The following is a 52,617-nucleotide window of genomic DNA, read 5'->3' on the forward strand; positions in this document are numbered from 1 at the left end:
TCCGTTATCAACCCAGGAACAGGATGATCAGCAGTGCAACGACGAAGCCGAAAATTGCAGTACCTTCTGCCAGAGCAGCGCCCAGCAGCAGGTTGGTCTGGATCTTGCCGGATGCTTCGGGCTGGCGGCTGATGGCCTCCGTTGCCTTACCGGTCGCAATGCCGATGCCGATGCCGCCGCCAATACCAGTCAGCGCTGCGATGCCAGCGCCCAGAGCTACGAGTCCGTTCATAATAAAATCTCCTATCTTTTATCGTTTTTCTTTTGTACGCCTTCTCCGTCCCTGCTCCGCAATGCCAGGGGAGCTGTCTGCGCAGCAGACTGAGAGGTTACTCTTCGTCTCCCAGGCTCTCCTTCATAAAGAGGGAGGTCAGGAACACAAACACATACGTCTGGATCAGACCATCGAACAGGTCAAAATACAGGCTGAACACTGCGGGGACGAACACCGGCACCACGAGCTTGATCAGCTCCATGATGACGAACGCGCCCAGCACATTGCCGAACAGTCGCATACACAGGCTGGTGGGCCGGATGGCGATCTCCAGGATATTCATGGGAGTCATGATCGGCGTAGGAGCCGCCAGACTCTTGAGGAAGCCTTTCCCGCCGCGCGCGTGGATGCCGGAGTATTCGATGAGCACGATGCTCATCAGGGCCAGAGCTGCGGTGACGTTCAGATCCTTCGTGGGAGGCTTGATGCCGAACACACCAATGAGGTTGGAGCACGCGATATACAGCGCCACGCTCATCAGATACGGCACATACCGTTTGCCGTTCTCGCCCAGCAGCCCGACGAAGAAATCGTTGATAAGAGTCACGACCGTTTCCAGCATGGCCTGGCGCCTGGTGATGTGATCGACCCGCAGATTCCGCGTCAGCAGGATCGAACCGAGCACCAGAAACACCATGATGCCCCAGCTGACGACCACGGATTCCGGGATCTGCAGCCCGAACACCGAGACCATCTCCACGTTCAGCTCTTCTTTCAAAGCAGCAGTCAACGCATTCATTCTTTTGCTCTATCTCCTTTCCTTGTTATCGTTTTTCCGAAAAAGTGCTGCAATGCGCGAAAAAAAGCAGGAGGCCGAGACGTTCTCGTCCCACATCCTCCTTCGCTCACGCCTTGCCCGGCGCTTTTTACGTGACGTATCATAGCACGATTGTGCCGAATTTTGTAGCCCCCGGCCCAACATTCTACGTTTTGTTATATTCCATTTCACAACAGCCGAAGAAGTGTTGTGTATTTTGTGCAAATTTTCAATCTTGTCTTATGCCAATTGCACAATTTCCAAGTGGATTCTCTTCCTTTCGCTTCGTTTTCCGAGTCAAAAACGGGGCAAAATCGGCACATTATTCACCATTTGTATATCCGGTATATCAAATTTATATAGGCGGACCGGCTGCGATGCAGCCCCCAAACGCGGCTGTGATACTGCCCTTATATAATTGTAATACAGATTTAATATGGCCGTTCACTGCTTTTCGCCCCGGCGGAACAGCAGGCGGAAGATGGCACGGCTCAGCGGGCCGCAGTAGAACATCTGCCAGCACAGCGCCATGGGGAAGTTGCAGCCAAAGGTGTGCACCCAGGTGCCAAAGCTGGGGTCCTTGAACAGCACGGTCGCGATCAGGCTCATGACGGGGCACATGACGCAGACGATCATCAGCGAGATGGCGTAGGTGATGAACTGGGGCCGGTCGGTGGGCCGCATAAAGCGGAAGGCCAGCCGGGTGGCCAGCTTCTCGACCACAAAGAACTCCAGGATAAAGGCAGCAGGCACCATGATGGGCATTTCATGCAGCGCCATGGCAAAGGTGGCGTTGGTCACGCCGCCCGTGTTCAGCGCCACATTGTAAACGATCATGCCATAGACCATGATGGCGGCCATGATAATGGTGAAGACGATCTTTTCAAGCAGAGTTTTCGGCATTGTTATAAGCTCCTTTTTATCGGTTGTGGAAAACGTTCATCGCACCAAAACAAAAAAAAGAAGCCGGACGAGGGAACCTTCGTCTGACTTCTTTGCGCGACTACCATTCATTGTCTGCTATGATAGCACAAATTTTCGCTTCACATAAGAGTCCGCCGTCGGTTTCTCGCTTTTTTCCACAAATCATCCACAAACGGCCCGAACATTTTGGTGCAGTTGATGTATCCCAGTTTTTTGGATTTTTGGTGCAAAAGTACGCCTCATTTGTTGTACACTCTGCGAATAGACAACTCCGCCTTTGTCGTGTATAATAAAGCCAGAAACCAGAGAAGTACAGCAGAAGCTCAAACGAGAGCTAACCCCGCTGACTTGAAGCAGAAAGGAGCGAGACCGATGGTCGATATGGAACCCGCACAGTTCGGACAGACTGTCGGGATTCGCTGAGAGGCAAAACAGAGGCTCACCACAAACGGGATGTTTCCCCCGTATAAAAACACAACAACGAGCCGGTCTTGAGCATCAATCACGCGAAAACAGAACAGTCTGTCGAGTATAAATCCCCTGGCGATTCAAATAGATCCGCATGAGGTGATTCCCATGATGAAAGCTTTTGCGCGGACGAGAATATTTGAATGACCAAAAAGGAGCAACTCCAATGTACTAAGCAATGGAATCCCCGGCAAATCTAACTCGAAAGAATGTGGTAATATGAAATTCATCTTCATGATCTCACTACCGCAATCCAACAGTTAAGAGAAGGGTCAATCCAATGTACACGAGTAACGAGTAGTTCCCCTTGAACCAGATTCCCAGTTTCTGATCGTTTCTAAGGAGAGTCACCCTATGAAGCGTTTACTCCGAAAATGAGGAAATCCAAGGAGAAGAGGCTTATGACTCCGAAGAAGTAAGTATCCAGCCGGACGAGGGCTTGCAACCGCCTCGTCCGGCTGGTTTTTTGTTTGTTCCTTCGCACATTTTCCGGGCAGAATGTTCCGTTCCGGGTTGAATCCCGTCCTTGCTTTTTCACCCCCCCTATGTTATACTTGTGAAAAAAGATGGAGGTGTATCGTATGGATTCGTTCTTCTCGTCTTCCACCCTGTTCAACATTGTGCTGGCCGTGATCTGGTTCATCTCCGGCATCCGGGATTTTCAGGGCAAGGACCCGCTCATCAAACTCCCCTTCAACCAGTACGTCCGCGACCCTGAGTACCGCGCGTTCTGGCAGAAAAAGAACGGCGTATTCTACATGCTCAATGCTCTCGCCTTTCTGATCCTGGCCTTCACACCTGTCACATCGCTGGTCTACCGCATCCTCTTCGGTGTTGCCATCGGGGGCGATCTTCTTTATCTCGTTGCCTATGAGAGCTGGAACCATAGCGCCGATTGAATCGTTCTGCTCTGGTTCCATTCCAAAATTTTTCTTGCTCCTTCTGCCGTTCTCTGCTACAATGGAGAAAAAACGCAGGAGGATTTTTCTTATGGTCAAGCATGTGATTCTGTGGCAGCTCAAAAATGAGCTTTCCGACACCGAAAAAGCCGCCGTCAAGGCAGGCATCAAAGAGGGACTGGAAGGACTGGCCGGTCAGATCCCCGGTCTGGTAAACATCCGCGTCAACATTGACGCGCTCCCCTCTTCCAACGCCGACCTGATGCTGGACACCACCTTCGAGACCGCCGAGGCACTCAAGGGCTACTCCACCCATCCGGCCCATGTCGCCGTGGCTAACAGCAAAGTGCGGCCTTATTACAAGAACCGAGTTTGCCTGGATTACGAGGTCTAACATGCTTACACCAGCTGCATCCTCCCGGAGATGCAGCCATAGCACGAAATGAGGATGGCATCATGAATAAAGCACTTCGGAATGTTACAGCCCTTTTCCTTGCAATGCTCCTTTGTCTTTGTCCGCTTTCGGTTCAGGCCGCTGGTGTCACCGGCGATACGGTCCTGGCCAGCTACCGGACACTGATCGACGCTTACAACAACTTCGCCGACCTGCACGAGTCCTATCTGGTCATGCTGGGTACACAGAATGTTTCAGATTCTGTCCGCGCCTACTACGACGGTGTTGACCTTGTGTTGGATAACCTCTACGCCACCGGCTCCGCAAAGGGGAATCTTGCCACGCTGGATGCCGGCACGCTGACCGAGATCAACAACATCCTCACCGAGGACATCGCTTTTATGAATGCGGCCAGCGCCACGGTACAGGCGCAGATGGGCAACGGTTACCCTGCCGGGAACTATACACCGGGAACGGTCTACGGCCCCAAGCTGAACCAGACTGAACTTGATCAGGTGGCCGGTGTCGTCAGCCGCTTTGCTTCCAGCCTGCCGCTTTCTTCCATGAGCGACGTTGATAAGGTCATGGCTGCGCGGGACTACCTCATCCAGTTCTGCTCCTATGCCCCCGACTGGTCGAAGAACCGTGCCAACACGGCGTGGGGTGCGCTGGTCTACCGGCAGGCGCAGTGTTCCGGCTATGCCCGCGCCATGAAAGCGCTCTGCGACTCCATCGGAGTGGAATGCTGCTACGTTCATGCGGACGCGGCGGCTTCCAATCCAAGCCACCAGTGGAACACCGTAAAGATCGACGGCCAGTGGTACATTCTGGATGTGCAGGGCGATGACTCTTCCGGCTTCGAGGCATTCTTCCTTCTGTCGGATAACAGTTATGCCGCATCCACCGGCCTGTCATGGGATCGTTCCGCCGTTCCCGCCTGCCCCGCCGACTATACCGGCACGCATTACCACTACGTTTTCTTCCAGCGCATGGATCAGAGCCTGTTCGCCGCGCGGATGATTTGAGCGTTTCTCATTGACAAACCCGCCTTTTTTGCGTATTATAATGTCAAAGGGGATTTTATGCCCCTTTGACACACACAAACTGGCTTTGACGAGAAGAGTATGCACAGCAGGCACCTGACAGAAAGCCCGAAGGATGGAAGCGGGCAGGCAGCGCTGGGCAGAAGATGGCCTCCGAGCCGCGCAGGTGAAGATTGAGCCTGCGACGGGTGCGCCCGTTACTGCGCGTGGGCTGGTCTTTCATCAGCCCACAAGGCCCCGCTCGCAAGAGCGCGGCGAAGCAAGGTGGTACCACGGAAGTTCAGCTCCCGTCCTTGTCCGGCACATCCGGCAGGGCGGGAGCTTTTTTGTGACACAGCCACGATAGAAAGGAAGAGCATATCCCTATGAGTGAGCACAAGACATTTTACATCACCACCCCCATCTACTACCCCAGCGATAAGCTGCACATCGGCCACAGCTACACCACCGTAGCCTGCGATGCGCTGGCGCGCTTCAAGCGGATGCAGGGCTATGACGTCATGTTCCTGACCGGCACCGACGAGCACGGCCAGAAGATCCAGGATAAGGCCGCCGATGCCGGCGTGACCCCCAAGGAGTACGTTGACAAGATCGTCGCCACCGTCAAAGACCTGTGGAAGCTGCTGGATGTCAGCTACGACCGCTTCATCCGCACCACCGACGACTACCACATGGAGTCCTGCCAGAAGATCTTCACCAAGCTGTATGAGCAGGGTGACATCTACAAGGGCGAGTACATCGGCCACTACTGCAAACCCTGCGAGAGCTTCTGGACCGACAGCCAGCTCGTGGACGGCAAGTGCCCCGACTGCGGCCGTGAGGTCTACGATGCCCACGAGGAAGCCTATTTCTTCAAGACCAGCAAGTATGCCGACCGCCTGCTGAAGCTCTACGAGGAGAACCCCCAGTTCATCCAGCCGGAGAGCCGCAAGAACGAGATGATTGCCTTCATCAAGCAGGGCCTGCAGGATACCTGCGTCTCCCGCACCTCCGTCAAGTGGGGCATCCCGGTCCCCTTCGACCCCAAGCACACCATGTACGTCTGGGTCGATGCACTGAGCAACTATATCTCCGCGCTGGGCTACGGCAACGAGACCTACCACGATTACGATAAGTTCTGGCCGGCTGACCTGCACATGGTCGGCAAGGAGATCCTGCGCTTCCACACCATCCTGTGGCCCGCCATGCTGATGGCTCTGGATCTGCCGCTGCCCAAGCGCGTCTTCGGCCACGGCTGGCTGCTGATGAACGGCGGCAAGATGTCCAAGTCGGTGGGCAATGTCGTGGACCCCGTCATCCTCTGCGACCGCTACGGCGTGGACGCCATCCGCTACTTCCTGCTGCGTGAGATCCCGTTCGGCAACGACGGCATGTTCACCAACGAGGCCCTCATCAACCGCATCAACAGCGACCTGGCCAACGACCTGGGCAACCTGCTCAGCCGCACCGTCGCCATGTGCGAAAAGTATTTCGGCGGCACCGTCCGCAATGTGGCGGGCACCGAGGCCATCGACGCGGAGCTGGAAGGCCTGATCAACGGCCTGACCGCCAAAGTCACCGCCGATATGGACAACCTGACCATCCCGCAGGCGCTGATGGAGATCTTCGCCGTCATCCAGCGCGCCAACAAATACATCGACGAGACTGCGCCCTGGGCATTGGCCAAGGACGAGGCCAACAAGGAGCGCCTGGAGAGTGTGCTCTATCACCTGTGCGAGGCCCTGCGCGTGACCGGCATCCTGCTGAACGCTTACCTGCCTTCCACTGCCCCCAAGATGATGGATCAGCTGGGTCTGGACGCTTCTGCGCTCGACCTGAGCAAGACCGTCTACGGCGCACAGGATACCTACACCGTCCACAAGGGCGACGCACTCTTCCCCCGCATCGACGTGGCCAAGGAGATCGCCCATCTGAAGGAAGAGGACGAGAAGCGCAAGGCCGCTGCCGAGGCTGCCAACAAGGCCAAAGTCGAGGCCGAAGCCGCCAAGAACGCCCCCGCTGCCGCGGAGGAGAGCGGCGTGGACTTCACCCACGAGCCGGAGATCACATTCGATGACTTCTGCAAGGTGGAGCTGCGCGTGGCCGAGGTCCGCGCCTGCGAGAACCTGAAGGAGAGCAAGAAGCTGCTCCATCTGACCGTCTTCGACGGCGAGCGCGAGCGCTGCATCCTGTCCGGCATTGCCAAGTGGTTCAAGCCGGAAGACCTCATCGGCAAAAAGATCGGCATCGTGGCCAACCTGGCCCCCCGCCCGATGATGAAGGGCAAATATGTCAGCGAGGGCATGATCTTTGCTGCCGACACCGCTGACGGCGGCTGCTCCATCGCCTTCTACGGCGAGGACACCCCCGTGGGTTCCCGCATCCACTAAGAAAGGAAGATCATGTCTATCAATTCTGCTGTCCGCGCCACAAAGCTGGATAAGATCTTTGGCACGCCCGTGTGCGCTGTGCTGCTGGCAATTCTCTGCAATATCCTGTGGGGCTCAGCCTTTCCGTTCATAAAACTGGGCTACCGGCTGTTCTCCATCGACCCCGCTAACACGGCTTCCATCTTCTGCTTTGCGGGAGTGCGGTTCATGCTGGGCAGTGTGCTGGTGCTGCTGGGCAGCATCCTGCTGCAGGGACATGCGCCGCATTTCCCCCGGGGCAAGGTGGCGGCAGAGTGTTGTGCGCTGGGTCTGTGGCAGACCACCGCGCAGTATGCGTTCTACTACATCGCCGTGGCTATGCTCACCGGTGCCTTTGGCGGCATCCTGAACAGCACCCAGAGTTTTTTAGGAGTCATCTTTGCCCACTTTATTTACGGCAATGCGGACCGCATGACCACCGCCAAGACCCTGGGCTGCGCCATCGGCTTTGCAGGTGTGCTCATCGGCACCATCGGCAACCATGGCAGCGGCAGCGGCTGGGGCGTGTTCTGCATGATGGCAGCCACCGTCATCTTTACCCTGTCCGGCCCGTGGAACAAGTCGGTCACCAAAAAGGCTGATAGCTTTGCCGTCTGCTTTCTGAACCTGTTTGTGGGCGGTCTGGCGCTGTTTGTGCTGGGCACCGTTATGGGCGGTCGGCTGCATGTACAAAGTGCGCTGGCGGTGCTGGTCATGCTGTATCTTGCCTTCATCTGCGGCGCAGGCTATATCCTGTGGGCGCTGCTGATGAAAAACAACCCCGTCAGCCGCATCGCGATCTTTGGTTTCGTCAATCCGGTGGTCAATGTGCTGCTCAGTGCGGTGCTCAACGGCGAACCGCTGTTCCGCTGGCAGTATCTGGCGGCGCTGCTGTTCGTGTGCGTGGGCATCTGGCTGGTAAACAAGGCCCCTGCCCAGAAGGAGAAGCTATGACCGGCCCCATCTTTGACACCCACGCCCATTACAGCGCCCATGCCTTCGATGCCGACCGCTTCGCCCTGCTGGACAGCCTGCCCGCAAAGGGCGTGGTCGGCGTCTGCGAGCAGGCCACCCACTCTGGGGATGCCCCCCGTGTGCTGGAGCTGGCCCACCGGTATCCGTGGGTCGTGGCCGCCATCGGCATCCATCCGGAAAGCCTGCTGGCCCCGGAGGACTGCGGCGCGGACGGCCCGGCCCCCACGGTGTCGGTCTACGGCGGCGACTGGGCCGCAGAGATGCGGGCGCTGGCCCCTTACTACGACGACCCGAAGGTGGTGGCCGTGGGCGAATGCGGGCTGGACTATCACTGGCCGGTGCCAAAGGACGCCCAGCTGGCCCTGTTTGAGGCCGAGATCCGGCTGGCGCTGGAACTGGACAAGCCCATCATCGTGCACGACCGCAACGCCCACGCCGACGTCTACGCCCTGCTGAAACGCTACCAGCCCAAGGGCATCGTGCACTGCTATTCCGGCAGTGCCGACGATGCACTCTGGCTGGCAAAGCAGGGACTCTATTTCGGCTTCGGCGGAGCCTGCACCTTCAAGGGGGCCAAACGGGCTGCCAAAGCCATCGCGGCCCTGCCGCTGGAACAGCTCGTTCTGGAAACGGACTGCCCCTACATGGCCCCGGAGCCTGTGCGCGGTACCCGCTGCGACAGCTCGCTCATCCGCTATGTGGGCGAATACATCGCACAGGTCAAGGGCGTTTCCACTGAGGAAGTGTTCCGGCAGACCGCTGAGAATGCAAGGCAAGTCTACCAGTTGTAAAGTTTAGCGCTGTATAACCTCTCAGTCATCGCTTCGCGATGCCAGCTCCCCTGGTAGGGGAGCCATTGGCAGGCCGGGTAAGTTCTGCTGTTCGCTTAGGCCCAATTGGGCGCGAAGCGCCTGAGAGGTTGCACCCCATCATTTCACCTGCAAAAGCTGAAGTTCACATCAGCTTCTGTATAGATCAACTTTGAAAATCCAAACTGTTATAAGGAGACATCACTTATGAAAGCTCGTATTCCGCAGCACCGCGAATTTATCATCAACTTCCCCGACACCGTCGATCAGGCCAAGGCCAACGAGGGCTGGGCAAAGCTGCAGCAGATCGTCGAGGACTACAAGAAGGACCACAACGGTGCTTCCGTCTATGCACCCAGCTTCATCGAAGACTGCGAGCCTGCCGTCAAGAAGCTGCAGGAAGAGTATGGCTTCGAGTACACCGTTGAGTACGTGAAGTAAGTTCTGAGTTTTCAGTATATTGCATTAAAAAGAACAGAGCGTTCCAGCCAGCTGGCTGGAACGCTCTGTTCTTTTTGTTGCTTATTTCAGTTCCATATTGATGGACTTTTCCGTAAAGCCGTAGTTCCGGTACATCTCATACGCCTTTTTATTTCTGGCGTTCACCTGCAGCTCGATGGTGTCACATCCCTTTTCCGCCTTGAGCTGCTTCACTTTTTCAAAGAACTGGTGGCCGATGCCTTTGCCCCTGTACGCTTCCTCCACCGCCATGGTACTGACAAACAAAACATCCTTTGTTACCTGCGCCGGGCCTTCCACATGGCGCTTGAAGACTTCCAGAACACCAACAACGATGCCGTCCGTCTCGGCAATATACCAGCTGTCCCCTTTCAGGAGCTCAGCAAACAACCCTTTTGTGATCAACGGACTAGCCGGTTTGTAGACATCCGGCCGCCAATCCACGTGCATCTGCTGGACCTGATCCATAATCGCAGAAAAGCGGTCATAATCCTGCATCTGCGGGGAACGAATCGTAATTTTCATCTTGTTTTCTCCTTGTTGTATCAAAAATACCCTGTCAGACACGGTTTCGGGTCCAGACAGGGCATTTTGAGTTTCTTTTCAGTTGTCCGCTTCCACCTTGCTGAGCAGGATGCGGTCATTGTCGAGGGCCTTGCCCGCGTTCTCACGGAACTTTTCGAGCAGGTCGTCCACGGTCATCCGGCTGCGCTCCTCGCCCTTGACGTCGAAGACGACGCGGCCCGCATCCATCATCAGGGTGCGGTTGCCCAGTTCCAGTGCCTGGTGCATGTTGTGGGTGACCATCAGGCAGGTGATCTTCTTTTCCGCGACGATGCTCTGGGTCAGTTCCAGCACCTTTTCGGCGGTGGCAGGGTCGAGCGCGGCGGTGTGCTCGTCAAGCAGGAGCAGCTTCGGGGTGACGAGGGTCGCCATCAGCAGCGTCAGCGCCTGGCGCTGTCCGCCGGAGAGCAGGCCCACCGGCTGCTTCATCCGGTCTTCCAGCCCCATATCCAGCAGGGCCAGCTTTTCGCGGAACAGAGCCTTATCTTTCCGGGAGATGCGGGAGAAGATGGCGTGGGGGGCCGTGCCTGCGCGGAGATAGGCCAGCGCCAGATTCTCTTCGATGGTCATGTTCGGGGCGGTGCCCTTGAGCGGGTCCTGGAAGAGGTGGCCGATGACCCGGCTGCGCTCAAATTCCGGGGTAAAGGTGATGTCCTGCCCGCCCAGCGTGATGCTGCCCTCGTCGGCGATGAAGCCGCCCGTAATGGCGTTGAACAGGGTGGATTTGCCTGCACCGTTCGAGCCGACGATGGTGGCGAAGTCGCCTGCTTCCATCCGGAGGCTGACACCGTTCAGGGCCACCTTTTCATTGACCGTGCCGGGGTTGAAGGTCTTGTGCAGGTCGTTCAGTTCCAGCATTTCCATCTCAGACCGCCTCCTTCTTCTGGGCTGCATGCTTCCGCTTTTCAAAGGCCAGACGGTTCTGGATGGCCGGCATCGAGATGGCAATGGCCACGATGAGGGCCGACACCAGCTTCATGGCGGCCGCCGGGACATTGAAGCGCAGGGCCACCGCCACGATGAAGCGGTACAGGCAGCTGCCGAACACGACGCCCAGCACCCGGCGCACCATGGTGCGCTTGCCCACCAGCGTCTCGCCGATGATGAGGGAAGCCAGTGCGATGGTCACCATGCCAGTGCCCACGTTGATATCGCAGCTCTTCTGGTACTGGGCCAGCAGACCGCCGGACAGGGCCGTCAGCGCACCGGAGATGCACAGGCCCACCGTGATGGTAAAGGCCGGGTTGATGCTGGACGCCCGCACCATGGCGGCGTTGTCACCGGTCGCCCGGATGGACAGACCCAGCCGGGTGCCCAGAAAGCCCACCATCCCGGCACCAGCCAGCGCGATGACCACCACGGCCAGCACCAGCTTATACCAGCCGCCCGTAAAGGCCAGCGCTGTTTTGGCCAACGAGAAGACTGTGTCCGTCTTGACCAGCGACAGCGTGGACGAAAACCCCATGCCCGCCAGATTGATGGTATAAAGGCCGGTGTTCACGATGATGCCCGCCATGATGCTCTCGACGCCGAGGCGGGTCTGCAAAAAGGCTGTGATGAAACCGGAGCACACACCGGCCGCCATCGCCGCCAGCAGGGCCAGAAAGGGGTGGCCGGTCAGTGCGACCTGGCAGGCCACCGCGCAGCCCAGCGTAAAGCAGCCGTCGGTGGACAGGTCTGCAATGTTCAGGATGGAATAGCTCAAGAACAGAGCCAGCGCAACGAGGGCGTAGATGCAGCCCAATTCCAGCGCGGTCTGGATCACGTTGAGCGAAAAGATACTCGCCAGCATGGTGTGTACTCCTTATTTTTTAATAACAGACGATTCCGTCACAGCTGCACTGTGACGGAATCGCTCTTGTTTTTATGAAATGAGATGGATTTAGAAGTTCTCCTGCGTGGTCACTGCCACGATCTCGGTGCAGTAGGGCTTGAAGGCTTCTTTCACGGTCTCAAGGTCCAGCCCCAGCGCCTCGCAGGTCTCGGTGTTGATGGTCGCGATGCCGTTGTCGAAGGTCTGGTAAGGCAGGTCGGCGGTGGTCTTGCCCTCGCAGAGCAGCTCCACCACCATGTCTGCGGTGGCCTCGCCCAGCTGGACGTAATCGACGCCGTAGCCCACGAAAGCACCATTCAGCGCAAAGCTGTCGGCACCAGTAAAGTGCATCACGCCTGCTTCGAGGAAGCTCTCATAGATGGACAGCTCCGCGGTCATCACGGTGTTATCGGTCGGGGTGAAGACGGCCTTGACCCCGGCCGCGATGAGGGCTTCGGCTGCCATCTGAACTTCGGCGGTGGTGGTGCCGTTCTTTTCAATGTACTGGATGCCCTTGCTGTCGCAGAATGCCTTGGCATCTGCGATGGCCTGAGTGGAAGCATCCTGGCTCAGGTCGTACAGCAGGCCGATGGTGTCAATGTCCGGGTTGACGGCCAGGATGAGGTTCATGATGGCGTCGGTGTTCAGGGCATCGGAAGTGCCGGTGATGTTCTCCTCGCCGTCAAAACCGGCGGAGACCGGGTCGGTGACCGCAGAGTAGACAACAGGGATGTCGGTATCCTCGACCGAAGCCAACATGGTGGCGGCGGTGGGGGTAGCCACGGCCACGATGACGTCCACGTCATCGGCCACAAGGTCGGCACCGATCTGGTTCAGGTTGGTCTGGTCGGCCTGCGCGTTGGCGTAGTAGTCGGCATAATCAAAGGTCACGCCCTTTTCCTTGCCCACCTCATCCAGACGGCTCTCAACGGAGGCGACGATCTGGTTCAGAGAGGCATGGTCCACATAGTTGACGATGCCTACCTTGAAGGTCTGGCCTGCTTCTGCCGAAGCAGCTGCCGACGAGGCGGCGGCGCTGGAAGCGGTGCCGGAGGCAGCGGACGAGGCCGAGCCGCCGCAGCCGGTCAGGCTGAATGCAGAAACAGTGGCAGCGCCCAGAGCGGCCTTGAGGAAATTGCGGCGGGAGATCATGTTCATGGTTTTCATAGCGGTTGCTCCTTCCCTGGAGCGGGCGGCAGTAAAAAGACCCGCTCCACTTGCGGAACGGGCCTTTTCATGGTAACAAAAGATCCCGTCCCTGTGTGTTCATCCACAAGGACAGGATCGAAAATACGATTCTGCGGTGCCACCTTGTTTGCTCTGCCCAAGCCAGCTGCTGGCTGCAGAGCCCCTCACGGAGAGCCAACACTCCCCTGCCCTGTAACGGAGGCCTCCGTCCCAAGCTACTGGAAAGCACTGGCTCTCGTTTGCCCGGCCCTCGGCGGCCCACGAAGTCCTGCCCCGCTCTCGCCCGTTTCCATCCTCCGGGCTCTCTAGCAGATGCGCTGTGCAGGTTCTCTTCCGCCTCATCGGTTTGATTGCATTATACACTTTATTCGTGTAAAGTCAAGAGGGAATTTTTCATCTTTGCAATGGTTCAGATGAATCCGGTTTTCGTTTCCTTGACTTCTACCCGGAAAGCTCGTACACTGTGTACATTATGGTTTTCCGAAAGAAGGTGTTCTTCACGAATCCGACCGAAAACACCCTGCTGCATGGGCCGGTGCGTCCGGCGCTGCTGCGGTACGCCCTGCCCATCATCCTGAGCATGGTGGCCACCCAGTTCTATTCGGTGGCCGATACCATGATCATCGGTCTGCGGCTGGATGCCGACGCGCTGGCGGCGGTCTCCAATGCTTCCACCATCCTGATGCTCTTTCTGTTCATCTCCGGCGGCATGGAGCTGGGCGGCGGCCTGCTGGTGGCAGCGGGCCGACCCACAGCCACCCGGCAGGAGATGGCCGAGCTGCTCTACAACCTGCTGTTCGTCGATCTTGTGCTGGCGCTGGGCCTGACCGCACTGGGCTTTTTCACCCTGCCCGCCCTGCTCCGGCTCATCCGGACGCCGGAGGAGATTCTGGCTGAGGCGGTGCTTTATGGGCGGGTGTATCTGGTCGGCCTGCCCTTTCTGATGCTCTATGACCTGACCAAAGAGTGCATCATGGGCTGCGGAGACTCGAAAACACCGCTCCGGGCCGTAGTCGCCACCAGCGTGATGAACATCGTGCTGGATCTGGCGCTCGTCAGCCCCTTCGGGGTCGCCGGTGCGGCCGGTGCTACCGCTGCCGCACAGATCGCCGGAGCGGTGTACATGCTGGCCCACCTGCGCAAGACCGAACTGAGCCTGCCCTTCCGCCGGGAGATGCTCAAGGCAAGCTACGCGAAGGACATCTTCCGCCTTTCTGCCCCCAACTCCCTGCAGCAGGCCAGCGGCACCATCATCACGACAGTCAAACAGGGGCTTTTGGGCGGGCTGGGCGTCGCGGCCATCGCGGGCTTTTCCTGCGCGGGCAAGCTCTCCAGCCTGCTGATGATGCCGGTGTACGGTTTCGTGCAGTCCATCGTCTTTTTCATTGCCCAGAACACCACTGCCCAGCAGCCGGACCGGGTGCACACCGGCCTGCGGGAGGGGCGGCGCATCCTGTTCTTTTACTCGCTGCTGGTGGCAGCGCTCTGCATCGGGCTGAACGGCCCGCTGCTTCGGCTCTTCACCACCGACGCTGCTGCCGCCGCCTACGGCTCCACCATGCTGGCCTTTGAGGGCATCTCGTATGTGTTCACCGCGCAGAAGCATCTGTGCGAGGCCCGGCTGCGCGGTGCCCAGAAGATGGGGCTGTATCTGGCCTCGAACCTGGGGCAGATCGGGCTGAATCTGGCCGCCTGCGTTCTGCTGGTGCCCCGCATCGGCTTTTCGGGCTTCTGGCTGTCCACCTGGATCAGCGCCCCCGTCGGCCTTGCGCTGGCCGCGCTGCTGGCAAGGATCGGCGCAAAACAACAGAGCTAACACAAAAAGCACAGTGCTTGTACTGTGCTTTCATTTATGATATACTGTTTTTGCAGCCATCTGGCTGACAGGCGCTGTCTGCAAATGCAGGTGGTCACGCTCCTCTCCCCGGCGAAGCGTTGGGGGGAACGCGTTCTTCTTTGCTTCCCCTGACGCAAACGCGGAAGGGGGGATGTTCTATGACGCTGAGTGAAGTGCTTCAGCTGCTCGCCGTGATTGGCGGTGCAGTTTTTGTGACGTTTCAGATTACATGGACGATTTCCAACAGCAAAAAGAAATGACCGCCTCTGCCCTACCAAAGCAAGCGGTCATTCTTTTTGACACCTGAGCCGAGGAGGAGCTGACCATTTTGCAGCCAGCGTCTTTCTCTATTTGTAGTATAGTAATTTTTTATCGTTTTGTCAAGCAGAAGAGGAACACAATGGAACCTTTGAAGATCCAACACATCACCCTGCCCCACCGGGCCGTGTTCGGCCCCATGGCAGGCTTCACCGATGCGCCCTGCCGCCGCCTGATGGCGCAGCACGGGGCCGGTTTCACAGTCAGTGAAATGGTATCCAGCCGGGCGCTGGTCTACCACGACCACAAAACCGTCAGCCTGCTCAAGGCCGAACCCAACGGTGCCCCCTACGGCGTCCAGATCTTCGGCGAAGTGCCCCAGATCATGGGCGAAGCAGCCGCCGCCATCGAGGAATACGCTTTCGACTTTCTGGACATCAACATGGGCTGCCCGGCTCCGAAGATCGTCTCCGGCGGTGCCGGCAGCAAACTGATGCTGGACCCCGACCTCTGCGGCAGGATCGTCGAGCAGGTAGTGGCGCACACCTCCCGGCCCGTCACGGTCAAGATGCGCAAAGGCTGGGACGCCGACCACGTCACCGCAGTCGAGTGCGCCAAGGCCTGCGAACAGGCCGGTGCGGCCCTCATCGCAGTACACGCCCGGACGCGGGAGCAGATGTACACCCCCGGCATCGACCCGGAGATCATCGCCCGCGTAAAATCTGCCGTGCATGTGCCGGTGCTGGGCAACGGCGACATCCATTCGGCTGAAGACGCCGTCGCTCTGGTCAAAGAGACCGGCTGCGACGGTGTGATGATCGCCCGCGCAGCCCTGGGCGACCCGTGGCTGTTCGAGCGGGTGAACGCCGCGCTGGAGGGCACCCCGGCCCCCAAAGAGCCGAATCTGCAGGCCCGGATGAACGCCCTCCGCCGTCAGGTGGAGGAGATGGTGGAGCAGAAGGGCGAATTCGTCGCCATGCCCCAGGCCCGCGCCCAGACCATGCACTACATGAAAGGGCTGAAGGGAGCGGCCTCCCTGCGGCGGTACTGCTGCGAGCTGACCCATCTGGAAGACATCGACCGCCTCATCGAGGCAGTGTTCGACCAGCAGCGCAAAGCGGGGCTTGACCCGGACGACGAACGCGAGGTCCCGTTCCCCTGATCTTCCCGGACGATCCGGATTTTTTTGAAACAAGAGGTTCTCTGCCATGACTTCATCTCACAGCCCCCGGCTTCTGGGGCAAAAACAGAACAAATTCCTGCTCACGGTCTGCCTGTGTGCGCTGACGGCGGCGCTGATCTTCCTGCCGTTCTACCTTCTGGACAGCGGCTTTTTCCACTACGCCGGTGATTTCAACAGCCAGCAGATCAGTTTTTACCGCTACATGAACGGCTTCCTCAAGGGGCTGGGCTACCCGGACGGCGCAGGCAGTGTCCACAACACCTTCTCCTGGGCCACCGACCTTGGCAGCGGGGCGCTGAACGCCTATTCCTTCTACCTGTACGGCTCGCCGTTCTTCTGGTTCTCGCTGCTCTTCCCCCAGCGGTGGCTCCCCTATCTCATGGTCCCGCTGCTGGTGCTCAAGTTCGCCGTGGCGGGCGGCGGCGCATACCTGTATCTGCGCCGCTACGTGAAAGACCAAAACTATGCCGTGCTGGGCGCAGTGCTCTATGCCTTTTCCGGCTGGGGGCTCTACAACATCTTCTTCAACCACTTCATTGATGTGCTGGCCCTCTTCCCGTGGATGCTCTGGGCGCTGGACGAGGCCGTCTACCATGGGCGGCACGGGCTGTTCGCGTTCTGGGTCGGCGTCAACCTGCTGAACAACTACTTCTTCTTTGTGGGGCAGGTGCTCTTCCTGCTCCTCTACTTCATCTGTAAAGTCAGCGCGGGGGATTTCAAGCTCACGCCCCGGCTGTTCGTCCATCTGGCCTTTGAAAGCCTCCTCGGTGTGGGGCTGGGGGCCGTCATCCTCTGGCCCGCCGTCCTCTCGCTGCTGCAAAACCCCCGCACCATCGACCTGTCCTCCGGCTGGGGCTTTCTGACCTACGCAAAGCCCCAGCAGTACCTTGCCATCCTGCTGAGCTGGATCCTGCCGCCCGACTCGCCCTATATGACCTCCATCTGGTCTGAGGGCGTCATCAAGTGGACGAGCATGACCGCCTATCTGCCCCTGTGCAGTCTGGCCGGTGCTCTGGCTTACTGGCGCGCCCGGCAGGGCGACAGCAAAAAGCGGATCGTTGCCACCTGCGCTGTCTTTGCGCTGGTGCCTGTGCTGAACAGCGCCTTCTATGCCCTCAATTCCAGCTACTACGCCCGGTGGTTCTATATGCCGGTGCTCATCCTGGCCGCCATGACCATCAACGCACTGGAAGACCCCGCCGTCGAGCTGGACCGCCCGGCCCGGAACATCAGCGGACTCGTCATTGCCACGCTGGCCTTTGCGCTGGTGCCGGTGCAGGATGCCAGCACCAAGGAATGGTCGCTGGGCGTCCTGCAAAATCCCGGCCAGTACGCTGCCGTGTTCGGCTTTGCCCTCATCGGGCTGCAGGTCTACCGCTGGGTCGCGCAGCGGTGGCGGGCCGATAAGCGCCTGCCCCAGCGGATGCTGGCGGCAGTGCTGGCGTTCAGCTGCCTGTTCGGCATCACCCACATCGGCATCGGCAAGTTCGGCCAGTGGAACACCGACAGCGACCTGGTGGAAGAGTACACCAGCGCCCTGGCCCTGAAGGAAGACCTGCCGGAGGGCGACTGGCGCATCGACACTTACAAGACCCACGACAACCTCGGCCTCTGGCTGGACAAGAGCTGCCTGCAATACTTCGGCAGCACCGCCGCCCCCAGCATCCTCAGCTTTTACCCGGCGCTGGGCGTCAAGCGGGACGTCCGCAGCCAGCCGGAGCTTTCCAACTATGCGCTGCGTGGCCTGCTGAGCGTGAAGTACCTCATCACCAAGCCCGACCGGCAGGCCGACTTCCTCGAAGAGGCCGATGAGGGCTGGGCCTATTACGACACGCTGGATGGCTACACCCTCTATGAGAACACCAACTACGTCCCCATGGGCTTCACCTACGACTACTACCTCACCGAGGACGATTACGAGTCCACCGTGACGGTCACCCGCTCCAATCTGCTGATGCGGGCGCTGGTGCTCTCCGATGCGGATGCCGCCGCATACGGCCAGTATTTGCAGCCGCTGCCCGCTGCTGAGCTGAACGACCTGACCTACGACCGCTACGTGCAGGATTGCGCCGACCGCCGGGCCTCGGCCTGTTCGGTGTTCCAGATGACCAATTCCGGCTTTCACGCTGAGATCACGCTGGACGCCCCGAACCTCGTCTTCTTCTCGGTGCCTTACGACGACGGCTTCACGGCCACGGTCAACGGCAAAGAGACCGACATCCTGCGGGTGGACGAGGGCCTGATGGCGGTGCTCTGCCCCGCCGGGGAAAGCACCCTTGATTTTGTCTACCAGCCGGACGGCATCCGGCTGGGCAAGCCTGTCACGCTGCTTTCGCTCGTAGTCTTCGTATCCTACACCCGGTATTTTGCCTGGAGCGATCGGAAAAAGCGGAAGCACTGAAGAAAAGGAGAGCGTTCTATGGAACAGCGTCATTGGAAAAAATCCGGCATCACCACCTCCCTGCTGGGCTACGGCTGCATGCGCCTGCCCACCCTGCCGGACGGCCGCATCGACGAAGTGCGGGCCGAAGCCCTGCTGAACACCGCGCGGGACGCGGGCGTCAACTACTTTGACACCGCCTACCCCTACCACGGCGGCGAGAGCGAGCCGTTCGTGGGGCGGGTCATCGCAAAATGGCCCCGCGAGAGCTTTTATCTGGCCACCAAACTGCCCCTGTGGCTGTGCGATTCGCTGGAAAAAGCCCAGCAGATCTACCGCAGTCAGTTCGAGCGGCTGGGTGTGGACACCATTGATTTCTACCTGCTCCACTCCCTGCACCGGGCACGGTACGACAAGGCCAAGGCGCTGGGCATCGTGGACTGGCTCTGGGAGGAGAAGAAGGCCGGGCGCATCCGGAACTTCGGCTTCTCCTGCCACGACAACGCGGACGGGCTGGAACACATCCTGCGGGACCAGCCCTGGGATTTCTGCCAGCTGCAATACAACTACCTTGACACCGACGACCGCGCCGAGGAGATCGCGGGTGACCGCGGCTATGCGCTGACCGAGGAGCTGGGCATCCCGCTCATCATCATGGAGCCCATCAAGGGCGGCACACTGGCCAACCTTCCGCCGGACGCTGCGGCGCCGCTGACCGCCCTCGACCCCGCCGCCAGTGCGGCTTCCTGGGCGCTGCGCTGGGTGGGCAGCCACAAAAACGTCCACCTGATCCTCTCCGGCATGAGCGCCGAGGAGCAGCTGGCCGACAACCTTTCCACCTTTGCGCCCTTCCGCCCCCTGAACGCAGCGGAAGATGCCGCTGTGGCCGAGACGGCCCGCATCCTGCACAGCCGCATCAAGATCGGCTGCACGGGCTGCCGGTACTGTATGCCCTGCCCCATGGGCGTGGACATCCCGGACAACTTCAGCATCTGGAACCGGCTGGGGATGTTCGGCCAGCCGGACGCCGTCCGGCACCAGTGGACCGCCCAATTCTCGGATGCCGAAAAGGCCAGCCACTGCGTCCGCTGCGGCAAGTGCGAGGCCGTCTGCCCCCAGCACCTGCCCATCCGCACTGCGCTGGCCCAGCTGCAAACGGAACTGGATGCACTCTGATCTTCCCGCAAGCAAAAAAATACCGTGTCCCCGGCGTGGGGACACGGTATTTTTTGCTTTGATGGTTTACCACTTCATGCCGATGGCATCCAGACGGCGGATGCGGTCCTCGGTCAGCTTCGGGTCATTTTCCGCGCGAGCCGTGCGCATCCGGCGGACCCAGTCGCCCAGACCAAAGCCATCTTCGCTGCGGTAGGTGGCCGACGGCAGCAGGTCGCCGTTGGCCTTGGCATAGGCCGCTGCGTGTTCATAGGCCAGGTCCCACTTGGCTATGCGGGCGTCCCACTCCATGCCGATGCCGTCCAGCCGTTTCACATGCTCCGGCGTTACCTGGAAGGAGTCGGGCCTGGTCTTGCGGGCAGCGCGGAGGTTCGACATCCAGACGCCCAGCCGGAACCCACCGGCCGTGACGTAATTGGAGGGCACCAGCAGGTTGCCGTGCTCCTCGGCGTACCGGGCGGCTTCCTCAAAGTTGTGCTCCCAGTTCTTCTCCCGCAGGCTCTCCTTGCCGGAGGGTGCCGCACTCTGCTTGTGGGGCTTTTCGTCCTTGAGCAGCTCGTCCAGCTCGCGGCGGTGCACCTCACCCAGGCGCGGGTCGCCGGTGCGGCGGTACTGACGCTGACGGTAGAGCCAGCTGCCCAGCCAGATGCCGTTCTCGGTCTTATAATTCAGCGGAATCTCCAAATCTCCGTGCTCTGCCCGATACTTCTGGGCCAGCTCGAAGCGCTCCCGCCAGGGGTCGTATTTGTCCCAGACCATCCCGATCTCGTCCAGCTGGGCCTTGCGTTCCGGCGTGACGCGGGCGCTGGAATTGTCCGGGTTCTGCCAGGCGTAGCGCTGGCGGGCGATCCATTTGCCCAGCAGGATGCCGTCCGGTGTGACATAATTGGAGGGCACTTCCAGATCCCCGAACTGCTCGGCGTACCGCTTAGCGGCCTCGAAGTTCTCCTGCCACTTGCGGACATTTCGGTTGACCCAGTTGATGCCGATGGCTTCCAGCCGCTCGACCTGCTCCAGGGTCAGCTCGCCGTTCTTATAGGCGCTGCGCTGGCTGCTGAGCCAGACGCCCAGCGCGAAGCCATCCGGCGTAACGTACTTGATGGGCGCTTCGAGATCTTTGTGTTCGAGATAATAGCGGGCGGCTGCGGCGTAGCTCTGCTCCCACAGGTCGGTGGAAGCGTTCCACACCATGCCGATGCCCTCCAGCCGCTCGATGCGGGCGCGGCTCAGGTTGCCGCTGACGTAGCGCTGGCGGTTATAGACGATCCACTCACCCAGGGCAAAGCCGCTGCGGTCGCGGTAGCGCACCGGCACCAGCAGGTCGCCGTGGTCGTCGCGGTACTTCTGCGCCGAGGCAAAGGCCTTTTCCCAGGCCAGCTCCGAGCGCTGCTTCCAGCCGATGTTCAGCTTGTCCAGCCGGGCGATGCGGTCTGCATCCAGACGGCCCGGCTTCTGCCCGGCCCGGACCTGGCGCTGCGTTTCCAGCCAGCGGCCCAGAGGCAGGCCGTCCTCGGTCAGATAGTTATAGGGCAGTTGTAAATCGCCCTGCTTTGCGGCCACAGCCGCCGCCGCTGCATAAAAAGCCTCCCACCGGGCTTCCAGTTCCTTTTTCAGGCGGCAGTACAGGTGATAGCTCTGGCGCATGGGCTTCTGCTGCTGGAAGCCGGGGTGTTCGCTGCCTGCGCGGAGCATAGCGGTGGTGCATTCCTTTTGCAGCACACGGCCATTGCCCAGACCGTCGAACCGGGCGGTCAGGTCGAACACCGGGATGGGCTTGCGGCCGCAGGCCACCAACGCCCGGCAGAGCATCTGGCGGAACCGGCCTGCCTCGCCGGTCTCGCGGACCAGAATGGCACCCGCCAGCCCCTCAATGGGCTGCTGGACGCCCGGCGAGTTGACGCAGAACAGCACCTTCGGCCCCGTTTCGGTAGAGGTGCAGAACCGTTTCACCGCCTCGGCGTCGCGCAGGCAATCACACTCGGCACGGTAGAAATGGGCATTCGAATCCACGGTGCGGAGGAACTCTTCCAGCTGCTCCTGCACCTCGTCGAGGTAGTCCTCCGACTCAAAGATGGCCAGATAGCGGCCCTGGGTGTCGGTCAGGACGCGGGGCATCAGGGCGATGGGGTTCTCGGCCTGCCGCACCGACCAGTTGATCTCATCGTATTGTGCGCTCAGCGCGTTGGTCTGCGCGGGCAGGTGCAGGTTCTTGATCCGGGCACGGAGCAGGTTCATCTGCCCTTCCTGCGGCCAGAGCATCGCGGCGTAGTTCGACGGCACCGGCAGGGTGCCCAGCGCCATTCCCTCGCCGACCGTCATCCGGGAGACGACCGTCCCCTCGAAGAGTTCCTCGGCTGCCTGGCATTTCTGGTCGGTGCTGTTGGGCACTGTCAGGCCCAGCAGCTTTGCCTCCGGGCACAGACGGAGCAGCCGCTGGGCCGATTTTGCCCAGCAGGCCGCCGTCACTTCATGGTAGCAGTCGAAGATCAGGTAATCCGGCTTGCGTGAGGCCAGCCGGACCCACTCCTCGGCCGACGCCTCGGCCAGCACACCGCAGTCGCAGAAGATGAGGTTCTCCGGCAGCACACCGTCGTTGTAGCGGCGGACATCCTCCCTGCGCAGGGTCAGACGCGCCGCACCGTACACCAGCCAGATGAACGACGCCTGCGGATGGTCCGCGATGAGCTGCCATGCAATGCAGCTCTTGCCCGTGCCGGTGGCATGTTCCACTGCTGCTTTTCCGTTTTGTTCCAACGCAGCGGCAACCTTTGCATACGCCTCCGCGTTGACCTTGTTCAAACTGATCGGCATCGTTTTTCTACCTCCAGGATCGATCTTCTTGCAAAGAATTTTTCTTATAAATCTATTATGGCAAAAAGCACTTTCTTGTCAAGCATTCCCGGCAAAAAAGAAGATTTCGGATAAAAAATGCGATATTTTTTCCATTATTTTTTGGTCATCCCAACCAACTTCCGGCATAGCTTCGGGCATCCTCAAAACGAAACACCGCACAAACACCGAGCGCAGCCCTCCCGCAATGTCCTGTTTTTCCGCAGCACAGCGCCTCTGTCTGCGAAATGTTCCGCCGCCCCGGAAGCAGCTGCAAACACAAAGACCGCCTGCCGAACGTTTCCTTCAGCAGACGGTCTTCAGTTGCGCCAGCGTGAGTCGAACACGCGGTGGGGGAGTCAAAGTCCCCTGCCTTACCGCTTGGCGATGGCGCATTGTCGTAAGTATAAGTATAGTAGAATGTTCCCCATTTGTCAAGCAAAAACATCGTTGACAAAACCGGCCCGGTCCCTTATGATAAAGGAAAAACGAAAGAGGGATGGTCTATGGGCCCCTGGTATTATGAGGTCGTCAGCTTTGACGGCGACTACGTCAACCTGCGCCGCACCGACATCGCCAGCGACGAGCTGAACCCCGTTGCGCTGGCGCTCCTGCCGCCGGAGATCGAGGTCGGCAGCAAGATCAAGTGCGAATACTTCCAGTACGAGATCATCGGCTGAACGCAGAAGAACGCCCGGAGTGCAGATCGTGCGCTCCGGGCGTCCGTTTTTGCTCTTCAGTTGCGGTAGCAGCGGTCCTGCCCGACGAGCCAGTCCTCACACAGGCGCTGGGCCTCCTCCACGCTGCGGCTGACACAGTGGAACAATGCACCGTGGAGCGAGCAGTAGGAGTAGCGGACTTTGGGCACCCCATTGGGATCTCGGAATTTTTCACAGCGTTCCTGTCCGGGCATCAGATAAAGTTGTTCCATAAAAGCCGCAGCTCTCCTTTGTTTGATTTTTGGTGTGCCGTGCACACACTGCGTCCTATTGTAGCACTTCCCGCCGCCGTGCGCTATTCGCTGTTTCCACAAAAAACAGGACGGAACTTCGGGGCTTCTTCCCTCTTGACAATTCCAGATCTTGTGATAAGAAGCAGGCTGCAGCTGCTTTCCCTCTTGTAAAATCCGGCCAAAACGGTTATGATAGAACCAAATAAAAAACAAAGGAGCATCAACCTATGCGTGCTTACGAGCGACTGTTAAAATATGCCCGCGTTTACACCACCTCTGACCCCAATTCCGGCACCCATCCCTCTGCCGAGCGGGAATTCGACCTGGCCCATATCCTTGTGGAGGATATGAAGGCCATCGGCATCGAGGACGCCTTTGTAGATGAGCACTGCTACGTCTACGGCACCCTCCCCGCCACCCCCGGCTGTGAGGACAAGCCTGCGCTGGGCCTCATCGCCCACATGGACACCGCACCGGACGCTTCCGGTGAGAACGTGAACCCCATCCTGCACGAGAACTACGATGGCCGCGACGTCACCCTGCCCGCCACCGGCATGGTCATGAAGGTCTCCACCTTCCCCTTCCTGAAAGACCTGAAGGGCGAGACCCTTATCACCACCGACGGCACCACGCTGCTGGGTGCCGACGACAAGGCCGGTGTGGCGGAGATCCTGACCGCCGCCGAGACCCTCATCGCCGAGGGCCGTCCCCACGGCAAGATCTGCATCGCCTTTACCCCCGATGAGGAGATCGGCGAGGGCGCTTCCCTGTTCGACATCCCCGGCTTTGGGGCCGACTTTGCCTATACCGTCGATGGCGGCGATGTGGGCGGCATCGAGTACGAGAACTTCAACGCCGCCAGCGCCACCGTCACGGTCCACGGCTTCTCGGTCCACCCCGGCTCCGCGAAGGACGCGATGATCAACGCCTCCAACGTGGCCATGGAGTTCCACCAGGCCCTGCCCGTCATGGCCCGCCCGGAGACCACCGAGGGCCGTCAGGGCTTCTACCACCTGTGCCAGATGTACGGCGATGTGACCGAGGCCAAGCTCGGCTACATCCTGCGTGACCACGACGCAGGCAAGCTCCAGTTCAAGAAGGACAACCTTCTGCACATTGCTGACTACCTGAACGGCAAGTACGGCGACGGCACCGTGGAAGTGGAGATCAAGGACAGCTACCGCAACATGATCGAGAAGATCAAGCCGCACTTCCACCTAGTCGAGAACGCCCGCAAGGCCATCGAAAAGGCCGGTCTGACCCCGGAGGAAGTCCCCGTCCGCGGCGGCACCGACGGTGCCGTCCTGAGCTGGAAGGGCCTCCCCTGCCCGAATCTGGGCACCGGCGGCTTCAACTTCCACGGCGTGTGCGAGTGCACCACCGTCGAGCGGATGGACAAGGCGGCCGAAGTCCTGCTGAATATCGTGGAGATCTACAGCAAGTAAATACAGAGGCAGCAAAAAAGGAAGAGCGGCGGTGTCGCTCTTCCTTTTTTTGTTTGTCAGCCCACGTTGATATGCCCCACCGGCAGGATCTTGCGCTTGTTGTCACCGGGCTTGACCGTCAGACTGATGGCCAGCGAGACCGGACCCACGCGGCCCATGAACATGACCAGCATGTACAGCAGCTTGGCCCCGACATTCAGCTGGCTGGTAACGCCCACCGACAAGCCCACCGTGCCAAATGCCGAGCAGGACTCAAAGATGGCGTCGATGACAGACACGGCATCCGAGGTGTTGTAGTAGACCACCACCGCCGAGCCCAGCGATGCCACGATGCCCAGCATGATGATGGTCAGTGCGCGGTAAACGGTCTTGGACTCGATGTGGTGCTCGGCGATCACACAGTCGTCGCGGCCCTCCGCCACGCTGCGGATGGTCAGGATCAGCACAGCAAAGGTCGTCACCTTGACGCCGCCGCCCGTCGAACCCGGTGCCGCACCGATGAACTGCAACACGCTCATCAGGAGCTTGGTGACCGGCCCGCAGGCCGCCAGGTCGATGGTGTTCATGCCCGCCGTACGGGTCGAAACCGACTGGAAGAGCGACGCCATCACCTTGCCCGGAACCGACAGCCCGCCCATGGTGGCCGGGTTCGACCACTCCATCAGACAAATGAGCGCCGCGCCGCCGACCCATAGAATGGCCGAGAACGCCAGCACAACCTTCGCGTGGAGGGACAGGCGGCGTTTTTTGCGAAATTCGCCCAGCTCCACCCAGACCATGAAGCCCAGACCGCCTGCCATGATGAGGAACATGACAACGGCCTGCACGTAATAGTTGTTGACATACGGCGCCAGCGACGAATACGGCCCGAACCGGCCAAACAGGTCAAAGCCTGCATTGCAGAACGCCGAGATGGCCGTGAAGATGCTGATCCAGACCCCTTCCAGCCCGAACTGCGGCACAAAGGCACACGCCAGCAGCACAATGCCAATGGCCTCGAACAGGAATGCCAGCCGGATGACGATCTTCAGCACCTCGGTCGCCTGCGAATAGCCGCTGGCCGAAACGCTCTCGCCCAGCAGCCGCAGGTCCCGGAAGCCCATCCGCCGCTTGGCCGCCAGTGCAAAAAAGCTGGTCAGCGTGACCAGGCCCAGGCCGCCGACCTGGATGAGCAGCAGGATCACCACCTGCCCGAACATCGTGAACTGCGTCCACGTATCCCGCACGACGAGGCCCGTCACGCAGGTCGCACTCGTTGCGGTGAACATCGCATCTACCACGCCCAGCCGCCCGCTGCGGCTGGCGATTGGTAACGTCAGCAGCAGCGTCCCCAGCGCGATCACTAGCACAAAGCTCCCGCAGATGATCTGTGTCGCGTTACTGCCCACCAGCCAACCTTTGGGGTGGTTCTTCTTTTTTCTGGTTTTTCCCATGAAGTGCTCCTTCTCCCGCACCGGCAGCCTCTGCGCTCCCGATGCAGCATCGTTCTTGCCTCCCCCGTTCCGGGGTCGGCATCTCCCTTATAGGATACACCTTTTTTCTTTTTCGTTCAACTTGATTTTCTCTCCAACTTGCGGTATTATAATGAGGTGTGGTTCTGTCTCTATACCTCAGCTGGATAGAGGGTTCGCCTCCTAAAAATCGAATCGTTCGAATCCTGGAGCCCTGCAAAATTGAATATTTTCTGTATAAGCCCCCGTAGCTCAGTTGGATAGAGCGGTCGCCTCCTAAGAATTCGGTCAACCTGATACCTTGGGTGCAGAAGTGATTGCTCTAATCAAAAGCGAGACTGGGGATCGAGATTTTCCCAACAAATCTTGATGCAACAACTTTACCATCGTCCCGGTTGCAATGCAGTCGGTCACTTCGGTGTAGAAATCATTCTGCATATTCGTTTCCAAGCGCGTTGAATTTCAAAAATCAACGATAATACATAATATGCCTCAGTAGCTTAGCTGGATAAAGCGCCTCCCTCCTAAGGAGGAGACCGCAGGTTCGAATCCTGTCTGGGGTATCCCTTTAAGAAAATGCGAAGGTCATTTTTCCATGTGAAAGACGATCTTCGCATTTTTCATTTTGAACCTATCACCAAAATTAGCCAGCTAATGCCATTAGCAGAATTTTCGGTTTCAGCTAATAAAATCAGGTTTCCAGCTAATGAAGCCCCATAAAGCACCTTTTGAACTCCGTTTTCCGGCTCTCTGCTAAAATTGGTAGCCGCTTTCCTGTAAATCCATGTAAATACAAGATAAACTGTGTAAATCTATTTTCCACATTCCAGCCCAAAACCGTGCAAAACACTTTTCTCCATACATAGCGCGTTCACTCGCTGTTCTCTCGGAACAGAAAGAGGAACGCGCTTTTTGTTTTCGGGCTGAACTTCCCGAATCCACCAAAGGAGGGTTTACCGATGAAAAAAGTTCTGACCGTCACGATGGACGGTATCCGCTACCATGCTTCCCGCCCGGCAGATTGCCGGCACTGCTTCTTCTGAAAGAATCGAAAGAAGGGCTGCGTTCTTGGCAAAGAGAACTGCTACTATCTGATTGAACCGCCCAAAGGCCCCAGCAAGTGCGAAGGGTGCCCCTACAAGCGGGCAAAGCCCTGTGTGCTGATCCCCTGCTACAAAGACCTGATGGCACCGCTGGAGAAACGAGGTGATGCCAAGTGAGCCACAAGCGAAACGAAGCTCTGCGCCATGTTCAGCACTCCATGCACCATGTGATCGCCGCTGGAGAAGGTTCTGACCGTGCCCCGGACAGCTGCAAGCTGTGCCCGTACTATCGGCCCGATTTCAAGTTCCGCACCTGCCTGTATGCCCACTGCCCTTATAAGAAGCAGGTCAATGTATTCCGTTCCACACCTGAAAAATGGGATATTCTCTATGCCCGAAAAAAAGCCGACAAGAACCGCAGACCTTGATTACTTCTATGGGCAGTCCAGCGAGCTGTTCTCCTTCTACCGGATTCCCAAGCTGTTGTTTCAGGATAGCCGCTTCCAACCGCTTTCCACAGATGCCAAAACGCTGTACGGTATCCTGCTCGACCGCATGAGCCTTTCAGCCCGGAACGGTTGGTTGGACAAGGCTGGGCGGGTGTTCATCATCTATACCGTGCAGGAAGTACAGGATTCACTGGGCTGTGCCGATAAAAAGGCGACCAAGCTGCTGCGAGAACTGGAAGAGTACGGCCTGATCGAACGCAAACGGAGGGGGCTGGGCAAACCCGATCTCATCTATGTGAAGAATTTTTCGTCAGAATCGTCAAAACTACGCTTTCTGAATCGTGATAATGACGATTCTGGAGTCGTCCAGAATACGCTTCAAGACCCGGCCAAACTACGATGTAATAAGACTGAGAGAAATAATACAGAGATAAGCGATACTGATCCTATCTCTTCCGATGAAAACGACTGGATGAGCGAACGTGAACAACTGGAGGAATATTTTTCTCAATCTTTGGAGGTAGACCTTCTGCTCCGGCTTTGCCCGGACGATGAGGATACCATCTATCAGATCATGGATTTGCTGGTAGACACCTGTGCCACCAAGCGCAAGACGCTGCGCATTGCCGGGGACGATAAACCCGCTGAGGTGGTACGCAGCCGCTTTATGAAGCTGAACGCCGACCACATCCGTTTTGTGCTGAAGTGCCTTGCAGAGAACAGCAGCCCAATCCGAAACATGAAACAATATCTGCTCGCTTCTCTGTATAACGCACCCACCACGATGCAGCTAGCCTATCAAAATCAAATGAACCATGACTTTGCGCATGATTCGCCGAGGGGGTGATTTTATCGCAAAGAAATGTACCACAATCGCTATCGTCAACCAGAAAGGCGGTACCGGCAAAACCACCACCTGTGAAAATCTGGGCATCGGGCTGGCGATGGAGGGCAAAAAAGTCCTGTTGGTGGACGCTGACCCACAGGGCAGCTTGACCATCAGCATGGGCTGGCAGCAGCCCGATGAACTGCCCACGACCCTTTCCACCTTGATGGCAAAAGCCATGAACGATCAGAGTATTCCGCCCGGTGAAGGCATCCTGCACCATGCAGAGGGCGTTGATCTGATTCCGGCAAACATCGAACTGGCAGGGCTGGAAGTTTCCCTTGTCAATTGCCTGAACCGGGAAAAGATGTTGAAACAGGTGCTGGAAGGAGCAAAGCATGAGTACGATTTCATTCTGCTGGATTGCACCCCTTCCCTTGGGATGCTGACCGTGAATGCGCTGGCAGCGGCGGACACCACCCTGATTCCGGTGCAGGCGCAGTACCTGTCCGCAAAGGGTCTGGAACAGCTTTTGCAGACTGTGCAGAAGGTCCGGCGGCAGATCAACCCGAAATTGAAAATCGAGGGCATCCTGCTGACCATGACCGATAGCCGCACCAACTACGGACAGCAAATCGACAACCTGATTCGAGGTGCCTACGGCAGCAAAATCAAAGTGTTCGACCAAACCATTCCCCGGTCTGTCCGCGCTGCGGAGATCAGTGCCGTGGGTAAGAGCATTTTCCAGCACGATCCAAAAGGCAAGGTGGCAGAAGCCTACCAATCTCTGACGAAGGAGGTGCTGGCTGATGCCGAAAAACAGCTTAAACGTGTCACTGAAAGGGGCAGATGACATTTTCTCCACGGAAGAATCCCGACAGGAACAACAACGGGAACAGGTTCAGCAGATTCCCATCGGAGAGCTGTTCCCTTTCAAGAATCATCCCTTTAAGGTTTTGGATGATGAGTCCATGCAGCGCACGGTGGAAAGTGTAGAACAGTACGGTGTACTATCTCCGCTGATCGCCCGCCCACGCCCGGAAGGTGGCTATGAGATCATCTCCGGGCACCGCCGTCAGCACGCTGCACAGCTTGCTGGGCTGGACACCCTGCCGGTTATTGTCCGTCAAATGGATGATGATGCCGCAGTTTTGCTCATGGTGGATAGCAATCTCCAACGTGAAAACATCTTGCCCAGTGAAAGAGCTTTCGCCTACAAAATGAAGCTGGAAGCAATAAAAAATCAAGGTGCTAGGTCAGATTTAACTTCTGGACAAATTGTCCAGAAGTCGAAGTTGTCCATTGAACGGGTTGCGGAAGATGCTGGCGAGGGATATAAAACCGTCCAGCGTTTTATCCGCCTGACCAACCTTATTCCCGAATTGCTGGACATGGTGGACGAAAAGAAAATCGCCTTCAATCCCGCTGTGGAATTGTCATATCTGGACGAAAGCCAACAGCGGGATTTTTTAGAAGCTATGAACGACACCCAGAATGCGCCGTCCCTTTCCCAAGCGCAGCGGCTCAAAAGGCTGGCGCAGGAAGGGCACTTCTCGTATGATGTTGCCTTTGCGGTCATGGGAGAAGAGAAAAAGGACGAGCTGGACAAGGTGGTCATCAAAAACGACACCCTGCGGAAGTATTTCCCGCGCAGCTTCACCCCGAAACAGATGGAGGACACTATCATCAAGCTGCTGGATCAGTGGCAACGCAAACAGCAGCGGCAGAATGAACGCTGATACACCTTTTGAACGTAAGACCCGACCGGGTCTTTCTTTTTTGCAAAAATTTGGAGGAAACCCACTATGAATACTACCATTGATCTCAAGACCGCAAAGACCATCGAAGCTATGAACCAGAAAATCAACCACATGGACAATGCTGTGACCGACTTCTTCAACAAGATGAGCGATGTGCTGGAGCGGCAGCTCGGCGATGATGAAGTTTACGCCGCCGTGATTGCCCCGGAGATCGAACTGACCATCACCCCGCTGGCGAACGTTCGCAGTTACCTGCCTTGCTTCGATGAAACTGATTCCTGCTACAGCATCAGCGAAGATGTGCCGCTGGCACTCTGCTACGATCCTCGTCAGGTCATTACGCTGGCTGGCAAGCGTTACCTGTCCGGCGCAGTCATCTTTGTACGCTACGACGCCGATGGCAACTTTGTTGCACTTACCACCGCCGACCTGTACCTGATTCAGTGTTATCTGGGCGAGAACAGCGTCCCTCTTATGGCTGGACGCGAGAAGATGGTCTGCATCTGCATTGACTGAGAGATGCAGCATGGATACTGAAATGACCTGCTATGAGAGTTTCGCAGAAGTCACGGAGGACTTTTACTGTTCCGCCGTTGATGTTTTGAAGATTCTAGTTCTCCGTCTGCACGACTACCATGCTCGTTGCTTCCATTCTCTGCGGGATGCTCTGTACAACTATTTTTCTACCGATGCCGCACCGCATACTCATACCAATGTTTTCACTAAGCATACCGTTGTCGCGTCTTGCGCTCCCCGTCCTCCCTGAGAGGATTCTTCTCACAGTTCAGTCAATGCAGGGGGTTCGCTATGAATTATATTTATTCGTTTATCATTTTTGAAGCCGGTGCCTTTTTCGGCTTCTTTGTGGCAGCTCTGTTGAACGCTGCCCGTGCTGGGCAGGAAATCACTATCAAATTCGAGGAGGAAGATAATGGAGCAGAACGAGAACACTCTGTCGGTTCTGAAAATCGCACCGGGACAGTATCCGCAGCAGGTCGAGATCGATAACGACCTGAAAGCCTTGCAGCAGGCGGTGGGCGGCTCCATCGGCGCAAGCTACCCTTTTGAAGATCCGGTCGCCATCATCTACAACGATGATGGCAAGCTCATGGGTCTGCCGCTGAACCGTGCCCTGTGGGACGAGGACGGGCTGATGTACGATGTTATTGCCGGAACCTTTCTGGTGGTGGGGCTGGGAGAGGAAGATTTTGTGTCGCTCTCTCCGGAGCTGGCTCAGAAGTATGAAGAAGAATTCCATCAACCCGAAGCTTTTCTCCCTCTGGGGCGTCGCCTGATGGTCATTCCGGTGCCGGATGAATCGGTTCAGAATGACGCAGAAAAGGCCGTAAACAAGCCCCCGGTGGAACATGACCGCTAAGACGATTTTCTGCACAGGAGGTGGTAACGATGCAGGAAGAAATCGAGCATAAGACGGTCAACCTTGCCATCTCGACCACAAAACTGTCCGCCCGCACCCTGCTGCGCGGAATGCAGTTTCTGTTGCGGCAGTACGACAAGCACGCTTCGCAGGGCAAGCAGTCCATGAAGCGGTTGGTACGGCAGAACCGTGGCGTGACCAATGTGGAGATTCAGAAAACCGGCATCAAGGATTTTGACCGCTATGCTAAGCGGTATCACATCGACTACTCCATCCAGAAAGACCTGTCCTGCACGCCGCCCCGGTATCTGGTCTACTTCAAGGCACAGGACACGGACGCTTTGAGCGCAGCATTCAAGGAATATTCGGCATCGGTGCTGGATAAAACCAAGCGTCCTTCCGTGCTGGCAAAGCTGCACGATCTGGCGCAGTCCGTTGCAAATCTGCCGGACAAAGTGCGGCACAAGCAGGAGGAGCGTGGCCTATGAGCAAAAAGAAGCTTTCCAAGCTGCTGGCGCTCTATCTGCCCTATGTGGTAATTGGCTTGCTGGCAACCAATCTGGGCGAGGCGTGGCGGCTGGCTGCGGGTAAGGAACTGGGCGATAAAATCGTATCGCTGATGGATACTCTCCCGGCTGCATTTTCCAATCCGCTGCCCAGTCTGCACCCATTTGACCTGTTCATTGGTCTGTGCTGCGGCACCGGAATGCGGCTGGCGGTCTACCTGAAAGGCAAAAACGCCAAGAAGTACCGTCACGGTATGGAGTACGGCTCTGCCCGGTGGGGCGGACCCAAAGATATCGAGCCGTTTATGGCTCCGAAGTTTGAGGACAATATCATCCTCACCAAAACAGAACGCCTGATGATGTCCAACCGCCCACCTGACCCCAAGAACGCCCGGAACAAAAATGTGCTGGTAGTCGGCGGCTCCGGCAGCGGTAAGACAAGGTTCTTTATCAAGCCGAATCTGCTGCAATGTGATTCCAAGAATTTTCCGGTATCATTCGTGGTTACAGATCCGAAAGGTAGTATCGGCGTGGAATGTGGAGAAGCCCTGTTAAAGCACGGCTACAATCTAAAATTCTTCAACACGATCAACTTTTCCAAGAGTATGCGCTATAACCCCATGGCGTACATCCACAGTGAAAAGGATGTTCTGAAACTTGTCACCGCGCTGATGACCAACACCAAGGGTGAGGGTCAGGGCGGCGACCCATTCTGGGACAAAGCGGAACGGCTTTTGCTCGTTTCGCTGATCGCTTACCTTCACTATGAAGCCCCGGTTGAGGAGCAAAACTTCGCAACATTGCTGGAAATGCTAAACACTATGCAGGTTTCGGAAGATGATGAAACCTATCAGAATCCAGTTGACCTACTGTTTGAGGATCTGGGCAAGAAGAAGCCAAAATCCTTTGCCGTGCGGCAGTACAAACTTTACAAGCTAGCTGCCGGCAAAACGGCTAAGTCGATTCTTATTTCCTGCGGTGCCCGGCTCGCACCCTTCGATATTCAGGAAGTCCGGGATGCCACCATGTACGATGAGCTGGAACTGGACAAGCTGGGTGACCGGAAAACGGCGCTGTTTCTCATCATGAGCGATACGGACAGTACCTTTAACTTCCTGATCTCCATGATCTACACCCAGCTTTTCAATCTGCTCTGTGATAAGGCAGATGACCAATACGGCGGCAAACTGCCAGTCCATGTGCGGTGCCTGATCGATGAGTGTGCCAACATCGGTCAGATTCCGCAGCTGGAAAAGCTGGTGGCTACCATCCGCAGCCGTGAGATCTCGGCGTGTCTGGTCTTGCAGACCCGCAGCCAGTTGAAAGCCATCTACAAGGACAATGCGGATACCATCGTGGGCAATATGGACAGCCAGATTTTCCTCGGCGGCAGTGAGCCTACCACCCTGAAAGATCTTGCCGAAGCACTCGGCAAGGAAACCATCGACAGCTACAACAATTCAGATACCCGTGGCAATAGCCCAAGCTATGGCACCAACTATCAAAAACTCGGCCACGAACTTATGAGCCGGGATGAACTGGCGGTGCTGGATGGCGGCAAGTGCATCCTGCAATTGCGGGGTGTGCGCCCGTTTATGAGCGACAAGTACGACCTGACCCAGCACCCGAACTACAAGTACACCTCCGACTATGACCCCAAGAACGCACTCGATATCGAGAAGTTCTTGAACCGAAAAGAAAAAATCCACCCAGACGATACCTTTGTCATGGTGGATGCTGATTCACTCCCGCCCGCCTGATAAGACGAGCGGTTATTTTTTACCCATTGACCCAACAGGTACACCGGAAAATCAGCCTTCGCCGTGGTTTTCGGCTTTTTGCAAACGGATTTCAGGTGTGTGCAGGGTCACTTTTTCAAAACAAAGGAGATTTTTCTATGGAATTCTTTAACAGCGCAGTGGACGTTCTGAAGACTCTGGTCGTGGCATTGGGTGCCGGTCTGGGCGTGTGGGGTGCCGTCAACCTGATGGAGGGTTACGGCGGCGATAACCCCTCCGCAAAAAGTCAGGGTATGAAGCAGTTCATGGCTAATTAAAGGGAACAAAAAGAAAGGAAAAGCACAATCCAGACGGTATCAGCGGCAGTCTACAAGAATAAATTGTGATTACACAAGATTGGTGCTATAATAAGAGAAAAGTTCCTGCCGGGGCAGCCGCCCCGGTGGTATGGATAGAAAGGCAGGAAAGCAATATGCACATCAGCTATAAACCACTCTGGCATACACTGTTAGAGCGTGATATGAGAAAAGAAGATTTAAGGCTTGCCGCCGGTATGACAACGAATATGATTGCCAACATGAGCAAAGAGGGAAAGCACATCAGCATGGACACATTAGCCCGTATCTGCGAAACGCTGAATTGTGAGATTACCGATGTTATTGAGTTAGTACCAGACGAGCCTGCTTCCACAGGGGGTAAGGAACATGAGCGAATTGAAACCAAGAATAACGGAAAACGGAATTGATTATATCCTTGTCGGAGATTACTACATCCCGGACTTGAAACTGCCGGAGGAACACCGCCCTATCGGAAAGTACGGACGGATGCACCGGGAATATTTAAGAGAAGTCCACCCAGTCAGATTGAATACATTGATACTGACCGGAGAATTGTGGACATATCTTGCAGACCTGAACGAACAGGCACAGGAACGGTTAGACACTATTATGGAGCAGATGAAAGCTACCGAGGGCGTGACAGAGGAATTAAAGCGTACCTGTCAAATAGAATGGGTACAACGATGTAATAACATCCATAACCGGGCAGAAGAAATTGTTTTGCATGAGATGATTTATTCATAAACAGGAGCAATTAAATCGGAGGTATATCAGATGGTTGAAATTGTATTTAGTGAGAGTGCCTGTGGAAGTTTGAAAATTGCCCAAACTTACGGCAGGGGAAAATATAGAGGAAGTGCAATTTCGGTATTTATAAGGCACGAAAACGGGAGTGTTCCATCTTCAAATGAAATGAAAGAAGCACAACTTCAAGCACAAGAACAAGAATGTATTGCTTGGGAAAATGCTATTCCATTGGGAGGCAAGAGCAGTGATGTTTATTGTTTTGATATGGCTCTTAGTGTGGGAGATATTTCTGATAATGAAATTGGCGAACAGAGGAAAAATGTTCTCAAGAAAATGCTGTCTGTCTGGTTTGTAGAGGATTTAGATTATCAGGTTGAAGAAAAAATACAGAAAATTAAAACTACATTGTCCTCAGTTATTGAACGATATGTAGCTGGGGAAGAAGTTCGCATTTGGTATAGCTATAATCCGGATGAACTTTGCGGTATGTACTGGCTTATGAAACAACTTCGACCATTAAACTGTCAGACAACAATTTATTTGGTTAAATTACCTACATGGGAATATGGAAAAGAAAATACTATGACATCTAAAATATCATGGGGTGAGGTGTCTCCTAGCGAATGGGGAAATTATATAACTCTACAAGAGAAAGCTGAGCCTGTATTTCTTTCAGCTTGCGCTATGAAATGGAATCAACTTCAAAATGAAAATGCACCTTTGCGTGCAATGTTAAATGGTAAATTGCAAAGCGTTTCAGAAGATATATATGATAGTTTCATTCTTCGTGAAATTGCGGAACAGCCAGAACAATTCAAAATGGCTATTGTCATAGGTAATGTTTTAGGAAAATATCAACTTGGAATTAGTGATGTATGGATTTCCAATCGCATTGATAAAATGCTTGAAGATGGTGTGTTGGAAATTATACAGGACGCACCAAAGGGAGAAACAAATTATCGCCGGATATTAAGAAAACGAATGAAATAATAACCACAGTAAGAACCGCTGCTACATGGAAGGCATCCCAACCATGCAACAGCGGTTTTTCTTTATCGTTTTTTCCTCTGGCTGATGGGCGTTCCCATTTTCTTTGACTTTTTGAGAATCCGAATCAGCCAGCGAAATTCTTCATCTGACAGATTTTTATAGTTGATACCAAGCTGCTTACAGTAAAGGACAACCAGCTTTTCATCACGGCTGCCCTTGAAATTTTCGACCGCTTCCAGATTTTCTTTCAGTTCATTGGCAACAGTGGTCTGGGGTGCACTCTCACTGTCCTTTTTATGGGCTTCTCGAATATCCCGGATAATGAGGTTGAGGTCATCCCGTACCATCTGACTGAAATACTCATCATCGCTGATATGGGCGGCTTGCAACACTTTCAAATGGGGGTCATCTTCGCCGGGGCGATACCGTTCAATGATTTCATGCCGGACAGTATCGACAAGGGCGTTGAGGTTTTGAATCTGCATGGTGGCAATCCCATCCACATAAATCTCAATGTCCGCAAGAAACTTGATAAAGTCCTTATGGGTGGCAAGTTCGCACAGCAGACGGTTGTTAATCCGACCGCTTTTCAGAAGTGCTACCATCTCATCACTCAAATGCAGCTCCCTTAATGGCGTGTTGATCTCCGCCCGGTTCTCTGTCCGGCAAAAGAGATAATCAATGGACACCCCATAAAAATCTGCCAGCAGGATAAGGTTGCCATGATTGATTTCCTTATAGTCATCTTTTTCATAACTGCCAAGAGCCGATTTTGAAATACCCGTTTGCTCAGCCAGTTCTTCCAGTTTTAATCCTTTGTTTAATCGTAAATCTTTTAGCCGTTCCTGTATTGTAGTAGCTCCGTTCATTGAAGCAGTTCCCCCTTCTGACAGCATTTATAACCGTTGAATTGATTATACCATATCAATTCCGCAATCGTGGAAATTTCTGATTTTTACCCCGAATTCCTACTTTGTGGACATACCGCACGAGGCACAAAAATGTTCTATGATACAGGTAGTTCATCGATGGATTATTCCAATCGAATGACCAGCCTGTGTGGGATATGCTTCCCCGGCGATGTAGTGCCATGACTTTTGGCAGGGATATGGAGGAACCCTGACCGAAACGAGCATACCAAAGGGAGCGATACGCCGCTGTGAGATTCAGGGGAGGAACGACACCGGGGAGAACTGGCGAACTGACACCGAAATGATACCGAAACACGACAATCTGATAGGGGGACAGTCTACCCTATCGCTGATACTTCGGGAGATTTTAAGCGGCTCTATGACCGTAATTTTGCCGAAAATCGCCCCGAAACCATACACGAAAACGGAAGGAAGCGCAATATGCCGAGAATGAGCAAAAAGAGGAAGCATGAGCTTTCCTTTTACCTCAATGACCGGGGGCGTGTCACTTACAACGAATTATGCCGGAAATGCCAGCATGGGTGCAAGCAGAGCTTCCGGGCGGTTGTGATTGACTGCCCCCGTTATTTATCCAAACGAGCAAAGAAAAAGGAGGGATACACTGAATGAATTTTGAATTTATGACCATAGACACGCCATTGCCGCCCTGTATGCCTTTTCCCAGAGCGTTGACAGGATTTCCAGTCAGCAGCACCGCAAAGGTCATGTACTGCCGGATGCTGGACGCTATGTTATCCAAAGGGCAGGAGGACGAGAACGGAATCCTGTTTGTCTGCTTCCCTGTCACAGCCATTGCCGCAGTCCTGTCCCGCAGTCCCATGACGGTCAAGCGTTCTTTGAATGAACTGGAAACTGCCGGACTTATCATGCGGGTGCGTCAGGGCGTTGGAGAACCAAACAGGATTTATGTGCTGATACCGGGAAAGGAGGACGCTGCCCTTGCCTGATACCTCAAAGCTGGAAAAGCTCAACCGGGAGTTGGAAAAAAGCGAAAAGAAACTGCGGAAAGCCATCAATGATGAAAAGGCATTGCAGCACCAGTTGAAGCAGCTTACCCGAAAGGAACGGACGCACCGGCTCTGCACTCGTGGCGGTATGCTGGAAAGTTTTCTGCAAGAGCCGGAATGCCTGACCGATGATGATGTCATGGTGTTGCTCAAAATCATTTTTCACAGACAGGATACGCAGGAACTATTGAAAAAACTGCTGGAACGAAGAAAGCCAGAAACCCCTTAGTTTACTAAGGGCGCAATTATACACCACCCAGAGGTTTGTGCATTGCGTTCTCCGAAGGCTCCTCGCCGGAGGGCTGTGATTTTCCGCAGTCATGGTCTGCTCCAAATCATACAGGGGACGCTACGCTTCCCCTGCGCTGGCTGCCGCCAGCTACCCTTTTGTGGACTTGCCATCTGGGGACACCTTGCGTTGCAAGCTGTTCCCAGCCGACAAGTTTCATTAAATATGCTATCTTTTCGATTGGCGATGAAGTATAATGAAGATGACGACAAATCGGAAGTTATGGAGGTGAAAAATGTATTTCACAGACGAAAAAGACTATATTATGCGAATGATAAAAGAAATGGTAAGAGTATTATTTTCTTTAATGTTTGGGAAAAAGTATGTTTCTGTTGAACTTGAAAAAGAAAATAAATATGAAGTATCAGGGAAAAATTTGAAAGATTTTCTTGATATGATTGATTCTGGGGAAATTAACGAAGCAGAGAATATACTTTTAGATAGCATTGATTATACAGACAGAAATGAGGTAATGGCAGCAGCTCTTTTCTACCAATACCTTAGTGAGAAGGATAGTGAGTTTTTGAAAAATAATAATTATACAAAAGAAGAAGTGATGTCTGGTTTTAAGCAATTACTTATGCAGTCAGGATATACTGATTTGCTATGTTTGGTCAAAGCTGAAGAGTAATATAGAAAATTCAAAGAGATAAGAGTGATTGGATGAAAGGAGAAATTGCATTATATTTTCTATATTGTTTTTGACTTTATGATGGCAGTGATTATGTTTTTGTTTGGAATGTGGTTTTATAAATCAGAAGGAAAAGTTGCTAAATTCTTGTCGGGTTATAATATGAAATCAGCGGATGAACGAAAGAAATACGATGAGAATGCTATGTGTAAGGCATATGGAAAAAGAATGATGTTTATGTCAGTTCCTTTTATTATTGGAATAATCATAGATATCTAATATCAAGGAATAGGCTGTTGGATCGCATGGGGGATATGGCTTATTATGTTTGTTTTGTTGCTTATTGATAGACATAAAAGAGAACGTTAAATTCAAGTTTGACGAGGAGGTGCTTTACATGAAAAAGAGTATATCAAGGATTATTGGTTTGATAATGCTGATTATAGCTATAGTATTTATAATGTTTGCATTGAATCATCCAGAAAAGAGTTTTCCATGGAATAATACTATTACGTGGTTGTTGTATGGTGTATATTTTTTTGTGATAGTAGTGTTGCTTATTGCACCTAAAATGAAGAAGTGAGAAATTTCCGTTTATTGGAAAGTCGCAGAGAACGAAAAATCGGAATTTGGAGGAACTTATGATGAAAAAAATGATAATGGCATTATGCATATTCATTTGTGCGTTTACTTTAGTTGCGTGTTCTGGACAACAAACAAACGAATCACTTACTTTAGGTGTCAATGCGATAATAACAGAAATTGATAAAGAAAATAAAATTATAACCACAAAAGATAGCGGAGAAGAAGGTGTTTTAGGGGATGATTGCCTTATTGATTGTTCCCAAATTCCTATGATTTATTGTAATTATGATACACAAGATGTTGTAGATATAACACTTGATGATTTACAGGTGGGGGACGAAATCATTTTGGCTATTCGGAGTTCGGAAATAGAAAATCTTCAAAAGGAAGATGACAATAAAGCAAAAATAGCAGTTGAACAATTACAATTAGGTACACAGAGAATTAAATAATTCCCAGTTTGTTATTCCACACACATCGGGTCAACTTGTCCCGAACTTTTACAACTAAATACCCGCCGCCCACACAGCGGCACACCGAGCAGGAAATCTGAAAAAGGTCTCCTGCTTTTTTTCTGCCAAAAATGAGGTGGTAAAACGCCACCCCATCCACCAATTACCGAAAGGAGGGACACGAAATGCCCTGTCCGCACAACGAAATCACGATTGTTCAGCGCAGCCAGCGGCAGTCTGCGGTTGCCGCCGCTGCTTACCAGAGCGGCGAAAAGCTGTTCTGTGAATATGACCAGCAAGTGAAGCACTACCCGGAAAAGCGTGGTATCGTCCACAATGAAATCCTGCTCCCGGCAAATGCCCCGCCGGAGTATGCAGACCGCAATACTCTATGGAACGCCGCCGAAGTGGTGGAAAAGCAATGGAACTCCCAGCTTGCAAGGCGGTGGGTGCTTACCATCCCCAGAGAGATACCGCCCGACCAGTACGCTGTCCTTGTCCGGGAGTTTTGTGAACAGCAGTTTGTTTCCAAAGGCATGATTGCTGATTTTGCCATCCATGACCCCTATCCGCCGGGACACAATCCCCACGCCCATGTCATGCTCACTATGAGGGCAATGGACGAACATGGGAAATGGCTTCCCAAGAGCCGCAAAGTTTATGACCTTGACGAGAACGGGGAACGGATAAAGCTGCCATCCGGCAGGTGGAAAAGCCACAAGGAGGATACGGTGGACTGGAACGACCAGAAGTATTGTGAAATCTGGCGGCATGAATGGGAGGTCATCCAGAACCGCTATCTGGAAGCCAATGACCGCCCGGAGCGTGTGGACTTGCGTTCCTATGCCAGACAGGGGCTTGATATTATCCCCACTGTCCATGAGGGGGCTGCTGTCCGGCAGATGGAAAAGCGTGGAATCCAGACGAATATCGGAAACCTGAACCGGGAAATCAGAGCCGCCAACCGCCTGATGAAGTCTATCCGGCAGCTTATCCAAAACCTCAAAGGCTGGATTACCGAGCTGGGCGAAAAACGGAAAGAACTGCTTGCACAAAAGACGGCGGAGGAAGCGACACTTCTTCCCAATCTGCTGATGAAGTATATGGCGATACGAAAGGAAGAACGGAAGGACTGGACAAGGGCTGGACAGAACCGGGGGACTTCACAGGACTTAAAGGCAGTCAGCGAAGCCCTGTCCTATCTCCGTCAAAAGGGGCTTTCTACTGTGGAGGACTTAGAAGTATTTCTGGATTCTTCCGGGAAATCAGCCGCAGATTACCGCAATCAGATGAAGCCAAAGGAAGCTCGCAGCAAAGTAATTGACGGGATTCTTGCCAGCCGGACAGACTGCAAGGAATGTAAGCCTGTCTATGAGAAGTACCAGAAGATATTTTTCAAGAAAACAAAGGAGAAATTCAAACAGGAACACCCGGAGGTTGCCCGGTATGAGAAAGCTGCCGCCTACCTTGCCAAGCACCCGGACGATAAGGACAGCACCCAAAAGGAGCTGCAAGAGGAGCAGGAAACGCTTCTGGAAGAAATTGCAGCTCTGAAAACACCGCTGACCGAGGTACAGGAGGACTTGAAGAAGCTGCGGGACATCCGCTACTGGATACGGAAAGCCACACCCGGCACAGAAGAAAGCAAAGAGCCGCCCAAGAAGCAGCCCATCAAAGAAGTCTTGCAGGATAAGGCAGACGAGAAAAAAGCACAAAGAACCGCCCAGGAACAGACGAAACACAGACAACAGGATATGGAACTTTAACAGACACTTGCCATTTTCAATCAGAGAATGTCAGGTGTTTTTTTCTTTTTTCAAGGAGGGATAGATTTGAATGTATTTGAAGCTGTGAAGCAGTCCGTCACAACCAGACAGGCTGCGGAGCATTATGGAATCCATGTAGGGCGGAACGGGATGGCTTGCTGCCCGTTCCATCATGATAAAACCCCAAGCATGAAGCTGGATCGGCGTTACCACTGCTTCGGCTGCGGTGCGGATGGGGATGTGATTGATTTTGCCGCCGCCCTGTATGGGCTGGGAAAGAAAGAAGCCGCCGTACAGCTGGCACAGGACTTCGGGCTTTCCTATGAGGACTGGAAACCGCCGGGAAAAGCAAAAAAGCCCAAGCCCCGGCAGAAATCCCCGGAGGAACAGTTTCAGGAAGCAAAAAACCGCTGCTTCCGTATTCTTGCCGATTATCTCCACCTACTCCGAGTGTGGAGAAAGGAATATGCCCCGCACTCCCCGGAGGAAGTCTTTCATCCCCGGTTTGTGGAAGCCTTACAGAAGCAAGACCATGTGGAATATCTGCTGGATGTGCTGCTGTTCGGGGAAACAGAGGAAAAAGCGGCTTTGATTACGGAATACGGAAAGGATGTGATACAGCTTGAACAGCGAATGGCAGAGCTTGCAGCCGCAGACGCAGCAAGAACTAAAAAACACCATGAACGCCATGCAGCCGCCCCAGAGCATTGAGGAAATCAAGGCGGGGCTGGAAACCACCGAGAAAGGCGGTGTCCGTCAGAGCATACGGAACTGCCTGACCGTATTCCAGCGTGACCCGCTGCTTTCCGGGGCTATCGCATACAACATCCTGACCGACCGCAAGGACATCATAAAGCCCATCGGCTTCCACAGGGACAGCACCGCCTTAAACGATACGGACATGAAATATCTGCTTCTCTATCTGGAAGAAACCTACGGGCTTACCAATGAGAAAAAGATTGATAACGCCATCGGGATTGTGGCGAATGAAAACAAGTACCACCCCATCCGGGATTATTTAAGTTCCCTTGTGTGGGACGGGACAGAGCGAATCCGCTTCTGCCTACGGCACTTTCTGGGAGCTGACGCAGATGATTACACCTATGAAGCGTTGAAGCTGTTCCTGATGGGCGCTATCTCACGAGCCTTTCAGCCGGGGTGCAAGTTTGAAATCATGCTCTGTCTGGTCGGAGGTCAGGGGGCTGGCAAGTCCACCTTCTTCCGTCTGCTGGCAGTCCGGGACGAGTGGTTCTCCGATGATTTGCGGAAGCTGGACGATGACAATGTGTACCGTAAGCTGCAAGGTCACTGGATTATCGAAATGTCGGAAATGATGGCAACCGCCAACGCCAAGAGCATTGAGGAAATCAAGTCGTTTTTAAGCCGGCAGAAAGAGGTTTACAAGATACCCTATGAAACCCACCCGGCAGACCGCCCCCGTCAGTGCGTGTTTGGCGGCACTTCCAATGCCCTTGACTTCCTGCCCCTTGACCGTTCCGGCAACCGCCGTTTTATCCCGGTCATGGTGTACCCGGAGCAGGCGGAGGTTCACATTTTGGAGGACGAAGCTGCTTCCAGAGCCTATATCGAGCAGATGTGGGCAGAAGCGATGGAGATTTACCGAAGCGGCAGGTTCAAGCTGGCTTTCAGCCCCACCATGCAGCGGTATCTCAAAGAACACCAGCGGGATTTTATGCCGGAGGACACCAAAGCCGGAATGATACAGGCGTATCTTGATAAGTACACCGGGAACATGGTTTGCTCCAAGCAGCTCTACAAGGAAGCCTTGAACCATGCCTTTGACGAGCCGAAGCAATGGGAAATCCGGGAAATCAACGAGATTATGAACCAGTGCATTACTGGCTGGCGGTACTTCCCGAATCCAAGAATGTTTTCCGAATATGGCAGACAAAAGGGCTGGGAGCGTGAAAACCCGGCAACGGACTCCGGCAACCCGTCTGAAAAAACGATGGACGGTTTTGTGGAGGTCACAGAACAGATGGAGCTTCCATTCTGAAAATGACAGCCCGTTGCATCCCCTGTTGCTATCCCGTTGCCGAGCCGGTTGCCGGGGAAAACCCCGAAACTATCAGCTTTTCTCCCTTATAACAACCAAAACAACAGAAAAATAAAAGAAAAGTATAAATAGTAACCATCGCCAGATTGAGATTGTTTGCAAGGTCTTTTGAAGCCCGTTGCCGGACTTCGTTGCCGACACCCTCTGTCTGGCTATTTTCATGTATGGAGGATAACTGCCTATGGCAAAAAACAAAACAGAGATTCATGTGACCACTGTATTTGACGGGGAACTGGACGCAACCGATGTGTTCGTCAGCCTGATTTCCCAGAAATACGGTAAAATAAATACAAAAGAATATCTTGCTAAAAAGAAAGATATAGGCTATAATGAAGATGAGGTTCAAAAGAGCCAGATACCGTCTGGATTGTGTGGGTAAATGGCTATGATGAACGAAATGGAATACAGAACAATCGGTTCGGCACTTGCCGGGGGCTATCGTGCGGCGGTCTATTGCAGGCTGTCAAAGGACGATGACCTGCAAGGCGAAAGTGCCAGTATCGCCAACCAGCGGGATATGCTGGAAAAATACTGCGAAAAGCAGGGATGGGAGGTTGTGGCAGTCTATCAGGACGATGGCTTCACAGGTCTTAATATGGAGCGTCCTGATTTACAGAGGATGTTGAGAGCTATTGAGCGCAGGCAAATCAACCTTGTCATCACGAAAGACCTCAGCCGACTGGGGCGTAACTATCTGCAAACCGGGCATTTGATTGAGGACTTTTTCCCAAGAAACGGTGTCCGCTATATTGCCATGAATGACGGTATCGACACCCTGCGGGATAACAACGATATCGCCCCGTTCAAGAATATCCTGAATGAGATGTACAGCAAGGATATTTCCAAGAAAGTCCATTCCTCTTATCTTCTGAAAGCGCAGAAAGGACAGTTTACCGGGTGTCTTGCCCCGTTTGGGTATCGGAAAGACCCGGAGGACAAAAACCATCTGCTCATTGACGAGGAAACCGCCCCGATTGTGCGGCTGATTTTCGGATATGCCCTGAACGGTCATGGTCCGAACTATATCCGCAGACGGCTGGAGGAAGAAAAAATCCCCTGCCCCACATGGTGGAACCGGGAACGGGGGCTTCGCAACACCCGAACCAAATGGGAAAAGAAAGACCCGGAAAACGGGCGGTATATGTGGGACTTCTCCGTTATCAAAGACCTTTTGATGAATCCCGTCTACACCGGTGCGATTGCTTCCCAGAAAAAAGACTACCGTTTCAAAATCGGCACAATTGGGGAAAAGAAGCCGGAGGACTGGATTGTGGTGGAGGGACAGCATGAACCGCTGATTGACCGCATGAGCTTTGACATTGTGCAGAACAAGCTGAAATCCCGCCAGCGTCCGGGGCAGACCGATGAAATCAGCCTGTTTGCCGGATTGTTAAAATGCGGCGAGTGTGGGAAGTCGCTGACGGTACGCTACACAAACGCAAAACATCCCCAGCGGATTTATTCCTGCAAGACCTACAACGCCTTTGGAAAGAACCACTGCACCCAGCACCGGATTGACTATGACACCCTTTACAGCCATGTGCTGCGGAAAATCCGGGAATGTGCCAGAGCTGCCCTGATGGACGGGGAAGCGGTTGCCGACCGCCTGACCAATACCTGTGAAGCAGAGCAGCGGGAACAGCGGGAAGCAATGGAACGCTCCCTTACAAGGGACGAGGAACGGATTGAGGTTCTGGACAAAATGGTCATGCGGCTTTATGAGGATATGATTGCAGGGCGTATCAGTGAGCAGAATTTCAACACCATGCTGGAAAAGACACAGACCGAGCAGACGGAGCTTAAAGCAAAAGTGTCCGAGGGCAGAAAGCGGCTGTCTGATGAAGTCCAGCTTGCCAATGACGCAAAACAATGGGTGGAAGCCATTCAGGAATATGCCAACATCACAGAGCTGGACGCAGCCACCCTTAACCGCTTAATCAAAGAAATCGTCGTGCATGAACGCATTGACGAAGATAAAACAAGACACATTTCTATCGAAATTCATTTTAATCTCAAACCCATCCCGGAGGTGGAACAGGTCACTGCCTGACCTGTCCCGCCGGGACGGTTCTCTAAAAAACACCATATAGATTTTTTGTACGCCGCCGCCCGCCATCGAGCAGAGTTTTACACCTAATTGGGGATAAAACAGCTCATGGCTGGCGGCGGCGTTGCTCTGGTGGGCATCACCCTGATTCCTCTGCTGTCTGGTCTGTTCGGCTAATTCGCTCTCGCAATAAACACAGTTTGACCCATAAGTACGCCAGTAAATTAACTCTCGCCGCAGCTTACGGCGCTTTAACAAATGGATTTCAGGTGTGTGCAGGGTCGCTTTTTTCAAACCAAAGGAGATTTTACTATGGAATTCTTTAACAGTGCAGTGGACGTTCTGAAGACTCTGGTGGTTGCTCTGGGTGCCGGTCTGGGCGTGTGGGGTGCTGTGAACCTCATGGAAGGTTACGGCGGCGATAACCCCTCTGCCAAGAGTCAGGGAATGAAGCAGCTCATGGCTGGCGGCGGTGTTGCCCTGATTGGCATCACTCTGATCCCCCTGCTGAGTGGTCTGTTCGGCTGATCTTTTCCGGGCGGCGTTTGCCGCCCCGTACATATTTACTTGCAAGCATTTCCAGCCCCTCCGTGGCAAACGGATTCTTATTATAAAGAGGAAACGCATTGCAAATCGAATATTCACCTTTATTTTGAAAGGATGGTGCTATTATGCAGATTCTGACTCACCTTATTTTTCTGCTCAACCTGCTCAAGACCCTTATCAACCATTTTTCTTGATGGGTGGTGGCGCTGAGTGGAAACTGTTCTCAAAGCAATCTCCGATTGGATCAAGTCACTGCTGACAGCGGCGATCATGTCCAATCTCTCCGGCTTGTTTGATGACGTCAACACCCAAGTGGGCAACATCGCACAGCAGGTCGGCACCAAACCATCCAATTTTGAACCGCGCGTTTTCGCTATGATCGAGGCGTTGTCCCGGAACGTAGTGCTTCCCATTGCAGGCGTGATTCTGACCTTCATCGCCTGTTATGAGTTGATCGAGATGATCACACAGCACAACAACATGGCACAATTTGAGCCTGCGCTGCTGATGAAATGGATCTTCAAAACTTCCATTTCGGTCTGGATGATCTCCAACACTTTCGATATCATCATGGCGGTGTTCGACGTGACGCAGCAGGTGGTGGCAAATTCCAGCGGCATTATTTCCGGCAACACAAGGGTCAACGACATCGGGCTTTCCATGCTGCAATCCAGCATGATGCAGATGGACGTAGGCCCACTGTTCGGGCTGTTCTTGCAGTCCTTCTTCATCGGCATCACTATGCGCATCCTGTCCATCGTGATTTTCGTCATCGTCTACGGAAGAATGATTGAGATCTACATGATGGTCAGCCTTGCCCCGGTGCCCATGGCAACATGGGGCAACCACGAGCAATCCCATGTGGGACAGAACTATCTTCGTTCTCTGTTCGCGCTGGGATTTCAGGGTTTCCTGATTCTGATCTGCGTGGCGATCTACGCTGTTCTGCTCCAGAATGTTGCAATATCCGGGGATGCCATCAACTCGATCTGGAGCATCGTGGGGTACACGGTGCTGCTCTGCTTCTCGCTGTTCAAGACCAGCTCTGTCGCCAAAACTCTGCTGGGTGCCCATTGATTCGGAGGTGAAATTTTGGCAGCTTATATTTCCGTGCCGCGCGATTTCAGCAAGGTGAAGTCCAAAGTAGCCTTCAACCTGACCGCCCGGCAGCTTATCTGTTTTGGTGCAGCGGCAGTCGTAGGCGTGCCGCTGTTCTTTGTTCTGCGGGACACCGCTGGCAATTCCGGTGCTACCCTCGGCATGATGGCGGTCATGCTGCCCATGTTCTTTCTGGCCATGTACCAGAAAAACGGTCAGCCGGCTGAAAAGATCCTGCGGTACTACTTTCAGGCGCGCTTTGTTCGCCCGAAGGTGCGTCCGTACCAGACCCGCAATTACTATGCACTGCTTGTGAAGGGAGATGACGCCCATGATTCCGTTTCTGAAAAAGAATAAAGACGGCAAAAAGCCGCCCAAGCCCACAGTGCCCCACACGGCACAGGAAAGCATCCCGTTCCAGCGGATGTTTGAGGACGGTACCTGCCGTGTCCGTCCCGGCTACTACACCCGCACCATCCAGTATCAGGATATCAACTATCAGTTGGCGCAGCAGGAGGACAAGACCGCCATCTTTGAGGAATGGTGCAGTTTTCTCAACTTTTTCGACAGCTCTATCCACTTTGAGCTGTCCTTTGTGAATACCGCCACCGATTCGGCAGACTTTGAAAAGTCCATCCGCATCCCGTACCAGCAGGATGGCTTTGACGATGTGCGCGCCGAGTACAGCCAGATGCTGCGGCAGCAGCTTTCCAAGGGCAACAACGGCTTGACAAAGACCAAGTTCCTGACCTACGGCATCGAGGGCGACAGCATGGCGCAGGTCAAGCCGCGGCTGGAGCACATCCAGAACGACCTGATGAACAACTTTCACAGGTTGGGCGTTCTGGCAAAGCCGCTGGACGGTACGGAGCGCCTGCGGCTGATGCACGGGATGCTGAACATGGACGGTGCCAACAAGTTCCACTTCAACTGGAAAGACCTTGTAAAAAGCGGCCTTTCCGTAAAGGATGCCATTGCACCCACTGCACTGGCGTTTAAGAACAGCCGTACCTTTCAGATGGGCGGCATCTTCGGGGCGGTCAGCTTCCTGAATATCACGGCTTCTGACCTGAGTGACCAGTTGCTGAAGGATTTTCTGGACATGGATTCCAGCCAGATCGTTACCATGCACATCCAGTCTGTTGACCAGAACAAGGCCATCAAAACCATCAAGCACACCATCACCGAACTCGACCGCAGCAAGATCGAAGAGCAGAAAAAAGCTGTTCGCGCCGGATACGACATGGACGTGCTGCCGTCTGATTTGGCGACTTATGGGCGGGACGCAAAAGCCCTGCTGAAAGAATTGCAGAGTCAGAACGAGAGAATGTTTTTGGTGACGTTCCTTGTCCTGAACACCGGCAAGACTGAGCAGGAACTGGAAACCAACGTGTTTCAGGCGGTCAGCATTGCGCAGAAGCACAACTGCGAATTATGCCGCCTTGATTTTCAGCAGGAGCAGGGGCTGATGAGCAGCCTGCCGCTGGCAGACTGCCAGATCGAGATTCAGCGCGGCCTGACCACCAGCAGTACGGCAATTTTTGTGCCGTTTACCACGCAGGAACTGTTCGATAACGGCAAGGAAAGCCTGTATTATGGCTTGAACGCCCTGTCCAACAACCTGATTATGGTTGACCGCAAAAAGCTGAAGAACCCCAACGGTCTGATTTTGGGCACTCCCGGTTCCGGTAAATCCTTCAGCGCAAAGCGTGAGATCTGCAATGCGTTCCTCGTGACGGACGATGATATCATCATCTGCGACCCGGAAGCAGAGTACGCTCCGCTGGTGGAGCGTCTGCATGGGCAGGTCATCCACATCAGCCCTGCCAGCACCCAGTATATCAACCCGATGGACATCAACAGCAACTATTCGGAAGAGGATAACCCGCTGGCTTTGAAAGCCGACTTTGTACTGTCCCTGTGCGAACTGGTGGTGGGCGGCAAAGAAGGGTTACAGCCGGTGGAAAAGACGGTCATTGACCGCTGCGTCCATGTAATCTATCGCAAGTATTTCGAGAATCCCACCCCAGAAAATATGCCGCTGTTGGAAGATCTGTACAACGCCCTGCTGACGCAAGACGAACCGGAAGCACGCCATGTGGCGGCTGCGCTGGAAATCTACGTCAAGGGCAGTTTGAACATTTTTAACCACCACACCAACGTGGATATCAATAACCGCATTGTCTGTTTTGACATCAAGCAGCTTGGCAAGCAGTTGAAGAAACTCGGTATGCTTATCGTACAGGATGCCGTGTGGGGGCGCGTGACCGCCAACCGCAGTGCCGGAAAATCCACCCGGTACTATGCAGACGAGTTCCATTTGCTCTTGAAGGAAGAGCAGACTGCCGCTTATTCTGTGGAGATTTGGAAGCGTTTCCGTAAGTGGGGCGGCATCCCGACAGCCCTAACGCAGAACGTCAAAGATCTGCTGGCAAGTCCCGAAGTATCGAATATTTTTGAGAACTCGGACTTTGTGTATATGCTCAATCAGGCCAACGGAGACCGACAGATTCTCGCAAAGCAGCTCAACATCTCGCCCCATCAGCTTTCCTATGTGACCCACTCCGGCGAAGGTGAAGGGCTGCTGTTTTTCGGTAACGTGATCCTGCCCTTTGTTGACCACTTCCCGAAAGACCTTGAACTCTACCGCATCCTTACGACCCGCCTTTCCGAAGTCGCGGAGGCGCAAAAGCATGAGTGAGAAACAGCCGAAGCTGAAATTCGAGGAGGAAAAGGAGCGCACGGCTACACGCTCCCCTCCGAAAAAGTCTAAAGTGGAGCAGTCGGTGCCCAAAAAGCAGAAACTGAAACAGGATGCAGACAAAGCTGCGGAGAAATCCCAGCATCTGCGTTTTGGCAAAGCCGAGATCACCCCGGATGAAGCATCCCGCATGACAAAGCAGCAGAAACGTGCTATGTATGCCGCCGCTGCCGCCCGGTCTGCGGTGCATCGGGAGGTTGACCAGTACGAGGACGATAATGTGGGCACGCAGGCTTTAAGCGAGGGCGAAAAAGCCGCTGAGACTACCCACGATATTTCCAAGAGCCGTTACGCCAGAAAGCTGAAAAAGAAAGCCAAGATGCAAGGCAAGAAAGGCGCCCGAACCGCAAAATCTTTCCCGCAGGAGCCGACTGCGGCACAAGATGCAGGCGCATCCTGCACCGGCGAGGGCGGCTCCAACTGGCTCTCACGATGGCGGCAGAAACAGGATATTCAGAAAAGCTACCGTGCCGCAACCCGGTCGGGCCGCACAGCGGCGCAGACCGCAGGCGGTCAGAAAGCTGCATCTGGTGGTGTTCCTGCTGCAAAGTCCGGCATGGAGCAGGTCATCGACAAAGGAAGATTGGTGGTCAGCACCGCAGTCAACGGCATTGCCAATTTTGCAAAGAGCAACGCACACGTTCTTTTGATCGTGGGCGTTTTTCTTTTGCTCCTGCTGCTGGTCATGTCAGCGTTTTCGTCCTGTTCCATTCTGTTCTCCGGCACCACGCAGGTATCTGGGCAGACCATTTACACCGCAGAGGACCGGGACATCCGGGGAGCCGAAACCGACTACAAGAAGCTGGAAAAGGAACTGGATAAAAAGATCAAGCGTACCCCCACCGACCACCCCGGCTATGACGAATACCGATACCATCTGGATGCTATTGAGCACGACCCGTGGCAGTTGACTTCGTTTCTGACCACGCTCTATGACGACTACACCCGCAGCGAGGTGCAGGCAAAACTCAAGGAGACGTTTGCCAAGCAATACAAGCTGACCACATGGGTGGAAGTCCAGACCCGGTACCGCACGGTAGTGATGATCGACATTTTTACTGGCATCCCCTACACCGTGCAAGTCCCCTATGAGTATCGAATTTTTCACACAAAGCTGGTGAATAAAGGGCTGGAGGTCGTTATCCGGGAGGAACTGGACAACGACCAGTGGAAACGGTACGAAATTTTTCAAGATACCTTGGGTGGCAGACCTTACCTCTTTAATGGCGGACTGCCGCCCGGTGGCTCCGATGGCTCCGGCTCACCGGGCATCGACTATCAGGTTCCGGCAGAAGCCCTAACCAACAGCGAATTTGCCGCCATCTACAAGGAAGCCCAAAAGTATGTGGGCACAGCTTACGTCTGGGGCGGTTCCACCCCGGAAACAGGCTTCGATTGCAGCGGCTATGTCTGCTGGGTCTACAATCAGAACGGCTACGATGTGGGGCGCACTACGGCAAACGGTCTGTGGAACAAAAGCCAGCACATTTCCGAAGCCGAGGCAAAACCCGGCGACCTTGTTTTCTTCGAGGGAACGTATGATACCCCCGGAAAAAGTCATGTGGGCATCTACCTCGGCAACGGCATGATGGTGTCCGCTGGCGATCCCATCAAGTACGCAAACATTCACTCGTCCTACTGGGAGAAGCATCTCGCCGGGTTCGGACGGCTTTCAAAATGATTGGAGGAGTTTTATGAGCGAAAAATCGGATAAGCTGCGAGCGATGCTGGAAAAAGAGAAGGAACGCCGCATCAAACTGAACAACCGCATTGAGATCCTGGAGCGGCGCATTCAGGAAGAGGATTCTGCCGAGGTCAACGAGATGGTGCGGACTGCAAAGGTCACGCCGGAACAGCTTGCCGCCCTGCTGCGGCAGTCGGCCACCACTACCCCGAACCCGGCTGCGCTGTCCGCTGTGGGTGCAACTTTTGAGAAGGAGGTCGGTGCAGATGAAGATTAAGAAACTGGGTGCGCTGTTGGTATCGGCGGCACTGTGCGCTGGTATGGCGGCTCCTGCCTTTGCCTTCGAGGGCGAAGCCGCCCCCGTGGAGCAGCCTGTTCTGCCGGAAGTCGTGGAGGAAGATGTTGTCACAGTCACGGATGAAACCGCTGGTGCCCTGACCCCGGAGGGCAACCTGACGCTGGTAGACGACTACCACACCGACTATTCCGATGGCAGCGGTC

General features: G+C 54.8%; 55 protein-coding genes, 2 tRNA genes, 2 pseudogenes and 1 other annotated feature. Of the genes and pseudogenes, 47 read left to right on the top strand and 12 right to left on the bottom strand.

What is annotated here, in order from left to right:
* Positions 1–7: 7 nt before the first annotated feature.
* The 3 genes from atpE to J3350_RS02850 form a co-directional block, all read right to left on the bottom strand.
* Entirely contained in the window at positions 8–232 is a 225-nt protein-coding gene (gene atpE, locus J3350_RS02840; protein WP_015563599.1) for an ATP synthase F0 subunit C, read from the bottom strand.
* Between the two features lie 97 nt (positions 233–329).
* Positions 330–1,013: a F0F1 ATP synthase subunit A gene (locus J3350_RS02845; RefSeq protein WP_207685598.1), complete on the bottom strand. Its 684-nt coding sequence runs from the start codon at positions 1,011–1,013 to the stop codon at positions 330–332.
* 462 nt (positions 1,014–1,475) lie between these two features.
* Complete coding sequence (locus J3350_RS02850; protein ID WP_207685599.1) at positions 1,476–1,934, bottom strand: DUF2798 domain-containing protein; 459 nt, start codon at positions 1,932–1,934, stop codon at positions 1,476–1,478.
* A 1,070-nt stretch (positions 1,935–3,004) separates the two neighbouring features.
* On the opposite strand from J3350_RS02850, the gene J3350_RS02855 reads away from it, so the two are divergent.
* The 7 genes from J3350_RS02855 to J3350_RS02885 all read left to right on the top strand — a co-directional run bounded on the left by J3350_RS02855 (position 3,005) and on the right by J3350_RS02885 (position 9,371).
* Positions 3,005–3,322: a hypothetical protein gene (locus J3350_RS02855; RefSeq protein ID WP_055189828.1), complete on the top strand. Its 318-nt coding sequence runs from the start codon at positions 3,005–3,007 to the stop codon at positions 3,320–3,322.
* Positions 3,323–3,413: 91 nt separating this feature from the next.
* The gene (locus J3350_RS02860) at positions 3,414–3,716 is read left to right on the top strand and encodes a Dabb family protein (protein WP_207685600.1); all 303 of its coding nucleotides are present in this window, start codon (positions 3,414–3,416) and stop codon (positions 3,714–3,716) included.
* A 62-nt stretch (positions 3,717–3,778) separates the two neighbouring features.
* Positions 3,779–4,741, top strand: a complete 963-nt coding sequence (locus J3350_RS02865) for a transglutaminase domain-containing protein (protein WP_207685601.1) — start codon at positions 3,779–3,781, stop codon at positions 4,739–4,741.
* 76 nt (positions 4,742–4,817) lie between these two features.
* Positions 4,818–5,057 (top strand) — a binding site (T-box leader).
* Positions 5,058–5,124: 67 nt separating this feature from the next.
* A complete protein-coding gene (gene metG, locus J3350_RS02870; RefSeq protein ID WP_242700090.1) occupies positions 5,125–7,128 on the top strand; it encodes a methionine--tRNA ligase in 2,004 nt (667 codons plus the stop codon).
* A 12-nt stretch (positions 7,129–7,140) separates the two neighbouring features.
* Complete coding sequence (locus tag J3350_RS02875) at positions 7,141–8,100, top strand: DMT family transporter (RefSeq protein WP_207685602.1); 960 nt, start codon at positions 7,141–7,143, stop codon at positions 8,098–8,100.
* Entirely contained in the window at positions 8,097–8,912 is an 816-nt protein-coding gene (locus J3350_RS02880; protein ID WP_207685603.1) for a TatD family hydrolase, read from the top strand. Before J3350_RS02875 ends, J3350_RS02880 begins: the two co-directional genes overlap by 4 nt.
* Before the next feature lie 225 nt (positions 8,913–9,137).
* Positions 9,138–9,371: a methylenetetrahydrofolate dehydrogenase gene (locus J3350_RS02885; protein ID WP_097792803.1), complete on the top strand. Its 234-nt coding sequence runs from the start codon at positions 9,138–9,140 to the stop codon at positions 9,369–9,371.
* 81 nt (positions 9,372–9,452) lie between these two features.
* Here J3350_RS02885 and J3350_RS02890 read toward each other — a convergent pair whose 3' ends face one another.
* The 4 genes from J3350_RS02890 to J3350_RS02905 form a co-directional block, all read right to left on the bottom strand.
* Positions 9,453–9,914: a GNAT family N-acetyltransferase gene (locus tag J3350_RS02890; protein WP_207685604.1), complete on the bottom strand. Its 462-nt coding sequence runs from the start codon at positions 9,912–9,914 to the stop codon at positions 9,453–9,455.
* A gap of 78 nt (positions 9,915–9,992) precedes the next feature.
* Positions 9,993–10,811 carry an ABC transporter ATP-binding protein gene (locus J3350_RS02895; protein ID WP_304999666.1) on the bottom strand — a complete coding sequence of 273 codons (819 nt, stop codon included), beginning with the start codon at positions 10,809–10,811 and terminating at the stop codon, positions 9,993–9,995.
* 7 nt (positions 10,812–10,818) lie between these two features.
* Positions 10,819–11,745: an ABC transporter permease gene (locus J3350_RS02900; protein ID WP_207685605.1), complete on the bottom strand. Its 927-nt coding sequence runs from the start codon at positions 11,743–11,745 to the stop codon at positions 10,819–10,821.
* Positions 11,746–11,835: 90 nt separating this feature from the next.
* Positions 11,836–12,933: an ABC transporter substrate-binding protein gene (locus J3350_RS02905; protein WP_207685606.1), complete on the bottom strand. Its 1,098-nt coding sequence runs from the start codon at positions 12,931–12,933 to the stop codon at positions 11,836–11,838.
* A 493-nt stretch (positions 12,934–13,426) separates the two neighbouring features.
* Between J3350_RS02905 and J3350_RS02910 the strand changes: the two genes are divergently transcribed.
* The 4 genes from J3350_RS02910 to J3350_RS02925 all read left to right on the top strand — a co-directional run bounded on the left by J3350_RS02910 (position 13,427) and on the right by J3350_RS02925 (position 19,788).
* On the top strand, positions 13,427–14,770 hold the full coding sequence (locus tag J3350_RS02910; RefSeq protein ID WP_242700109.1) for an MATE family efflux transporter: 1,344 nt from the start codon (positions 13,427–13,429) through the stop codon (positions 14,768–14,770).
* Positions 14,771–15,191: 421 nt separating this feature from the next.
* Complete coding sequence (gene dusB / locus J3350_RS02915; protein ID WP_207685608.1) at positions 15,192–16,211, top strand: tRNA dihydrouridine synthase DusB; 1,020 nt, start codon at positions 15,192–15,194, stop codon at positions 16,209–16,211.
* 46 nt (positions 16,212–16,257) lie between these two features.
* The gene (locus J3350_RS02920; protein ID WP_207685609.1) at positions 16,258–18,633 is read left to right on the top strand and encodes a YfhO family protein; all 2,376 of its coding nucleotides are present in this window, start codon (positions 16,258–16,260) and stop codon (positions 18,631–18,633) included.
* An 18-nt stretch (positions 18,634–18,651) separates the two neighbouring features.
* A complete protein-coding gene (locus tag J3350_RS02925) occupies positions 18,652–19,788 on the top strand; it encodes an aldo/keto reductase (RefSeq protein WP_207685610.1) in 1,137 nt (378 codons plus the stop codon).
* Positions 19,789–19,854: 66 nt separating this feature from the next.
* Here J3350_RS02925 and J3350_RS02930 read toward each other — a convergent pair whose 3' ends face one another.
* Entirely contained in the window at positions 19,855–22,599 is a 2,745-nt protein-coding gene (locus J3350_RS02930; RefSeq protein ID WP_207685611.1) for a Helicase associated domain protein, read from the bottom strand.
* A gap of 342 nt (positions 22,600–22,941) precedes the next feature.
* Positions 22,942–23,012, bottom strand: a tRNA-Gln gene (locus tag J3350_RS02935).
* A 111-nt stretch (positions 23,013–23,123) separates the two neighbouring features.
* Between J3350_RS02935 and J3350_RS02940 the strand changes: the two genes are divergently transcribed.
* Positions 23,124–23,297: a hypothetical protein gene (locus J3350_RS02940; RefSeq protein ID WP_055189802.1), complete on the top strand. Its 174-nt coding sequence runs from the start codon at positions 23,124–23,126 to the stop codon at positions 23,295–23,297.
* A gap of 56 nt (positions 23,298–23,353) precedes the next feature.
* On the opposite strand, the gene J3350_RS02945 is transcribed toward J3350_RS02940, so the two are convergent.
* On the bottom strand, positions 23,354–23,548 hold the full coding sequence (locus J3350_RS02945) for a DUF3873 family protein (protein WP_097792867.1): 195 nt from the start codon (positions 23,546–23,548) through the stop codon (positions 23,354–23,356).
* Between the two features lie 248 nt (positions 23,549–23,796).
* Here J3350_RS02945 and pepT point away from each other — a divergent pair, with 248 nt between their 5' ends.
* Positions 23,797–25,014: a peptidase T gene (gene pepT, locus J3350_RS02950; protein WP_207685612.1), complete on the top strand. Its 1,218-nt coding sequence runs from the start codon at positions 23,797–23,799 to the stop codon at positions 25,012–25,014.
* Positions 25,015–25,070: 56 nt separating this feature from the next.
* On the opposite strand, the gene J3350_RS02955 is transcribed toward pepT, so the two are convergent.
* Complete coding sequence (locus J3350_RS02955; RefSeq protein WP_207685613.1) at positions 25,071–26,447, bottom strand: TrkH family potassium uptake protein; 1,377 nt, start codon at positions 26,445–26,447, stop codon at positions 25,071–25,073.
* A gap of 507 nt (positions 26,448–26,954) precedes the next feature.
* Between J3350_RS02955 and J3350_RS02960 the strand changes: the two genes are divergently transcribed.
* The 14 genes from J3350_RS02960 to J3350_RS03025 all read left to right on the top strand — a co-directional run bounded on the left by J3350_RS02960 (position 26,955) and on the right by J3350_RS03025 (position 36,241).
* Positions 26,955–27,028, top strand: a tRNA-Arg gene (locus tag J3350_RS02960).
* A 653-nt stretch (positions 27,029–27,681) separates the two neighbouring features.
* Positions 27,682–27,936 carry a hypothetical protein gene (locus J3350_RS02965; protein WP_005924919.1) on the top strand — a complete coding sequence of 85 codons (255 nt, stop codon included), beginning with the start codon at positions 27,682–27,684 and terminating at the stop codon, positions 27,934–27,936.
* On the top strand, positions 27,899–28,804 hold the full coding sequence (locus J3350_RS02970) for a DUF6017 domain-containing protein (protein WP_207685614.1): 906 nt from the start codon (positions 27,899–27,901) through the stop codon (positions 28,802–28,804). The genes J3350_RS02965 and J3350_RS02970 overlap by 38 nt, the downstream gene beginning before the upstream one ends.
* Positions 28,785–29,636 carry a ParA family protein gene (locus J3350_RS02975; protein WP_207685615.1) on the top strand — a complete coding sequence of 284 codons (852 nt, stop codon included), beginning with the start codon at positions 28,785–28,787 and terminating at the stop codon, positions 29,634–29,636. The genes J3350_RS02970 and J3350_RS02975 overlap by 20 nt, the downstream gene beginning before the upstream one ends.
* Complete coding sequence (locus J3350_RS02980; protein ID WP_207685616.1) at positions 29,593–30,522, top strand: ParB/RepB/Spo0J family partition protein; 930 nt, start codon at positions 29,593–29,595, stop codon at positions 30,520–30,522. The genes J3350_RS02975 and J3350_RS02980 overlap by 44 nt, the downstream gene beginning before the upstream one ends.
* A 66-nt stretch (positions 30,523–30,588) precedes the next feature.
* Complete coding sequence (locus J3350_RS02985) at positions 30,589–31,059, top strand: hypothetical protein (protein WP_207685617.1); 471 nt, start codon at positions 30,589–30,591, stop codon at positions 31,057–31,059.
* Positions 31,060–31,350: 291 nt separating this feature from the next.
* Positions 31,351–31,551: a hypothetical protein gene (locus J3350_RS02990; RefSeq protein ID WP_207685659.1), complete on the top strand. Its 201-nt coding sequence runs from the start codon at positions 31,351–31,353 to the stop codon at positions 31,549–31,551.
* On the top strand, positions 31,475–31,921 hold the full coding sequence (locus tag J3350_RS02995; protein WP_207685618.1) for a DUF3846 domain-containing protein: 447 nt from the start codon (positions 31,475–31,477) through the stop codon (positions 31,919–31,921). Before J3350_RS02990 ends, J3350_RS02995 begins: the two co-directional genes overlap by 77 nt.
* 29 nt (positions 31,922–31,950) lie before the next feature.
* The gene (locus J3350_RS03000; RefSeq protein ID WP_015536851.1) at positions 31,951–32,409 is read left to right on the top strand and encodes a PcfB family protein; all 459 of its coding nucleotides are present in this window, start codon (positions 31,951–31,953) and stop codon (positions 32,407–32,409) included.
* Positions 32,406–34,187, top strand: coding sequence for a VirD4-like conjugal transfer protein, CD1115 family (locus J3350_RS03005; RefSeq protein WP_207685619.1), 1,782 nt, complete (start codon positions 32,406–32,408; stop codon positions 34,185–34,187). Before J3350_RS03000 ends, J3350_RS03005 begins: the two co-directional genes overlap by 4 nt.
* Positions 34,188–34,324: 137 nt before the next feature.
* On the top strand, positions 34,325–34,483 hold the full coding sequence (locus J3350_RS03010; RefSeq protein WP_112121893.1) for a Maff2 family mobile element protein: 159 nt from the start codon (positions 34,325–34,327) through the stop codon (positions 34,481–34,483).
* A gap of 155 nt (positions 34,484–34,638) precedes the next feature.
* Complete coding sequence (locus J3350_RS03015) at positions 34,639–34,911, top strand: helix-turn-helix transcriptional regulator (protein WP_002593556.1); 273 nt, start codon at positions 34,639–34,641, stop codon at positions 34,909–34,911.
* Positions 34,871–35,248, top strand: a complete 378-nt coding sequence (locus J3350_RS03020; protein WP_055079944.1) for a TnpV protein — start codon at positions 34,871–34,873, stop codon at positions 35,246–35,248. Before J3350_RS03015 ends, J3350_RS03020 begins: the two co-directional genes overlap by 41 nt.
* A gap of 30 nt (positions 35,249–35,278) precedes the next feature.
* Positions 35,279–36,241 carry a DUF3658 domain-containing protein gene (locus J3350_RS03025; protein WP_055079943.1) on the top strand — a complete coding sequence of 321 codons (963 nt, stop codon included), beginning with the start codon at positions 35,279–35,281 and terminating at the stop codon, positions 36,239–36,241.
* A gap of 62 nt (positions 36,242–36,303) precedes the next feature.
* On the opposite strand, the gene J3350_RS03030 is transcribed toward J3350_RS03025, so the two are convergent.
* Positions 36,304–37,110 carry a helix-turn-helix domain-containing protein gene (locus J3350_RS03030; RefSeq protein WP_059085517.1) on the bottom strand — a complete coding sequence of 269 codons (807 nt, stop codon included), beginning with the start codon at positions 37,108–37,110 and terminating at the stop codon, positions 36,304–36,306.
* Positions 37,111–37,593: 483 nt separating this feature from the next.
* Here J3350_RS03030 and J3350_RS03035 point away from each other — a divergent pair, with 483 nt between their 5' ends.
* The 20 genes and pseudogenes from J3350_RS03035 to J3350_RS03130 form a co-directional block, all read left to right on the top strand.
* Entirely contained in the window at positions 37,594–37,782 is a 189-nt protein-coding gene (locus tag J3350_RS03035) for a hypothetical protein (protein WP_207685620.1), read from the top strand.
* The gene (locus tag J3350_RS03040; protein WP_003020305.1) at positions 37,779–38,120 is read left to right on the top strand and encodes a DeoR family transcriptional regulator; all 342 of its coding nucleotides are present in this window, start codon (positions 37,779–37,781) and stop codon (positions 38,118–38,120) included. The genes J3350_RS03035 and J3350_RS03040 overlap by 4 nt, the downstream gene beginning before the upstream one ends.
* Positions 38,113–38,409: a DUF3847 domain-containing protein gene (locus tag J3350_RS03045; RefSeq protein WP_207685621.1), complete on the top strand. Its 297-nt coding sequence runs from the start codon at positions 38,113–38,115 to the stop codon at positions 38,407–38,409. The genes J3350_RS03040 and J3350_RS03045 overlap by 8 nt, the downstream gene beginning before the upstream one ends.
* A gap of 295 nt (positions 38,410–38,704) precedes the next feature.
* Positions 38,705–39,100 carry a DUF6483 family protein gene (locus J3350_RS03050; RefSeq protein WP_004614494.1) on the top strand — a complete coding sequence of 132 codons (396 nt, stop codon included), beginning with the start codon at positions 38,705–38,707 and terminating at the stop codon, positions 39,098–39,100.
* An 81-nt stretch (positions 39,101–39,181) separates the two neighbouring features.
* Complete coding sequence (locus J3350_RS13895; RefSeq protein ID WP_255535522.1) at positions 39,182–39,379, top strand: DUF3784 domain-containing protein; 198 nt, start codon at positions 39,182–39,184, stop codon at positions 39,377–39,379.
* Between the two features lie 118 nt (positions 39,380–39,497).
* Positions 39,498–39,683, top strand: a complete 186-nt coding sequence (locus tag J3350_RS03060; protein WP_117464995.1) for a hypothetical protein — start codon at positions 39,498–39,500, stop codon at positions 39,681–39,683.
* Between the two features lie 58 nt (positions 39,684–39,741).
* Positions 39,742–40,137 carry a hypothetical protein gene (locus J3350_RS03065; protein ID WP_207685622.1) on the top strand — a complete coding sequence of 132 codons (396 nt, stop codon included), beginning with the start codon at positions 39,742–39,744 and terminating at the stop codon, positions 40,135–40,137.
* A gap of 185 nt (positions 40,138–40,322) precedes the next feature.
* Entirely contained in the window at positions 40,323–41,903 is a 1,581-nt protein-coding gene (gene mobQ / locus J3350_RS03070) for a MobQ family relaxase (RefSeq protein ID WP_207685623.1), read from the top strand.
* A gap of 66 nt (positions 41,904–41,969) precedes the next feature.
* Positions 41,970–42,614: a CHC2 zinc finger domain-containing protein gene (locus J3350_RS03075; RefSeq protein ID WP_020994021.1), complete on the top strand. Its 645-nt coding sequence runs from the start codon at positions 41,970–41,972 to the stop codon at positions 42,612–42,614.
* Positions 42,583–43,920, top strand: a complete 1,338-nt coding sequence (locus tag J3350_RS03080) for a virulence-associated E family protein (protein WP_207685658.1) — start codon at positions 42,583–42,585, stop codon at positions 43,918–43,920. The genes J3350_RS03075 and J3350_RS03080 overlap by 32 nt, the downstream gene beginning before the upstream one ends.
* A gap of 241 nt (positions 43,921–44,161) precedes the next feature.
* A complete protein-coding gene (locus J3350_RS03085; protein ID WP_003533377.1) occupies positions 44,162–44,359 on the top strand; it encodes a hypothetical protein in 198 nt (65 codons plus the stop codon).
* Complete coding sequence (locus tag J3350_RS03090; protein ID WP_055262334.1) at positions 44,360–46,030, top strand: recombinase family protein; 1,671 nt, start codon at positions 44,360–44,362, stop codon at positions 46,028–46,030.
* Positions 46,031–46,120: 90 nt separating this feature from the next.
* Positions 46,121–46,204, top strand: a pseudogene (locus J3350_RS03095) (Maff2 family mobile element protein); the annotation flags it as partial.
* 135 nt (positions 46,205–46,339) lie between these two features.
* The gene (locus J3350_RS03100) at positions 46,340–46,555 is read left to right on the top strand and encodes a Maff2 family mobile element protein (RefSeq protein ID WP_015565185.1); all 216 of its coding nucleotides are present in this window, start codon (positions 46,340–46,342) and stop codon (positions 46,553–46,555) included.
* Positions 46,556–46,783: 228 nt separating this feature from the next.
* Positions 46,784–47,650 carry a VirB6/TrbL-like conjugal transfer protein, CD1112 family gene (locus J3350_RS03105; RefSeq protein WP_112116535.1) on the top strand — a complete coding sequence of 289 codons (867 nt, stop codon included), beginning with the start codon at positions 46,784–46,786 and terminating at the stop codon, positions 47,648–47,650.
* A gap of 15 nt (positions 47,651–47,665) precedes the next feature.
* The gene (locus tag J3350_RS03110; RefSeq protein WP_044960449.1) at positions 47,666–48,028 is read left to right on the top strand and encodes a PrgI family protein; all 363 of its coding nucleotides are present in this window, start codon (positions 47,666–47,668) and stop codon (positions 48,026–48,028) included.
* Positions 48,003–50,372 (top strand): VirB4-like conjugal transfer ATPase, CD1110 family, encoded by a 2,370-nt coding sequence (locus J3350_RS03115; RefSeq protein ID WP_207685624.1) that lies wholly within the window; start codon positions 48,003–48,005, stop codon positions 50,370–50,372. Before J3350_RS03110 ends, J3350_RS03115 begins: the two co-directional genes overlap by 26 nt.
* Positions 50,365–52,113 (top strand): C40 family peptidase, encoded by a 1,749-nt coding sequence (locus tag J3350_RS03120; RefSeq protein WP_207685625.1) that lies wholly within the window; start codon positions 50,365–50,367, stop codon positions 52,111–52,113. The genes J3350_RS03115 and J3350_RS03120 overlap by 8 nt, the downstream gene beginning before the upstream one ends.
* A gap of 13 nt (positions 52,114–52,126) precedes the next feature.
* Positions 52,127–52,393, top strand: a complete 267-nt coding sequence (locus J3350_RS03125; RefSeq protein WP_207685626.1) for a DUF4315 family protein — start codon at positions 52,127–52,129, stop codon at positions 52,391–52,393.
* Positions 52,383–52,617, top strand: a pseudogene (locus J3350_RS03130) (hypothetical protein); the annotation flags it as partial. The gene J3350_RS03125 and the pseudogene J3350_RS03130, both read left to right, overlap by 11 nt.

This window comes from Faecalibacterium sp. Marseille-Q3530, from assembly GCF_017377625.1.
Classification (GTDB): domain Bacteria; phylum Bacillota; class Clostridia; order Oscillospirales; family Ruminococcaceae; genus Faecalibacterium; species Faecalibacterium prausnitzii_E.

What these genes read in the sequence shown, in the direction of transcription:
- J3350_RS02885 (WP_097792803.1), top strand. Translation starts at nt 9,138, where the DNA reads ATGAAAGCTCGTATTCCGCAGCACCGCGAATTTATCATCAACTTCCCC.
- J3350_RS03090 (WP_055262334.1), top strand. Translation starts at nt 44,360, where the DNA reads ATGGCTATGATGAACGAAATGGAATACAGAACAATCGGTTCGGCACTT.
- J3350_RS03080 (WP_207685658.1), top strand. Translation starts at nt 42,583, where the DNA reads ATGAACGCCATGCAGCCGCCCCAGAGCATTGAGGAAATCAAGGCGGGG.
- J3350_RS03030 (WP_059085517.1), bottom strand. Translation starts at nt 37,110, where the DNA reads ATGAACGGAGCTACTACAATACAGGAACGGCTAAAAGATTTACGATTA.
- J3350_RS03120 (WP_207685625.1), top strand. Translation starts at nt 50,365, where the DNA reads ATGAGTGAGAAACAGCCGAAGCTGAAATTCGAGGAGGAAAAGGAGCGC.
- J3350_RS03015 (WP_002593556.1), top strand. Translation starts at nt 34,639, where the DNA reads ATGCACATCAGCTATAAACCACTCTGGCATACACTGTTAGAGCGTGAT.
- atpE (WP_015563599.1), bottom strand. Translation starts at nt 232, where the DNA reads ATGAACGGACTCGTAGCTCTGGGCGCTGGCATCGCAGCGCTGACTGGT.
- J3350_RS13895 (WP_255535522.1), top strand. Translation starts at nt 39,182, where the DNA reads ATGGCAGTGATTATGTTTTTGTTTGGAATGTGGTTTTATAAATCAGAA.
- J3350_RS03115 (WP_207685624.1), top strand. Translation starts at nt 48,003, where the DNA reads ATGATTCCGTTTCTGAAAAAGAATAAAGACGGCAAAAAGCCGCCCAAG.
- J3350_RS02945 (WP_097792867.1), bottom strand. Translation starts at nt 23,548, where the DNA reads ATGGAACAACTTTATCTGATGCCCGGACAGGAACGCTGTGAAAAATTC.
- J3350_RS03025 (WP_055079943.1), top strand. Translation starts at nt 35,279, where the DNA reads ATGGTTGAAATTGTATTTAGTGAGAGTGCCTGTGGAAGTTTGAAAATT.
- J3350_RS02925 (WP_207685610.1), top strand. Translation starts at nt 18,652, where the DNA reads ATGGAACAGCGTCATTGGAAAAAATCCGGCATCACCACCTCCCTGCTG.
- J3350_RS02920 (WP_207685609.1), top strand. Translation starts at nt 16,258, where the DNA reads ATGACTTCATCTCACAGCCCCCGGCTTCTGGGGCAAAAACAGAACAAA.
- J3350_RS02970 (WP_207685614.1), top strand. Translation starts at nt 27,899, where the DNA reads ATGCCCGAAAAAAAGCCGACAAGAACCGCAGACCTTGATTACTTCTAT.
- J3350_RS02855 (WP_055189828.1), top strand. Translation starts at nt 3,005, where the DNA reads ATGGATTCGTTCTTCTCGTCTTCCACCCTGTTCAACATTGTGCTGGCC.
- J3350_RS02930 (WP_207685611.1), bottom strand. Translation starts at nt 22,599, where the DNA reads ATGCCGATCAGTTTGAACAAGGTCAACGCGGAGGCGTATGCAAAGGTT.
- J3350_RS03060 (WP_117464995.1), top strand. Translation starts at nt 39,498, where the DNA reads ATGAAAAAGAGTATATCAAGGATTATTGGTTTGATAATGCTGATTATA.
- pepT (WP_207685612.1), top strand. Translation starts at nt 23,797, where the DNA reads ATGCGTGCTTACGAGCGACTGTTAAAATATGCCCGCGTTTACACCACC.
- J3350_RS02905 (WP_207685606.1), bottom strand. Translation starts at nt 12,933, where the DNA reads ATGAAAACCATGAACATGATCTCCCGCCGCAATTTCCTCAAGGCCGCT.
- J3350_RS02860 (WP_207685600.1), top strand. Translation starts at nt 3,414, where the DNA reads ATGGTCAAGCATGTGATTCTGTGGCAGCTCAAAAATGAGCTTTCCGAC.
- J3350_RS03085 (WP_003533377.1), top strand. Translation starts at nt 44,162, where the DNA reads ATGGCAAAAAACAAAACAGAGATTCATGTGACCACTGTATTTGACGGG.
- J3350_RS03040 (WP_003020305.1), top strand. Translation starts at nt 37,779, where the DNA reads ATGAATTTTGAATTTATGACCATAGACACGCCATTGCCGCCCTGTATG.
- J3350_RS02900 (WP_207685605.1), bottom strand. Translation starts at nt 11,745, where the DNA reads ATGCTGGCGAGTATCTTTTCGCTCAACGTGATCCAGACCGCGCTGGAA.
- J3350_RS03035 (WP_207685620.1), top strand. Translation starts at nt 37,594, where the DNA reads ATGCCGAGAATGAGCAAAAAGAGGAAGCATGAGCTTTCCTTTTACCTC.
- J3350_RS03005 (WP_207685619.1), top strand. Translation starts at nt 32,406, where the DNA reads ATGAGCAAAAAGAAGCTTTCCAAGCTGCTGGCGCTCTATCTGCCCTAT.
- J3350_RS02850 (WP_207685599.1), bottom strand. Translation starts at nt 1,934, where the DNA reads ATGCCGAAAACTCTGCTTGAAAAGATCGTCTTCACCATTATCATGGCC.
- J3350_RS02940 (WP_055189802.1), top strand. Translation starts at nt 23,124, where the DNA reads ATGGGCCCCTGGTATTATGAGGTCGTCAGCTTTGACGGCGACTACGTC.
- J3350_RS02845 (WP_207685598.1), bottom strand. Translation starts at nt 1,013, where the DNA reads ATGAATGCGTTGACTGCTGCTTTGAAAGAAGAGCTGAACGTGGAGATG.
- J3350_RS03100 (WP_015565185.1), top strand. Translation starts at nt 46,340, where the DNA reads ATGGAATTCTTTAACAGTGCAGTGGACGTTCTGAAGACTCTGGTGGTT.
- J3350_RS03010 (WP_112121893.1), top strand. Translation starts at nt 34,325, where the DNA reads ATGGAATTCTTTAACAGCGCAGTGGACGTTCTGAAGACTCTGGTCGTG.
- J3350_RS02975 (WP_207685615.1), top strand. Translation starts at nt 28,785, where the DNA reads ATGATTCGCCGAGGGGGTGATTTTATCGCAAAGAAATGTACCACAATC.
- J3350_RS03020 (WP_055079944.1), top strand. Translation starts at nt 34,871, where the DNA reads ATGAGCGAATTGAAACCAAGAATAACGGAAAACGGAATTGATTATATC.
- J3350_RS03050 (WP_004614494.1), top strand. Translation starts at nt 38,705, where the DNA reads ATGTATTTCACAGACGAAAAAGACTATATTATGCGAATGATAAAAGAA.
- J3350_RS02875 (WP_207685602.1), top strand. Translation starts at nt 7,141, where the DNA reads ATGTCTATCAATTCTGCTGTCCGCGCCACAAAGCTGGATAAGATCTTT.
- metG (WP_242700090.1), top strand. Translation starts at nt 5,125, where the DNA reads ATGAGTGAGCACAAGACATTTTACATCACCACCCCCATCTACTACCCC.
- J3350_RS02910 (WP_242700109.1), top strand. Translation starts at nt 13,427, where the DNA reads ATGGTTTTCCGAAAGAAGGTGTTCTTCACGAATCCGACCGAAAACACC.
- J3350_RS02895 (WP_304999666.1), bottom strand. Translation starts at nt 10,811, where the DNA reads ATGCTGGAACTGAACGACCTGCACAAGACCTTCAACCCCGGCACGGTC.
- J3350_RS02890 (WP_207685604.1), bottom strand. Translation starts at nt 9,914, where the DNA reads ATGAAAATTACGATTCGTTCCCCGCAGATGCAGGATTATGACCGCTTT.
- J3350_RS02880 (WP_207685603.1), top strand. Translation starts at nt 8,097, where the DNA reads ATGACCGGCCCCATCTTTGACACCCACGCCCATTACAGCGCCCATGCC.
- J3350_RS02865 (WP_207685601.1), top strand. Translation starts at nt 3,779, where the DNA reads ATGAATAAAGCACTTCGGAATGTTACAGCCCTTTTCCTTGCAATGCTC.
- J3350_RS03065 (WP_207685622.1), top strand. Translation starts at nt 39,742, where the DNA reads ATGATGAAAAAAATGATAATGGCATTATGCATATTCATTTGTGCGTTT.
- J3350_RS02995 (WP_207685618.1), top strand. Translation starts at nt 31,475, where the DNA reads ATGGAGCAGAACGAGAACACTCTGTCGGTTCTGAAAATCGCACCGGGA.
- J3350_RS02955 (WP_207685613.1), bottom strand. Translation starts at nt 26,447, where the DNA reads ATGGGAAAAACCAGAAAAAAGAAGAACCACCCCAAAGGTTGGCTGGTG.
- dusB (WP_207685608.1), top strand. Translation starts at nt 15,192, where the DNA reads ATGGAACCTTTGAAGATCCAACACATCACCCTGCCCCACCGGGCCGTG.
- mobQ (WP_207685623.1), top strand. Translation starts at nt 40,323, where the DNA reads ATGCCCTGTCCGCACAACGAAATCACGATTGTTCAGCGCAGCCAGCGG.
- J3350_RS02990 (WP_207685659.1), top strand. Translation starts at nt 31,351, where the DNA reads ATGAATTATATTTATTCGTTTATCATTTTTGAAGCCGGTGCCTTTTTC.
- J3350_RS03000 (WP_015536851.1), top strand. Translation starts at nt 31,951, where the DNA reads ATGCAGGAAGAAATCGAGCATAAGACGGTCAACCTTGCCATCTCGACC.
- J3350_RS02980 (WP_207685616.1), top strand. Translation starts at nt 29,593, where the DNA reads ATGCCGAAAAACAGCTTAAACGTGTCACTGAAAGGGGCAGATGACATT.
- J3350_RS03125 (WP_207685626.1), top strand. Translation starts at nt 52,127, where the DNA reads ATGAGCGAAAAATCGGATAAGCTGCGAGCGATGCTGGAAAAAGAGAAG.
- J3350_RS02985 (WP_207685617.1), top strand. Translation starts at nt 30,589, where the DNA reads ATGAATACTACCATTGATCTCAAGACCGCAAAGACCATCGAAGCTATG.